Origin of the sequence: Bacillus sp. REN10 (assembly GCF_016820555.1) — a bacterium.
Taxonomy (GTDB): domain Bacteria; phylum Bacillota; class Bacilli; order Bacillales; family Domibacillaceae; genus Bacillus_CE.
In genome coordinates, this window is the sequence record NZ_JADHDW010000001.1 from 57,672 (window position 1) to 115,342 (window position 57,671).

The 57,671-nt window shown below is 40.9% G+C and carries 55 protein-coding genes and 1 other annotated feature (2 of these 56 cut by a window edge); of the genes, 40 read left to right on the top strand and 15 right to left on the bottom strand.

The window, feature by feature from the left end; all coding sequences use genetic code 11:
- From IRB43_RS00320 to IRB43_RS00340, 5 genes are all read left to right on the top strand, one after another.
- Positions 1-676, top strand: partial view of an NERD domain-containing protein gene (locus tag IRB43_RS00320; protein WP_203361443.1) — the 3' portion only. Its footprint begins 302 nt before the window's first position; the window shows 676 of its 978 coding nt (coding positions 303-978); its start codon lies off the left edge, out of view; the stop codon is at positions 674-676.
- Positions 677-697: 21 nt separating this feature from the next.
- On the top strand, positions 698-2,842 hold the full coding sequence (gene pulA / locus IRB43_RS00325; RefSeq protein WP_203361444.1) for a type I pullulanase: 2,145 nt from the start codon (positions 698-700) through the stop codon (positions 2,840-2,842).
- Between the two features lie 288 nt (positions 2,843-3,130).
- The gene (locus IRB43_RS00330; protein ID WP_203361445.1) at positions 3,131-3,907 is read left to right on the top strand and encodes a phosphotransferase family protein; all 777 of its coding nucleotides are present in this window, start codon (positions 3,131-3,133) and stop codon (positions 3,905-3,907) included.
- A gap of 21 nt (positions 3,908-3,928) precedes the next feature.
- Positions 3,929-4,567, top strand: a complete 639-nt coding sequence (gene trmB, locus IRB43_RS00335; RefSeq protein ID WP_203361446.1) for a tRNA (guanosine(46)-N7)-methyltransferase TrmB — start codon at positions 3,929-3,931, stop codon at positions 4,565-4,567.
- Positions 4,568-4,731: 164 nt separating this feature from the next.
- Complete coding sequence (locus IRB43_RS00340; protein WP_203361447.1) at positions 4,732-5,586, top strand: YtnP family quorum-quenching lactonase; 855 nt, start codon at positions 4,732-4,734, stop codon at positions 5,584-5,586.
- Between the two features lie 41 nt (positions 5,587-5,627).
- Here the strand turns inward: IRB43_RS00340 and IRB43_RS00345 are convergent, their stop codons facing one another.
- Positions 5,628-5,948, bottom strand: coding sequence for a PepSY domain-containing protein (locus IRB43_RS00345; protein ID WP_203361448.1), 321 nt, complete (start codon positions 5,946-5,948; stop codon positions 5,628-5,630).
- Between the two features lie 328 nt (positions 5,949-6,276).
- Here IRB43_RS00345 and IRB43_RS00350 point away from each other — a divergent pair, with 328 nt between their 5' ends.
- The 10 genes from IRB43_RS00350 to ytxJ all read left to right on the top strand — a co-directional run bounded on the left by IRB43_RS00350 (position 6,277) and on the right by ytxJ (position 16,772).
- Complete coding sequence (locus IRB43_RS00350; protein ID WP_203361449.1) at positions 6,277-7,350, top strand: M42 family metallopeptidase; 1,074 nt, start codon at positions 6,277-6,279, stop codon at positions 7,348-7,350.
- A 179-nt stretch (positions 7,351-7,529) separates the two neighbouring features.
- Positions 7,530-8,552: a PTS sugar transporter subunit IIC gene (locus IRB43_RS00355; protein WP_203361450.1), complete on the top strand. Its 1,023-nt coding sequence runs from the start codon at positions 7,530-7,532 to the stop codon at positions 8,550-8,552.
- Positions 8,549-8,860: a thioredoxin family protein gene (locus tag IRB43_RS00360; protein WP_203361451.1), complete on the top strand. Its 312-nt coding sequence runs from the start codon at positions 8,549-8,551 to the stop codon at positions 8,858-8,860. The genes IRB43_RS00355 and IRB43_RS00360 overlap by 4 nt, the downstream gene beginning before the upstream one ends.
- A gap of 63 nt (positions 8,861-8,923) precedes the next feature.
- Positions 8,924-9,721: a DUF1444 domain-containing protein gene (locus IRB43_RS00365; RefSeq protein ID WP_203361452.1), complete on the top strand. Its 798-nt coding sequence runs from the start codon at positions 8,924-8,926 to the stop codon at positions 9,719-9,721.
- Between the two features lie 124 nt (positions 9,722-9,845).
- Entirely contained in the window at positions 9,846-12,338 is a 2,493-nt protein-coding gene (locus tag IRB43_RS00370) for a DNA translocase FtsK (RefSeq protein ID WP_481748101.1), read from the top strand.
- 136 nt (positions 12,339-12,474) lie between these two features.
- Positions 12,475-13,575 (top strand): nicotinate phosphoribosyltransferase, encoded by a 1,101-nt coding sequence (locus IRB43_RS00375; protein WP_203361453.1) that lies wholly within the window; start codon positions 12,475-12,477, stop codon positions 13,573-13,575.
- Between the two features lie 157 nt (positions 13,576-13,732).
- Complete coding sequence (gene murC / locus IRB43_RS00380; protein WP_203361454.1) at positions 13,733-15,037, top strand: UDP-N-acetylmuramate--L-alanine ligase; 1,305 nt, start codon at positions 13,733-13,735, stop codon at positions 15,035-15,037.
- A gap of 320 nt (positions 15,038-15,357) precedes the next feature.
- The gene (locus IRB43_RS00385) at positions 15,358-15,837 is read left to right on the top strand and encodes a DUF948 domain-containing protein (protein ID WP_203361455.1); all 480 of its coding nucleotides are present in this window, start codon (positions 15,358-15,360) and stop codon (positions 15,835-15,837) included.
- An 18-nt stretch (positions 15,838-15,855) separates the two neighbouring features.
- On the top strand, positions 15,856-16,362 hold the full coding sequence (locus IRB43_RS00390) for a YtxH domain-containing protein (RefSeq protein WP_203361456.1): 507 nt from the start codon (positions 15,856-15,858) through the stop codon (positions 16,360-16,362).
- 95 nt (positions 16,363-16,457) lie between these two features.
- Positions 16,458-16,772 carry a bacillithiol system redox-active protein YtxJ gene (gene ytxJ / locus IRB43_RS00395; protein ID WP_203361457.1) on the top strand — a complete coding sequence of 105 codons (315 nt, stop codon included), beginning with the start codon at positions 16,458-16,460 and terminating at the stop codon, positions 16,770-16,772.
- A 76-nt stretch (positions 16,773-16,848) separates the two neighbouring features.
- Here the strand turns inward: ytxJ and IRB43_RS00400 are convergent, their stop codons facing one another.
- Positions 16,849-18,996 carry a cell division protein FtsA gene (locus IRB43_RS00400; protein WP_343070785.1) on the bottom strand — a complete coding sequence of 716 codons (2,148 nt, stop codon included), beginning with the start codon at positions 18,994-18,996 and terminating at the stop codon, positions 16,849-16,851.
- A gap of 264 nt (positions 18,997-19,260) precedes the next feature.
- Between IRB43_RS00400 and IRB43_RS00405 the strand changes: the two genes are divergently transcribed.
- The 4 genes from IRB43_RS00405 (at position 19,261) to motS (ending at position 22,998) form a co-directional block, all read left to right on the top strand.
- Positions 19,261-20,337, top strand: coding sequence for a bifunctional 3-deoxy-7-phosphoheptulonate synthase/chorismate mutase (locus IRB43_RS00405; protein ID WP_203361458.1), 1,077 nt, complete (start codon positions 19,261-19,263; stop codon positions 20,335-20,337).
- Positions 20,338-20,412: 75 nt separating this feature from the next.
- Positions 20,413-21,411 carry a catabolite control protein A gene (gene ccpA, locus IRB43_RS00410; protein ID WP_203361459.1) on the top strand — a complete coding sequence of 333 codons (999 nt, stop codon included), beginning with the start codon at positions 20,413-20,415 and terminating at the stop codon, positions 21,409-21,411.
- A gap of 61 nt (positions 21,412-21,472) precedes the next feature.
- The gene (motP, locus tag IRB43_RS00415; protein WP_203361460.1) at positions 21,473-22,282 is read left to right on the top strand and encodes a flagellar motor protein MotP; all 810 of its coding nucleotides are present in this window, start codon (positions 21,473-21,475) and stop codon (positions 22,280-22,282) included.
- Positions 22,279-22,998, top strand: a complete 720-nt coding sequence (gene motS, locus IRB43_RS00420) for a flagellar motor protein MotS (RefSeq protein WP_343070716.1) — start codon at positions 22,279-22,281, stop codon at positions 22,996-22,998. The genes motP and motS overlap by 4 nt, the downstream gene beginning before the upstream one ends.
- 74 nt (positions 22,999-23,072) lie before the next feature.
- Here the strand turns inward: motS and IRB43_RS00425 are convergent, their stop codons facing one another.
- Genes IRB43_RS00425 through IRB43_RS00435 form a run of 3 tightly spaced genes read right to left on the bottom strand, consistent with a single transcriptional unit; the run spans position 23,073 to position 25,531 of the window.
- Positions 23,073-24,233: an acetoin utilization protein AcuC gene (locus IRB43_RS00425; RefSeq protein ID WP_203361461.1), complete on the bottom strand. Its 1,161-nt coding sequence runs from the start codon at positions 24,231-24,233 to the stop codon at positions 23,073-23,075.
- Positions 24,230-24,877: an acetoin utilization AcuB family protein gene (locus IRB43_RS00430; protein ID WP_203361462.1), complete on the bottom strand. Its 648-nt coding sequence runs from the start codon at positions 24,875-24,877 to the stop codon at positions 24,230-24,232. The genes IRB43_RS00425 and IRB43_RS00430 overlap by 4 nt, the downstream gene beginning before the upstream one ends.
- Before the next feature lie 21 nt (positions 24,878-24,898).
- Complete coding sequence (locus tag IRB43_RS00435) at positions 24,899-25,531, bottom strand: GNAT family N-acetyltransferase (RefSeq protein ID WP_203361463.1); 633 nt, start codon at positions 25,529-25,531, stop codon at positions 24,899-24,901.
- Positions 25,532-25,724: 193 nt separating this feature from the next.
- Between IRB43_RS00435 and acsA the strand changes: the two genes are divergently transcribed.
- Both acsA and tyrS read left to right on the top strand, forming a co-directional pair.
- Positions 25,725-27,443, top strand: a complete 1,719-nt coding sequence (gene acsA / locus IRB43_RS00440; RefSeq protein ID WP_203361464.1) for an acetate--CoA ligase — start codon at positions 25,725-25,727, stop codon at positions 27,441-27,443.
- 123 nt (positions 27,444-27,566) lie between these two features.
- Positions 27,567-27,785, top strand: a binding site (T-box leader).
- Positions 27,786-27,854: 69 nt separating this feature from the next.
- Positions 27,855-29,114: a tyrosine--tRNA ligase gene (gene tyrS / locus IRB43_RS00445; RefSeq protein WP_203361465.1), complete on the top strand. Its 1,260-nt coding sequence runs from the start codon at positions 27,855-27,857 to the stop codon at positions 29,112-29,114.
- A 108-nt stretch (positions 29,115-29,222) separates the two neighbouring features.
- Here tyrS and IRB43_RS18115 read toward each other — a convergent pair whose 3' ends face one another.
- Positions 29,223-29,414, bottom strand: a complete 192-nt coding sequence (locus tag IRB43_RS18115; protein WP_481748098.1) for an aspartyl-phosphate phosphatase Spo0E family protein — start codon at positions 29,412-29,414, stop codon at positions 29,223-29,225.
- 288 nt (positions 29,415-29,702) lie between these two features.
- On the opposite strand from IRB43_RS18115, the gene IRB43_RS17950 reads away from it, so the two are divergent.
- Positions 29,703-29,825, top strand: coding sequence for a hypothetical protein (locus tag IRB43_RS17950; protein ID WP_275296736.1), 123 nt, complete (start codon positions 29,703-29,705; stop codon positions 29,823-29,825).
- On the opposite strand, the gene rpsD is transcribed toward IRB43_RS17950, so the two are convergent.
- Positions 29,822-30,424, bottom strand: a complete 603-nt coding sequence (rpsD, locus tag IRB43_RS00455; protein WP_203361466.1) for a 30S ribosomal protein S4 — start codon at positions 30,422-30,424, stop codon at positions 29,822-29,824. The two genes, IRB43_RS17950 and rpsD, sit on opposite strands and share 4 nt — an antisense overlap.
- Before the next feature lie 451 nt (positions 30,425-30,875).
- On the opposite strand from rpsD, the gene IRB43_RS18050 reads away from it, so the two are divergent.
- Positions 30,876-32,699 (top strand): diguanylate cyclase domain-containing protein, encoded by a 1,824-nt coding sequence (locus IRB43_RS18050; protein WP_203361467.1) that lies wholly within the window; start codon positions 30,876-30,878, stop codon positions 32,697-32,699.
- A gap of 121 nt (positions 32,700-32,820) precedes the next feature.
- On the opposite strand, the gene hisJ is transcribed toward IRB43_RS18050, so the two are convergent.
- Positions 32,821-33,612 (bottom strand): histidinol-phosphatase HisJ, encoded by a 792-nt coding sequence (gene hisJ, locus IRB43_RS00465; protein WP_203361468.1) that lies wholly within the window; start codon positions 33,610-33,612, stop codon positions 32,821-32,823.
- A gap of 181 nt (positions 33,613-33,793) precedes the next feature.
- Here hisJ and ezrA point away from each other — a divergent pair, with 181 nt between their 5' ends.
- Complete coding sequence (ezrA, locus tag IRB43_RS00470) at positions 33,794-35,485, top strand: septation ring formation regulator EzrA (RefSeq protein WP_203361469.1); 1,692 nt, start codon at positions 33,794-33,796, stop codon at positions 35,483-35,485.
- Between the two features lie 36 nt (positions 35,486-35,521).
- Here the strand turns inward: ezrA and brnQ are convergent, their stop codons facing one another.
- Positions 35,522-36,871: a branched-chain amino acid transport system II carrier protein gene (gene brnQ / locus IRB43_RS00475; RefSeq protein WP_203361470.1), complete on the bottom strand. Its 1,350-nt coding sequence runs from the start codon at positions 36,869-36,871 to the stop codon at positions 35,522-35,524.
- Between the two features lie 166 nt (positions 36,872-37,037).
- Here brnQ and IRB43_RS00480 point away from each other — a divergent pair, with 166 nt between their 5' ends.
- From IRB43_RS00480 to IRB43_RS00525, 10 genes are all read left to right on the top strand, one after another.
- Positions 37,038-38,174: a cysteine desulfurase family protein gene (locus IRB43_RS00480; RefSeq protein ID WP_203361471.1), complete on the top strand. Its 1,137-nt coding sequence runs from the start codon at positions 37,038-37,040 to the stop codon at positions 38,172-38,174.
- A gap of 5 nt (positions 38,175-38,179) precedes the next feature.
- The gene (gene thiI / locus IRB43_RS00485; RefSeq protein WP_203361472.1) at positions 38,180-39,379 is read left to right on the top strand and encodes a tRNA uracil 4-sulfurtransferase ThiI; all 1,200 of its coding nucleotides are present in this window, start codon (positions 38,180-38,182) and stop codon (positions 39,377-39,379) included.
- 171 nt (positions 39,380-39,550) lie between these two features.
- Positions 39,551-41,131: an acyl-CoA synthetase MbcS gene (mbcS, locus tag IRB43_RS00490; protein WP_203361473.1), complete on the top strand. Its 1,581-nt coding sequence runs from the start codon at positions 39,551-39,553 to the stop codon at positions 41,129-41,131.
- A gap of 96 nt (positions 41,132-41,227) precedes the next feature.
- Complete coding sequence (gene rarD, locus IRB43_RS00495) at positions 41,228-42,145, top strand: EamA family transporter RarD (protein WP_203361474.1); 918 nt, start codon at positions 41,228-41,230, stop codon at positions 42,143-42,145.
- Between the two features lie 114 nt (positions 42,146-42,259).
- The gene (sppA, locus tag IRB43_RS00500; protein ID WP_203361475.1) at positions 42,260-43,267 is read left to right on the top strand and encodes a signal peptide peptidase SppA; all 1,008 of its coding nucleotides are present in this window, start codon (positions 42,260-42,262) and stop codon (positions 43,265-43,267) included.
- A gap of 15 nt (positions 43,268-43,282) precedes the next feature.
- Positions 43,283-43,813, top strand: a complete 531-nt coding sequence (locus IRB43_RS00505; protein ID WP_203361476.1) for an RDD family protein — start codon at positions 43,283-43,285, stop codon at positions 43,811-43,813.
- Positions 43,814-44,086: 273 nt separating this feature from the next.
- Entirely contained in the window at positions 44,087-44,749 is a 663-nt protein-coding gene (locus tag IRB43_RS00510) for a DUF2953 domain-containing protein (protein WP_203361477.1), read from the top strand.
- A gap of 15 nt (positions 44,750-44,764) precedes the next feature.
- Entirely contained in the window at positions 44,765-45,217 is a 453-nt protein-coding gene (gene ytfJ / locus IRB43_RS00515; protein ID WP_203361478.1) for a GerW family sporulation protein, read from the top strand.
- 114 nt (positions 45,218-45,331) lie between these two features.
- Positions 45,332-45,832 carry a thiol peroxidase gene (gene tpx, locus IRB43_RS00520; RefSeq protein WP_203361479.1) on the top strand — a complete coding sequence of 167 codons (501 nt, stop codon included), beginning with the start codon at positions 45,332-45,334 and terminating at the stop codon, positions 45,830-45,832.
- A 134-nt stretch (positions 45,833-45,966) separates the two neighbouring features.
- Positions 45,967-46,959, top strand: coding sequence for a class I SAM-dependent methyltransferase (locus IRB43_RS00525; protein WP_203361480.1), 993 nt, complete (start codon positions 45,967-45,969; stop codon positions 46,957-46,959).
- Between the two features lie 36 nt (positions 46,960-46,995).
- Here the strand turns inward: IRB43_RS00525 and phaC are convergent, their stop codons facing one another.
- From phaC to IRB43_RS00540, 3 genes are all read right to left on the bottom strand, one after another.
- Positions 46,996-48,060: a class III poly(R)-hydroxyalkanoic acid synthase subunit PhaC gene (gene phaC / locus IRB43_RS00530; RefSeq protein WP_203361970.1), complete on the bottom strand. Its 1,065-nt coding sequence runs from the start codon at positions 48,058-48,060 to the stop codon at positions 46,996-46,998.
- A gap of 69 nt (positions 48,061-48,129) precedes the next feature.
- The gene (gene fabG, locus IRB43_RS00535) at positions 48,130-48,870 is read right to left on the bottom strand and encodes a 3-oxoacyl-[acyl-carrier-protein] reductase (RefSeq protein WP_203361971.1); all 741 of its coding nucleotides are present in this window, start codon (positions 48,868-48,870) and stop codon (positions 48,130-48,132) included.
- A 94-nt stretch (positions 48,871-48,964) separates the two neighbouring features.
- The gene (locus tag IRB43_RS00540; protein ID WP_203361481.1) at positions 48,965-49,459 is read right to left on the bottom strand and encodes a poly(R)-hydroxyalkanoic acid synthase subunit PhaE; all 495 of its coding nucleotides are present in this window, start codon (positions 49,457-49,459) and stop codon (positions 48,965-48,967) included.
- Positions 49,460-49,728: 269 nt separating this feature from the next.
- Here IRB43_RS00540 and phaQ point away from each other — a divergent pair, with 269 nt between their 5' ends.
- The 3 genes from phaQ (at position 49,729) to IRB43_RS00555 (ending at position 51,947) form a co-directional block, all read left to right on the top strand.
- Complete coding sequence (gene phaQ, locus IRB43_RS00545; RefSeq protein WP_203361482.1) at positions 49,729-50,151, top strand: poly-beta-hydroxybutyrate-responsive repressor; 423 nt, start codon at positions 49,729-49,731, stop codon at positions 50,149-50,151.
- A gap of 132 nt (positions 50,152-50,283) precedes the next feature.
- A complete protein-coding gene (locus IRB43_RS00550) occupies positions 50,284-50,796 on the top strand; it encodes a hypothetical protein (RefSeq protein WP_203361483.1) in 513 nt (170 codons plus the stop codon).
- 308 nt (positions 50,797-51,104) lie between these two features.
- Entirely contained in the window at positions 51,105-51,947 is an 843-nt protein-coding gene (locus IRB43_RS00555) for an EcsC family protein (protein ID WP_203361484.1), read from the top strand.
- An 80-nt stretch (positions 51,948-52,027) separates the two neighbouring features.
- Here the strand turns inward: IRB43_RS00555 and IRB43_RS00560 are convergent, their stop codons facing one another.
- Complete coding sequence (locus tag IRB43_RS00560; RefSeq protein ID WP_203361485.1) at positions 52,028-52,324, bottom strand: hypothetical protein; 297 nt, start codon at positions 52,322-52,324, stop codon at positions 52,028-52,030.
- A gap of 230 nt (positions 52,325-52,554) precedes the next feature.
- Between IRB43_RS00560 and IRB43_RS00565 the strand changes: the two genes are divergently transcribed.
- Positions 52,555-53,763: an argininosuccinate synthase gene (locus IRB43_RS00565; RefSeq protein ID WP_203361486.1), complete on the top strand. Its 1,209-nt coding sequence runs from the start codon at positions 52,555-52,557 to the stop codon at positions 53,761-53,763.
- Positions 53,760-55,154: an argininosuccinate lyase gene (argH, locus tag IRB43_RS00570; RefSeq protein WP_203361487.1), complete on the top strand. Its 1,395-nt coding sequence runs from the start codon at positions 53,760-53,762 to the stop codon at positions 55,152-55,154. Before IRB43_RS00565 ends, argH begins: the two co-directional genes overlap by 4 nt.
- Positions 55,155-55,518: 364 nt before the next feature.
- On the opposite strand, the gene IRB43_RS00575 is transcribed toward argH, so the two are convergent.
- The gene (locus tag IRB43_RS00575; RefSeq protein ID WP_203361488.1) at positions 55,519-55,968 is read right to left on the bottom strand and encodes a universal stress protein; all 450 of its coding nucleotides are present in this window, start codon (positions 55,966-55,968) and stop codon (positions 55,519-55,521) included.
- 82 nt (positions 55,969-56,050) lie between these two features.
- Complete coding sequence (locus IRB43_RS00580) at positions 56,051-57,145, bottom strand: M24 family metallopeptidase (RefSeq protein ID WP_203361489.1); 1,095 nt, start codon at positions 57,143-57,145, stop codon at positions 56,051-56,053.
- A gap of 138 nt (positions 57,146-57,283) precedes the next feature.
- Between IRB43_RS00580 and IRB43_RS00585 the strand changes: the two genes are divergently transcribed.
- A protein-coding gene (locus IRB43_RS00585) for a metal-dependent hydrolase (RefSeq protein ID WP_203361490.1) crosses the window boundary here: on the top strand, positions 57,284-57,671 show its 5' portion. 293 nt of this gene lie beyond the right edge of the window; the window shows 388 of its 681 coding nt (coding positions 1-388); the start codon lies at positions 57,284-57,286; the stop codon falls past the right edge of the window.

Genomic DNA, 57,671 nt, shown 5'->3' on the forward strand with positions numbered 1-57,671 from the left:
TTATGACGTACAGCATATAGACGAATTAAAACGAAAGTTTCTAGATCAACTTTTTCATTTTCAAGTGAAGTGGGCAAGCTCGACGATCCTCGAGAAATCATATATTGATTTTAACTACTTTCATGATGAGCGTTTGAAGTTCTTTTTGCAGCGGTTCCCGGACTCCTTTATGGTACTATATCAGCCTATTCTTCGGCTGAAAAATGCCCCAATGGAGTTGGACATTATCTTGCTGACCCCGACCGAAGCTTGGTGCTTGACTTTCTTAGAGGAAGAAGATCAAGCTGTGTATATTGGTTCCGCTGAACGGTTTTGGATAAAGAGATATGGGGAAAAGGAAGCGAAAGTATTAAGTCCGATGCTTTCTTTAAATCGAATGGAAATCGTGATGAAGCAGCTGTTCTTGCAGCAAGAAGTAGATTTTCCTATTCGTAAGGCGGTTATTTCTCGCAATGGCTTTATCGATTATCCGAATGCACCGTTTGATTTAGAAGTGATCGACGAACGGAGATTTGAAGAGTGGTTTACTAGGTTGCGCAGTATGAGTTCCCCGTTAAAACGAATGCAGTTAAAAGCAGCAAAAAGCTTATTAGATGTGGGACAAACGACAAGTTTTCGCCGCCCGGAATGGGAAGAGGACGATGCGTTTCTTTCTAAAGTTGAAGACAGTGATTAATAAAGGAGTTGTAAATAAACGATGGCGAACCGACCCTTTGAGGCTTATTTAGATCAATTACATGTGATCACCATGATTCTTCCTCTCCATTATTACAATGGCCAGTCTGAGCGTTTCTTTCTTGAGTTAGGTGCAGAAATGGTCGAACTTCAAGTGACGGATAAAGCACAAATAGAAGGTGGCGTAAAGTATGCTTGCTATACGCCGGTTATACCGGAATTTGGCCGTTCACATATTGTGCTCGATGAGCGGTTAATGCGCACGGATTTGCAAATTGGCGCTGTGATTCGTACAAGTGAATTTGATGATATGTTTTATTACGACGGTTCTGATTTAGGTGCCTCCTATACGAAGGAGTCGACTCGCTTTCGCTTATGGGCTCCTACAGCAACGGAAGTGTTTGTGAAATATCGCTTTCCTGATAGTGAGGATGTATTGTATACGAAAATGTTCCGTCGTGATCACGGTGTCTATGATGCGCTGATTCCTGGTGATTTAGCCGGTGTGCATTACCAATATCATTTACGGGTGAATAACCAGTGGAAAGAAGCAGGTGACCCTTATGCCAAGGCTGTTTCTGTGCATAGTGAGTGGTCATGTGTATTAGATGAGGAGAAGGTCGCTGTGCCTCGCTATTTGCTTCCGCCGTTTTCTTCGCCGCTCGATGCGATTATTTATGAAGCATCCATTCGTGATTTTTCGATGCATCCAGATAGCGGCATACAGCATAAAGGAAAGTATCGCGCGTTTACAGAAAAGAAGACGAGCGGACGTTTCGGTCAATCGACAGGTGTCGCTTATTTAAAAGAACTGGGGATTACGCATTTGGAGCTGTTGCCTTTTAATGATTTTTTCGGTGTATCAGATACACAGCCGCATGCGAATTATAATTGGGGATATAATCCGCTTTATTTTAATGTTCCAGAAGGAAGTTACAGTTCTGATCCGAAAGATCCGCACGCTCGAGTGATTGAATTGAAGCAAATGATCGAATCCCTTCATGAGGAAGGTATTCGTGTCATTATGGATGTGGTGTATAACCATGTGTATATTCGAGAAACTTCATCTTTTGAACGAATTGTACCAGGCTATTTCTTTCGACAAGATGAGTTTGGCCGTCCATCCAATGGAACAGGAGTAGGCAATGATTTCGCTTCTGAGCGGAAAATGGCTCGGAAATTCATTCTTGACTCGCTTCAATATTGGTTAACCGCATACAATGTCGATGGGTTCCGTTTTGATTTAATGGGCATTTTAGATGTTGAAACGATGAACGAAGCGAGAAAGATGATTGATCGTCTGAAACCTGGCTGTATTTTACTTGGAGAAGGCTGGCCGCTCAACACAGCTCTTGCGAAGGAAGTGAAAGCCAATATCGCCAATCAAGAGAAGCTGCCTGGCATTGCTCAGTTTAATGATTGGTTTCGAGACACGATTAAAGGCAGTACGTTTCATTTGTATGATCATGGCTTTGCGCTTGGAAAGGAGAGTCTTCATCATGAAGCATTTCAAGTGATGGGCGGGAGCATCGGCTTTGGAAATAGACAAGGGTTGTTTCTTCAGCCGGATCAGTCCATCAATTATGTAGAGTCTCATGACAATTACACTCTTTGGGATAAATTAGAAGCCTGCTTTCCAGGTGAAGTAGAATTAAATAAAAAGCGGCAGCTTCTCGCAACGGCGATGGTGCTGCTTTCTCAAGGCATTCCCTTTTTGCATAGCGGACAAGAGTTTTTTCGCACGAAGTTCGGGGTGGAAAATAGCTATACAAGTTCTGATACGATCAATCAATTGGATTGGAATCGCCAATATGAAAATCGATTGGCTGTTGAATTTATTAAAGGATTAATTCAAATTAGAAAGCATCATGGAGCCTTTCGATTGAAAAGTGCGCAAGCGATTCGCCACCACTTCATGAAAGCCGCTTCAGATGGAGGGTCATTAGTCTTATTACTAAGTAATGTAGAAGATTACGGAAAATGGTCTGAAATTTTACTTGTGTTTCATCCTTCTCCATATAAAAGCAAGGTCGTTTTACCGAGTCGCTCCTCTCCTTGGAAAATCATTGTCGAGAATGAAACAGCTGGTCTTTCCGTTTTACGGGAAGCAAGGGATCATTTAGAGTTACATCCGGTCAGTTTGCTTGTCTGTGTTCAATCAAATTGATGGAAAAAATATTTGCTCATAAGGCTTTCTTCTGGAAAATATCAATATATAGTATTGGTTGAAAAAGATTTATACAAGATAAGATAACGGGCATCCCAGCTGTTTTTCTTTCATTTCGCCCCATAGCCGAATCGATTATTTCGTGGTAAAATATAATACAACTATAATGATGGCCAAGTGATGGTAACGGGTTTATCAAGAAAAGATAGCTATTGCTTATACGTTCGATAGCTGTCTTTTTTGTTCATAATTATACGGACAGCTAAACGAAAATGAAGGTGAATGCAGTTGGAACATTTATTTGGACAAGAATGGGAAATCACTCCTGCTGGCGGAGTAACGGGAAAAGCTTACTTTGCCAGATGCGGTGGACAACAATTATTTTTAAAGAAGAACTCCTCTCCCTTTTTGGCCGTATTGTCTGCAGAGGGCATTGTTCCAAAACTGATCTGGACAAAACGGCTGGAAAATGGAGATGTTGTCTCCGCTCAACATTGGCTTGAAGGGCGGGAATTAAAGCCGCATGAAATGGTAAAGAGTCGAGTGGCCCATCTTATGTGCAAAATCCATTCTTCTCAGCCGTTGCTGTCCATGCTTGAAAGAATTGGAATGAAACCTTCCACTCCTGAAATTATTATGCAGGAGATTCAAATACGGTTAGATGAGGACACCTTGAAACATCAGGAAGTCCTATTGGGGTTGCAATTTTTACAGGAAAATATGACAAAGGTCGGTCATAATCATTACGTCGTTTGCCACGGAGATGTCAATCATAATAATTGGTTGTTATCGAAGGAGAACGAACTGTTCTTAATTGATTGGGATGGAGCGATGATTGGCGATCCTGCGATCGATCTGGGCATGTTACTATATAAATATATTGATAAACATGAATGGGAAACATGGCTTTCGGATTACGGACTTACCTTCACGCCCCATTTGGAATGGAGGATGAAATGGTATGTGATCGCGCAAATGCTCTTGTCCATTCAATGGGATAAAGAAACGAACCGGTTACCAGAAATGGAGATTGGTTTAGCAGATTTAAAGAAATTTCTAGTGTGAAAAAATAAATGAGGTGTGACTATGCGATTAAGAAATAAACCATGGGCCCGTGAGAAATTGGATACTCATCCACAATATGTAATAGCTAATCCAGCAGAGCATAAAGGAAAGTGGGCAGAAGTATTTGGTAACAATAACCCGATCTATATTGAAGTCGGGACGGGAAAAGGTCAATTTATTACGGGGATGGCGAAAGCAAATCCAAATATTAATTTCATTGGTATTGAGCTATATGAAAGCGTGATTGTCTCCGCGTTAGATCATTTAATTGAAGCGGAGTTACCGAATTTAAAGTTGATGAATGTCGATGCTAAAAATTTGGCGGATTATTTTGCGAAAGGCGATGTTGCTCGCGTCTATTTGAATTTTTCCGATCCGTGGCCGAAATCGCGCCATGAAAAGCGCCGATTAACATATAAAACATTTTTAAAGCTATATGAAGACATTATGCCCGATCATGGTGAGATTCATTTCAAAACCGATAACCAAGGGCTGTTTGAATACTCGCTGAAAAGCTTTTCTGACTACGGACTATTATTAACGTATGTTAGCTTAGATCTGCATAACAGTGATTTTGAAGGCAACATTATGACGGAATATGAAGAGAAGTTTTCGGCAAAAGGCCAAAGAATTTACCGTTCTGAAGTGAAGTATCGCTAAATATATAAAAAAAGCACTTAGATTTTTCGCGATGAGCTGTTTATCCAACAGGGAAAGCGGGAAATTCGAGTGCTTTTTATTTGTTGATAAAAACAGACTGATTAGTACAATTGTCAAAAAAGTGTTACAATTAGGTTGTAGTCGAACAAAGGGGAGGAATAGAAATGGAAACAATGAAGGTTGGGGAGCTGACATTGACATGGCTAAATGGGGGAGCGACGAATTTAGATGGGGGAACGATGTTTGGAGTAGTGCCGAAGCCGTTGTGGTCTCGGAAATATCCTGTCAATGAAAAAAATCAAATTGAGTTAAGAACTGATCCCATTTTTTTTCAGCTAGAAGGAAAGAATATTTTAATTGAAGCAGGAATCGGGAAGGATCGGCTATCGGACAAGCAAAAAAGAAATTATGGTGTGTCTGAGGAGTCTCAAATAGAGGAATCATTGAAGCAGTTAGGATTGACGCCTGACGATATTGATATCGTTCTGATGACGCATATGCATTTTGATCATGTGTTAGGGTTAACGAAGGTGGTAGATGGCGAGTTGACACCTGCATTTCCCAATGCGGTCATTTACACTTCGGAAACGGAATGGAAGGAAATGAGAGAGCCGAATATTCGCTCGAAAAACACGTATTGGAAAGAGAATTGGGAAGCGATTACGGACCAAGTTCAAACATTTGAAGGCGAGTTAGAGGTCGTTCCAGGGGTGAAAATGATTCACTCTGGCGGTCATAGTGACGGTCATTCGATCATTATTATTGAACAAGGCGGGGAAACATTAATTCATATGGCCGACTTAATGCCGACGCATGCGCATCAAAATGTGTTATGGGTGATGGCGTTTGATGATTATCCGATGGACTCGATTGCGATGAAACAAAAGTATTTGCCAGAAGGAATGCAAAAAGGCGCTTGGTTTATTTTTTATCACGATGCGATGTATCGCGCGGTCAAGTGGAATGAGAATGGCGAAATCATTGATTATGTGAAAAGGGAGAAAATCACCGTTTCATAAATAAAGAGGCGGGCCTATTACAAAGGCTCGCCTCTTTCGCATTAGCTGATTTTATAGACATCCATAATGGTGCCTGTACGAGAGTCAGCAATAAACTCAAATTGTTCACGATTTTGGTCGATAGTGCGGGAAACGCCGCCTTTATAGACCATTTTGTTCATGCCTGCTTTCTTTATTGGTTCGGGCTTCATTTTCACCCAAGAGCCATCGATTGTGCCTTCTCCTTTAAAAGCTTCTTTTACTTCTTTCAATGCTTTCTCAGCAGAAGCAGAAGCTGTGTTTGTTACATTTTGTTGTACAAGAAGCGCGCTAGCTGCACCAGCTGCTGCTCCTAAAATGAATGTTCCCCAACTAAATTTCATCAATTTCACTCCTATTTTTATAGATTATTATTCTATTATACAGCAAATCTCAAATTAATTGAAATTTCTGCAATAAAAATGCTGTTTTTTTTAAAAATATAGTTATATTGTGATACTTCTAACCATTAAGTAGCGGGAAAGGAATTTTTTCTGTAAGATAAAATAATAAGCCTCTTTTCATGGAGGCATTTATCCCGATCGTTCGGGCCTGCAGGATGTAGGTTACAAAGGCGTTGCGACTTTAGCCTTTGTTCTTCTTTTAATCAGTGGGGGATGAAGAAAGCCCCCACTGATTGAAGTTTCACTTTATTTCAAAGGGGAATCAGTGATGAATCAAGAAACGATGGAGATGTTTAAAACGTTAACGGAGTTGCCTGGTGCTTCTGGCAATGAGCATCACGTGCGAGCATTTATGAGAAAAATGCTAACGCCTTATGCGGATGAAATCATTCAAGATGGTCTTGGAAGTATTTTTGGATTGAAAAAAGGGAGCGAGGCTGGCCCGACGGTGATGGTAGCCGGACATATGGATGAAGTCGGGTTTATGGTCACAGATATCACCGAAAATGGGATGATTCGCTTTCAGCCGCTTGGAGGCTGGTGGAGTCAAGTGCTTCTCGCTCAACGCGTGGAAATTATTACTGATCATGGCCCGGTTGTCGGGGTGATCGGCTCCATTCCGCCGCATTTATTAAGCGAGACGTTGCGTCAAAAGCCAATGACGATTAAAAATATGCTGATTGATATCGGCGCGGATGATCGCGAGGATGCCAAAAAAATAGGCATTAAACCTGGTCAGCAAATTGTTCCTGTCTCTTCCTTTACTCCGATGGCGAATGAGAAGAAAATTCTCGCTAAAGCATGGGATAATCGCTACGGTTGTGGCTTGGCGATTGAGTTATTAAAAGAATTAAAGGATGAAAAGCTGCCAAATATGCTCTACTCCGGAGCGACCGTTCAAGAAGAAGTCGGTTTGCGAGGCGCTCAGACAGCAGCAGAAATGATTCAGCCAGATATTTTCTTTGCGTTAGATGCCAGCCCAGCTAATGATATGTCAGGGGACAAATCCCAGTTTGGACAAATTGGAAAAGGAGCGCTACTGCGTATTTTTGACCGCACGATGGTCACTCATCGCGGGATGCGAGAGTTTGTGTTAGATACAGCAGAGACTCACCACATTCCGTATCAGTATTTTATCTCCCAAGGAGGAACGGATGCTGGTCGTGTCCATACATCCAATGAGGGTGTACCAAGTGCTGTGATTGGCATTTGTTCACGCTACATTCATACGCATGCCTCGATCATCCATGTCGATGATTATGCGGCAGCGAAAGAACTGATTGTCCGTCTTGTGAAAGCTTGTGACAAGTCCACGGTAGATAGTATTAAGTCGGGAAGTTAATCAAGAAGAGAGTGTCATTTCGACGCTCTCTTTTCATTTTGGAAAAAGGGGTGAAATGGTTTTTATCAGACAACATCAATTAATCAAGTTCTTTTCCACTAAATAAAGGCTGATTAAGTTGACAATCCAGTATATAATTGTCTTTACACTAGTAAATGAAGTGTAAGGAAGGTGGCTGCATGAAAACATTTTTGCAGAAAAAAGGGATTTCTTTATCTCCAAAAGTTTATTTTGTGGATGCGCTTAGTTTTATGGCGCTTGGGCTATTCAGCTCATTGATTATTGGACTTATTGTTAAAACGATCGGACAGCAATTACAGCTCTCGTTTCTTATTGAAATGGGTGACTTAGCGATGAGCTTAATGGGACCAGCTATTGGTGTGGCCGTGGCCTACGGGTTAAACGCACCGCCGCTTGTCTTGTTTGCGAGTGTCATTACAGGTGCTGCCGGGGCGGCGCTCGGCGGACCGGCCGGCAGTTATGTCGCCGCGCTGTTAGCAGCGGAAGCGGGAAAGGCCGTTAGCCAAACGACGAAAGTGGACATTATTGTGGCTCCGTTTGTGACGATTTTAACTGGTTATTCGATTGCCGCCTTTTTAGGACCAGGAATTAATCAATTTATGAAGTTTTTTGGCAGCTGGATCGAGTGGGCGACCTTGCAGCGGCCGATTACAATGGGGATTTTAGTAGCGGTATTGATGGGCCTTGCTCTGACGGCTCCGATTTCAAGTGCCGCGATTGCATTAATGCTCGATTTAAATGGGCTGGCAGCTGGAGCGGCGACCATTGGCTGCAGCGCCCAAATGATCGGTTTTGCTGTCGCGAGTTATCGGGAAAATGGATGGGGCGGTTTCATCGCCCAAGGGTTTGGTACTTCGATGCTACAAGTGCCTAATATTATTCAACATCCGCTCATTCTGATCCCTCCGACATTGGCTGGAGCTATTTTAGCACCCATTGGAACGACGGTCTGGCCAATGATGAGCAATGCAGCTGGAGCGGGGATGGGAACCTCTGGCTTCGTTGGACAGATCATGACTTTTTCTGTGATGGGATTTGAAGCTTCTGTCTTTTTACAAGTCTTTCTGCTTCATTTCATTGGGCCACTTGTGATAAGCTTAGCGATATCCGAAGTCATGAGAAAGAAAGGCTGGATCTTACCAGGCCAAATGACGATCTCAACAGGAGGGAAAGCAAAATGAAACCATTAACATCTATGGAAGAGTTTCAACAAATGAAAGAGTCAGGCAAGCATCTCTTTTTATTTTCAGCAGATTGGTGTCCGGATTGTCGAGTGATTGAGCCGGTTTTACCGGAAATTGAAGCAAAATACAGTGACTTTACGTTTATATATGTGGATCGTGATCAGTTTATTGATCTTTGTGTGGAAATGGATATTTTCGGTATCCCGAGCTTTGTTGCTTTTGATCATGGACAAGAACTGGGCCGCTTTGTTAGCAAAGACCGAAAAACGAAAGAGGAAATTGAACAGTTTATTGAAAAGCTATAACATAAAAGGTCTGGTCCCTCACTGATGATGGCGCCAGGCCTCTTTCAATTAGGAGGATATAAAATGGATTCGATCAAACTAAAACGCATGCTTGAAGAGCGACTTCAAGGACAGCAGCGTTCTTTTTCTTACGATCGGGAAAAAGATGAATTAAGAATTGAAAATGTCGACACAAAGAAAGGGATCACGATTTCTTTGCCAGGCATTGTAGCGAAATGGAAACAGCATAAAGAAAAAGCGATTGATGAAGTGGTGTATTATGTGGAAGAAGCGCTCGCTGTGATGGGAACAACACCGTCTTTAGCCCAGCAGGAAAAGCGGATTTTTCCCGTGATTCGTTCGACTTCGTTTCCGAAAGAGGCCGCGGAAGGAATGCCGTTTTTGATGGATGACCATACAGCGGAGACGAGAATCTATTACGCGCTGGATCTCGGAAATACATATCGCCTGATTGATGAAAGCTTAATGAAAAAAGAAAACTGGAGTGCAGAAAGCATTCGGGAAATGGCTCGCTTTAATGTCCGCTCTTTATCGACAGAGGTAAAGAAAGATGAAGTGGCCGGAAATATTTTTTATTTTTTAAATACCAATGACGGTTACGATGCCAGCCGTTTGTTAAATGATAAATTTTTAAAAGATATGCATCAGCAAATGGAAGGAGAAATGACAGTATCTGTTCCTCATGGGGATGTGCTGATCATCGGAGATATTCGCAATGAAACCGGCTACGATGTGTTAGCGCAAATGACGATGAGCTTTTTTACCAATGGTCATATACCTGTAACGGCTCTTTCTTTTCTATATGAAGACGGCCAATTAGAGCCAATTTTTATTATGGCAAAGGGACGCACGAAGAAATAAAAATGGCTTGTTCATACTAGCAATTGTTTGAAATGGGATAAAAGGCTCAATGGCTCAAAATTCTCTATCGAAAAAGAAAAGAAAACTGTTAGAATATAAAATGATTCTTTACATAGAAAGAGTGATGACCTTGAGTTGGTTCAAAAAATTTATGGAATTATTTCGAGAAGAAATCGAAATTGAAATAGATGAGGAAGAAGTAGAAACGACCAAAGAGCTGAAAGAAGAAACGAAAGAGCAAATAACCGAACAACGAGAAGAAGAAAAGAAGCGCTCGTTCCCTTCGCTTAAGCTCAAGCAAAACGACAGTCCGGAAATGGTGACAAAGGTAACGTACCAGTACCCGTCTAGGGAATTTCGTTTTCCTGCTTATTCCAATGAATGGACACGTCCGAAAAGAGAGCGAGTGCGAAGAGAATCATTTGGAGAGGAAGAGCAAACAGCAAGAAAAGTGTATTCGACAGCTTCATCCACAACTAGTGAAAATCGAGTGTCTAAAAGACCATTTCGGCCTTCAGAGATTGCCTCTCCGATTCATGGATTTAAACAGCGGCCTGTGAAGAAAGAGGAAACGACTGCGCCTTCGATGAAACAGGAGACGGTGTCAAAGCCAGCAGTGACAGAAGAGCCGCTATTGCTGTTTAAGGAAGAAAAAAAGCAAAAAGTGTTTGATATTGAAGCCGTTTCCCCTGTACTATCTCCAGCAGTCAAACAAGAAATGGTACAGGTGGACGAACCAGCTGAAATGGTACAAGACTTGTCTTCAACTGAAGTGGAGAAGCCGCCTGTTTCAGCGATCATTAATCAGAACGCTCAACAGCCTAAAGAAAATGTCCACTCCGTTGTTGAGGAGTCCATTCAGGCGGAAGAACAACCAGCTGAAATCCTAGCCAATCCACAGGAGCTGGCGGCACCTCACTCCAACAAAGAAGGAAAATTGCCAGAGGAGAAAGCTCATTCTCGTGCGGAAGAACGAAAGCAGCGGCGAAGACAAACCCCATTTAATGTGATTATGTCGAAGCAAGACCGGGACTTGTGGAAGCAGAAGCAAGAACAGAAGAAAGAAGAAATTTCGATGACTTCTGCTGTTTTCAAAGAAGAGGAAACTCAAGCCACAGTGACGATTTCAGCAGCCCAACCGCCGAAAGAAATGGAAGCTCTGCCGGAACAAAGCCAAAAAGAGCCGGCTGTAGAGAATTATGTGTTCCCTCATATCTCTTATTTACAGCCTCCTTCCTATCAAGAAGCAAGTCATGAATGGGTGGAACATCAAAGTCAAGTGCTGAATGAAACGTTTAAAAACTTCAATGTGAAGGCGTCCGTTGTGAATGTCACTGTCGGTCCGTCTGTGACCCGATTTGAAGTCGAACCGGAACCCGGTGTAAAGGTGAGTAAGATTACGAACCTATCCGACGACATTAAACTCAGTCTAGCGGCTCGCAATCTTCGCATTGAGGCGCCTATTCCAGGCACTCAAGTCATTGGAATTGAAGTGCCGAACAAGGAAAGTCGTCCCGTATTGATTAGTGAAATTATTAAAAGCAGGGAGTTTGATGACGATCCTTCTCCGCTTACTTCCGCGCTTGGCTTGAATATTTCCGGTGATCCTGTCGTGCTAGATTTAAAGAAAATGCCGCATGGCTTAATTGCTGGAGCTACTGGTTCAGGGAAAAGTGTATGCATTAACTCGATTCTTGTCAGCTTGCTTTACAAAGCGGCGCCGCATGAGTTGAAATTATTACTCATTGACCCAAAAATGGTTGAATTAGCTCCATATAACGGCATCCCGCATTTAGTGAGTCCAGTGATTACCGATGTAAAAGCTGCTACAGCTGCTTTAAAATGGGCGGTAGAAGAAATGGAACGTCGCTATGAGCTATTCGTTCACGCAGGTGTTCGTGATATTACGAAATTTAACGAGAAAGCTGCAAAACTGGGGAATAAAAGTGAACATCTTCCGTTTATCGTCATCATTATTGATGAATTAGCGGATTTAATGATGATGTCGCCGGTTGATGTAGAAGAAGCGATTTGCCGCATTGCTCAAAAAGCGCGTGCTTGCGGCATTCATTTAATTGTTGCTACACAGCGACCAAGCGTCGATGTGATCACAGGACTGATTAAAGCAAACATTCCAACGCGAATTGCTTTTTCTGTTTCTTCTCAAGTCGATTCGAGAACGATCATCGATAGCGGTGGAGCAGAAAAGCTACTAGGTCGGGGAGATATGCTGTTTTTAAATAATGGCTCGTCTGAAACGGTTCGTCTGCAAGGAACTTTTGTCTCAGATGATGAAATTGATGCTGTTGTGGAACACGTTCGCAAAGAACAACAACCCAACTATTTATTCAAACAAGAAGAATTGTTGAAGAAAGCGCAAGTACAAGAAGTAGAAGATGAGCTGTTCCCCGAAGCATGTGAATTTATCGTTCATCAAGGGGGCGCTTCAACTTCATTATTGCAAAGACATTTTAAGATCGGCTATAATCGTGCGGCGCGTTTAATCGAGATGATGGAATCGCAAGGGCTCATCTCTGAACAGCGTGCAGGAAAACCGCGTGAAGTGCTCGTATCTGAAGAAGAATTACAAACAATAAATGACACTAGTACAATATGATAATACATGGTATTCTTTACTTGTATCTAACAGACTATAACAGGGTGGGCCGGGTAAAGGGGATGGGTTCACCTTGTCTTTCAGCAGTATGAATTAGAAAAGAGAGAACTAGTGAATACGAGGGAGCTTTTAGCAAATGAAAGAAATCGAGTGGAAGATGCAAGGAAAGATTAAGCGGTTGACGAATCGTACGTTTAAATTTGATGAACGAGTCAAAGATGGCTGGTTTTCGGCTGTTTATTTTTTAAAAACAAGAGAATTAGCTAATAAATATCATAAAGACAATATTGTGACGATGCAGTTTTTTCAAAAGAGTGAAGCGGTTCTTTGCGGCACGGATGAAGTCATTGCATTAATTCATGAATTTTCTGATCATCCAGAAACGCTAGAGATTTATTCGTTGCAAGACGGGGATAAAATTAGTCCGTTTGAAACCGTATTAACCATTACGGGACCTTATCAGGAGTTTGGCTATTTAGAGGGCATGATTGACGGAATTTTGGCAAGAAGAACGTCTGTGGCGACAAGTGTATATAATGTCAAAAAAGCGGCCGAGCTTTCAGGAAAACAAAAGCCGGTTATTTTTATGGGCGACCGTGACGATCATTTTATGCAACAAGCAGGGGATGGGTATGCTGCTTATATCGGTGGTTCTACTGCTCAAGCGACTCATGCGATGAATGAATGGTGGGGGAAAGAAGGCATGGGGACGATGCCGCATGCGTTAATTCAATTATTTAACGGCGACATTGTTGCGGCGACGAGAGCCTATGCCGAGACCTTCCCGAACGATGAACTCATTGCTCTTGTGGACTATAATAATGATGTCATCACAGACTCATTGAAAGTGGCTAGAGAATTTGGTTCCGAATTAAAAGGGGTTCGTGTAGATACATCAAGAACGCTGATTGATCAATATTTCCTGAGAAATCAAAATATGCTTGGAACCTTTGATCCTCGCGGGGTGAATGCCGAGCTGATTTTTGCTCTGCGCCGTGCATTAGATGAGGAAGGATTTCATCATGTGAAAATTGTTGTTTCTGGCGGATTTAATGAAAGTCGAATTACGGAATTTGAAAAGCAAGGTGTGCCTGTAGATATGTATGGTGTGGGAAGCAGTTTATTAAAAATACATATTGGCTTTACAGGAGATCTTGTGATGCTCAATGGCAAAGCGCAAGCGAAAGCCGGTCGTCGCTATCGACCAAACCCGCGCCTTGAGAAGGTGGAGTTTTAACATTCGCCAGATTTTGTTTTTGACGAACAATAGTCATAAACATAAAAAAGTGATATAATCATTTACTGTGAAAGTTAACTGTCCGTCGTCTATATAGAGCAAAAAGGCGCTACTTACATATAATGCTTACGGATAGACGAATGTTGGAGGTTCTGTTATGACAACCTATCATTTTGTAGGAATTAAAGGCTCAGGTATGAGCGCCCTAGCACAAATACTCCATGATAAAGGAGAACGAGTGCAAGGTTCAGATGTAGATAAATATTTTTTTACACAACAAGCGCTAGAAGAGGCAGGAATTCCGATTCTTCCTTTTAACGCTGACAATATTCAGCCAGGCATGCAAGTGATTGCTGGAAATGCATTTCCAGATAACCATGAAGAAATTGAAAGAGCGAATCAATTAGGGATTCCTGTCATTCGTTATCACCAGTTTTTAGGTGAATTCATGGAAAATAGCGTGAGTGTAGCCATTACAGGAGCACACGGTAAAACGTCAACGACAGGCTTGCTATCTCATGTCGTTAGCGGAGCAAAGCCGACTTCTTTTTTGATTGGTGATGGAACGGGGAAAGGAGAAAGAGACGAAGAGTATTTCGTGTTTGAGGCATGTGAATATCGTCGTCACTTTTTATCCTATTATCCAGACTATGCGATTATGACGAATATCGATTTTGATCATCCGGATTATTTTGCGGATGTGGAAGATGTTTGTTCTGCCTTTCAAGAAATGGCCCTTCAGGTGAAGAAAGGAATTTTTGCTTGTGGAGATGATGAGTATTTGCAAGGCATTCAAGCAAAAGTACCGGTTGTATTCTATGGGTTTGCAGAGGAAAATGATTTTCAAGCGCGAAACGTAGAACATGATGCAACAGGTACAACGTTTGATGTCTTTGTTCGTAATACATTCTATGCCACGTTTAAAATTCCGACGTTCGGTGATCACAATATTTTAAACGCTTTGGCTGTCATTGCTCTTTGTCAGTATGAAGAAATTGATACGGAGATCGTCAAAGCTCGCTTGTTAACGTTTGGAGGAGTGAAGCGTCGCTTTTCAGAAAAAAGGATCGGGACTCAAATTTTAGTGGATGATTATGCTCATCATCCGACAGAAATTAAAGCGACCATTAGTTCAGCTAGACAGAAGTATCCTGAACAAGAAATTGTGGCTATTTTCCAGCCGCATACTTTCTCAAGAACTCAAACCTTTCTAGCGGATTTTGCTGACAGTTTGAGCGGAGCAGATGCTGTTTACTTATGCGATATTTTTGGTTCCGCCCGTGAAAATCATGGCAAGCTCTCCATCGAAGATTTGCAACAGAAAATCTTAGGTGCCAAGCTGATCAAAGAAGAAACGATTTCGCTTCTTAAGGATCATCAAGGAAGTGTGCTCATTTTTATGGGAGCTGGCGATATCCAAAAATTTCAAGCGGCTTATGAAAGCTCATTGGCTAAAGCATAAAGAAAAGATGTACGAGGCTGCTAGACCCTTCTAGCAGCCTTTTGTTTTGCTTGTCGTGTCTGGGCAGTCGGCTCCGGTTTTCTTGATCCAGCTCCGCCTCCTAGACACTCGAGACAAATGCCAGTCTGACTGCATGGCTGAAGAACGCCATTTCGTCATTCTGTCATTTGCTTGTCGTGTCTAAACAGTCGGCTGCGCTTTTCTTGATTTCTTAGGAGGATTTTTGTTATTGTTGTCGAAGTATTTATTAGTGAAGTGGGTTTATCTATGAATAAAGTAGGGTAACTTCATCAATATAACCATCGCAGGAGGGTCTCAGAGTGGAAATTATTTTATATTTAAGTGCTGCGATTGCGGCGATCGCTTTTTTTATTCTTGTTTTGAATGTGTCCAAAACATTGAAATCCGTGGACAAAACATTGGACAGTCTTTCTAGAACGGTGGATCGTTTAGAGGGACAAATGCAAGGGATCACATCTGAAACGACAGAATTACTACATAAAACAAACGTATTAGCTGAGGATATTCAGCAAAAAACAGCACAGCTCAATACGGTTTTTTATGCAGTGAAAGATGTTAGTTCCTCGGTTCAACAATTAAATCAATCAGTGAAAAATGTAACAACGAATGTAGCTTCTGAGTTGGAGAAAAACCAACATAAAATATCCCAAGCTGTACAATGGGGAAGCGTTGTGAAACAGATGGTTGATAAATTTAAAGAAAGAAAAGAACAAGCCCCTGTGCAAATGACAAATGAGGCATTGGCAGGAGATGTTAGCAAGCGACAAAGAAGCCATTAATTAAAAGGAGTGAAGGTTATGAAGAAAAATAATCCAAACTATGAAGCGAATTCGAATTATGATGATGGCAGCATGAATACAAAAGACTTTTTGATTGGCGCATTAATCGGAGGAATGGTTGGAGCAGCCACGGCTCTCTTTTTAGCACCGAAGTCTGGGAAAGAGCTTCGTGAAAACATTAATCTCCAAGCGGGTTCTTTAAAAGAGCGGGCTAGTGACTGGACAGATATGGCGCGGGTCAAAGGTTATGATCTTGCAACGGAAGTAAAAGATAAAACAGCTAGCCTGACAAAGGTTGTTCAAGAGCAATCTAACGCAGTCATGGGAAAAGTGAAAACTTTAGCTCCAGCGAATACTCAACTAGAAGATGAAGCCGTAAAAGCAGCGGAGCCGCAAGAAGCATTGCAAGAAGCAGCCGTGACGCTTACAGAGAAGCTGGAAGAAACGAAAAAAGCGTTCGATGATACAGAAAAAACAGTTCAACAAGCAGCTTCAGTCGACCATACAAATAAAGCGGATCAATAAAAATGAAAACGGTGGGGCTTCCTCGCCGTTTTCATTTTTTTCATGGAAAAAGTATAATAAAAGTACATCATTTTAGTGGAAGAAAGGTGAAAAGAATGGAGAAAATAACAGGAATTGAACAGTTTGAAGTATTGCTGAAAGAACATAAGCGTTTTTTCTTTTTGAAACACAGCATCACCTGTCCTATTAGTGGGACAGCCTTTGATGAGTTCCAATCCTTTTTAAAGGAGAAACCTGAAGAGAAAGGATATTATTTAGTGGTACAAGAGGCAAGAGAGCTTTCAAATTATGTGGCGGATAAATTTATGGTTGTCCATCAATCCCCGCAAGCTTTTCTCTTTCAAGATGGACAGCCTGTTTGGAATGATTCCCATTGGCGAATTACTAAGCAACAATTGACACTTATATAAGCGAAACGGTGTTATCGCCATGTTTATAAACATGGCGATAACACCGTTTAATGAAGTGTGGAATAAGTGCATGATTCTATTTTTTGATGGTCTCCCATTTAATCTCAAGCTGATCGCCAGGGAAAATTGCTTCATAAAAAGTCGTTTCTTCATTATTTCTTAAAATGCGAAACGTTTTTCCCTCTTGTTCAGGGATAGAGATATCGACATGGCGGAACAAGTCTTGAAAGATAAATCCTTGGGCTTGATCCGTTTCTACAATGAGTTCATCTCCAGCATAGACGACATCTTCCGGCTGTAATAAAGTTCCCTCTCGGTAAAAACGTGTTGCTTCCTTCGTCAAGGTCAGTTCTTTTCCATTGAAGAAGACGATGATCGACTGCTCGAATGGAAATTGCTTTAAAGCTGCGATATCTGCAACCGTTCTGTTCGGTGCGGGGATCCATTCAAGTATGGCTCCGTCTTGAAGAGGCTGAGATAATTTTTCGTCTCGGCCGTTGACCCGTATTTTGGCTGAAAGGGACGGAAAGTACGTTTTTTTATCGTTGATGATAACAGAAAACGGACGCAATTCTTCTATCCATGCCTCTTTTTGCTGGGATGGCAACCATTCAGCGATGGATGGATAGCGAGCTTCGATTATATCACCATCGGAAAGGGAGATATATACGTCCGTCTCTTTTCCATTTACAAGAATAGATAAAGGAACTTCGATTGTTTCCCCGTGTAAAGTCACTTGAATGCTCGTGGAATTCTCTAGTAATTCATTGAGTTGTACACTAGCCGATTCTCCGTCTTCTCCTTTTATAATTTCTAGCTTATCATGATGATGCACTTCTTCATCAAAGCGGCATAGTTGTCCGTTTTTGGTTAATATAGGTGGGTTCCCATACTTTCCAGGAATAGTTAATAATTGTCCATTGTACGTGACCATTATGGCTAGCCCTGGTTTACCGTACAGCTGATTGATCTTTAATCCAGCGGCTAGCAGACAATCTCCCGCTGTTAACTTGTTTAATTCAAATAGACGAACGGGTTGATCATTGACATACACTGTTTTGTATTGAAGCGGTCTTTGCTTAGAGGTAATCGCGATACCAATTGGTGTAACGAGTGTAGGGGCATGAGTGATCTGTTCATTCATTGTCAACTCATTAATCGCCTCTGTTCCTCTAATGGCCACTCGATTTTCAGGCAACTGCAGCTTCTCAGCTAACAGTTTAGGTAATCCGGGTGTTAAGCTGCCACCGCCGACCATCATGACCGCTTGAGGAGCATTTCCGTTATTTAAGCGGATGATTTCTTGCTGAATGGCTTCCGCTAGCCGGTTGACAGCCCCATTAATGTGACTTAGTACTTCCTCTTTGGAAAATAGCGTTTCAAACCCCAATATATCCGTTATTGTAATGTTTTCTTCTGTTTGCAGTTCTCTTTTTACTCGTTCGGCCACAGGGAAATCAAGTAAAAAATGATCGCTTAGTGCTTCGGTAATTTCATCGCCAGCAATCGGCACCATTCCATAAGAAATGACTGTTCCTTCGCTTGTGATGGCAATATCAGATGTTCCTGCTCCGATATCCACAAGGGCAATATTTAAGCGGCGCATCGATGGGGGAACGAGTACATGAATAGCCGCAATCGGTTCTAGCGTCAATGCTTCTATCTCCAAATCTGCTCTAGCTAAGGCTGAAATTAATGATTCAACGACGACGCGAGGTAAAAAGGTTGCGATAATATCAACGGAAGCCTCTGTTCCTTGCTGATCTATTAAGCTAGTAATTTCATCTCCATCTAATCGATAATAAAGAACCGAATATCCGACGCAATAGTAATGGTGATGCTGATCGAGCTGCTGTTTTTTAGCGGTCTTTATTTGCGCTTCTTGAACAGCGGACAGCTCAAGATGAAGCACATCTTCTTGTGTCATCGGCTTTCCGGCTACTTGAATGGTGGCCTGAGCGATCTCGGTTTGTAAGGCCCTTCCGGCAGCTGCTACACAAGCTTTTTTTAATGGACCGTGCTTTTCTTCCAGCTCGGCTTTAATTTTAGCAATAATTGCCGCGACCGAAGGAATATCTTGAATTTGTCCATCGAGCATGGAACGTTTTTTATGCTCATACATCACCATATCCACAACATGAAACTGATCTGCTTCTTGTTCAACAATCATCCCCACGACGGATCTTGTTCCAATATCTAATGAAAATATGCGATTGGATTGCACCAATATAACTCACCTGCTTTTTTATATTTTACTTTTTTACTTTAATGCTTAAAAGCGTTTAATGATTGAAGTAACTTTTACGTGACATTTCAATATCTTTGCTTTATAATAGTCCCTAATATATAAAATATATAACAAAATGATCCATTCTAATACGGTCTTTTATGATTCTTTTATAAAAAGAGTTGAGGGTTGGCTGTTAGGAGCATTCAATTGTTAGTTGTTTGAAAATTGAAAAATCAACAAGGCGAAAGGATGAGGGAATTGAGTAACCAAGAATTAGATCAGTTGAGACAACGTGTAGACGAGATTAATGTGGAATTATTAAAATTAATTAGCGAGCGTGCGACGCTAGTTCAAGAGATTGGACGCGTCAAGGAAAAGCAAGGGGTTAATCGATACGATCCTGTCCGTGAACGTGCGATGTTAAATAAGATTATTGAAAGCAATGAGGGGCCTTTTGAAACATCAACGGTTGAGCATTTGTTCAAAGAGATCTTCAAAGCAGGTCTTGAGCTTCAACAAGATGATCATCGTAAAGCGCTTCTTGTTTCCCGGAAGAAGAAGCCAGAAGATACGATTGTTAACATTCGGGGAGAAGAAGTGGGGAAAGGCGCTCCGACATTCGTGTTTGGCCCTTGTGCGGTAGAGTCGTATGAGCAAGTAGCGCAAGTAGCGCAAGCCATTAAAGATAAAGGCTTAAAGTTAATTCGTGGAGGTGCTTTCAAACCTCGTACGTCTCCTTATGACTTCCAAGGTCTTGGTGTAGAAGGATTGAAAATCTTAAAGAGAGTAGCAGACGAATTCGATTTAGCGGTTGTGAGTGAAATTGTGAATCCTGCTGATATTGAACTGGCTTGCGATTACATTGATGTGATTCAAATCGGTGCCCGCAATATGCAAAACTTTGAGTTATTAAAAGCGGCTGGAGAAGTGAAAAAGCCAGTATTATTAAAACGCGGTTTAGCGGCAACGATTGAGGAATTTATTAATGCAGCTGAATACATTATTTCTCGCGGGAATGACCAGATTATGCTTTGTGAACGTGGAATTCGTACGTACGAGCGTGCAACGAGAAATACGCTAGATATTTCAGCCGTGCCAATTTTAAAACAAGAAACGCATCTACCGGTATTTGTGGATGTTACTCATTCAACAGGGCGACGTGATCTATTAATTCCGACAGCTAAAGCTGCCCTTGCGATCGGTGCGGATGGAGTGATGGCTGAAGTGCATCCAGATCCTGCCGTTGCCTTGTCTGACTCCGCTCAACAAATGAATTTGCAACAATTTGATGAATTTTATAAGGAAATTATGAAAGCAATTCCTGTAAAAGCATAACTCCTGTGTTTTCACAGGAGTTTTTTTTCGTTAATATATAGAGGAAAGAATGATTAAAGGAGAATGTAGAAAATTATGAATGTTACTATATATGATGTAGCAAGAGAAGCCAATGTATCAATGGCCACAGTTTCCCGTGTAGTCAATGGGAACCCGAATGTCAAACCAGCCACAAGAAAGAAAGTCCTTGACGTAATTGAGCGACTTGGTTATCGTCCAAATGCCGTGGCACGTGGACTCGCTAGTAAAAAGACAACGACAGTTGGAGTGATCATTCCTGACATTTCGAATATTTTCTATGCCGAGTTAACACGAGGCATTGAAGATATCGCCACGATGTATAAGTACAATATTATTTTAAGTAATTCCGATCAAAATAAGGATAAAGAGCTTCATTTAATTAATACGATGCTTGGCAAACAAGTCGACGGTCTTGTGTTTATGGGCGGTCAAATTACAGAGGAGCATGTGGAAGAATTTAAGCGTTCCCCTGTGCCCGTCGTATTAGCAGGATCGGTTGAATTGTCCGGACAGATTCCTTCTGTGAATACAAATTACGAGGAAGCGGCATATGATGCGGTGAAGTTGTTGATTGATGAAGGACATGAGCGCATCGCTTATGTGGCCAGCCCTTTAACGGATACGATCAACAAAGAGTATGTCATTAAAGGGTATAAAAGAGCCTTGGAGGAAGCCGGTCTTCCGATGGACGAAGAATTGATTATTGAAGGGGATTATACGTATGATTCTGGATTAGAAGCATGGAAAAAAATTCAGCAATTATCGTCTAAACCGACCGCTGTATTTGTCAACAATGATGAAATGGCATTAGGTGTCGTTCATGGAGCACAAGATAGCGGGATAAAGATTCCAGAGGATCTTGAAATTATTAGCTTCGATAGTTCTCGCCTATCTTTAATGGTGCGACCGCAGCTGACATCTGTCATTCAGCCATTATATGATATTGGAGCTGTAGCAATGAGATTGCTAACGAAATATATGAACAAGGAAGAGGTAGAAAGTTCCATTGTTGTTTTGCCGCATCGAATTGAAAAAAGAGGGTCAACAAAGTAAAATTTCCACCGATATTAAAGATAAGTAAAAATATGTTTATGAAATGAACAGGGGAGGAAAAATGAAAAAGTTTGATGCATTGACACCAATAGGAATTGTGATCGGCTTCATTTTACTAGCCTTTGCCATCATTACAAGCGGAGGCGTCGAAGGATTCTCGTCCTTTGTACATTTACCCTCATTACTTATTGTGTTCGGTGGAGTAGTGGCTGCGATGTTAATTAATTTCCCATTGAAAGATATTAAACACGTGTTTGTCGTTATGAGGCAGGCTTTTCAGCAAGAAGAAACCGATTTAGAAGGGCTGATTCAACGGTTTGTGAAATTATCTGAAAAGGCGCGGCGTGAAGGATTACTCTCTCTTGAAGTAAGTCTCAATGAGGAGAAAGATGAGTTTTTGAAAAAAGGCATTTTGCTAGCAGTAGACGGAATTGAGCAGGAAATGCTCATAGATATTATGAATGCAGAAATTGTCGCTTTAGAGGAGCGTCATCGCAAGGGAAGAAGTTTGTTGGAAAAAGCCGGTGAATATGCGCCATCATGGGGAATGATCGGTACTTTAATTGGCTTAGTTTTAATGCTGAATAACTTAAATGATCCAGCGACGTTAGGGCCTAATATGGCGGTGGCATTAATTACTACTCTTTACGGTTCATTGCTCGCTAACCTCGTGTTTTTACCGATGGCATCGAAATTAGAGCTGAAAACAGAACAAGAGGTATTTTATCGTCAGATCATCATAGAAGGTGTAGTCGGTGTACAGGCAGGACAAAACCCTAAAATCTTGCAAGAAAAGCTGACCGCTTTCTTATCAAAGGAAGAAAAGCTATCAAGCGAGAAGTTAGGTTCAAGCGAGGCGGTTGAAGCATGATGATGAGACGTCGTCCGCCTAAACAGCCAAAGGGTGCTCCTAAATGGATGGTGACGTTTTCGGATCTTGTGACTCTGATCCTTGTGTTCTTTATTTTATTATTTTCTATGTCGCAAATTGATATTATTAAATTTAAAGCGATCGCACAGTCGTTTAAAGAACAGGCAGGGTTTGAAAATCAATCCTCGATCGTTCCTGGAGAATATCCGTCAGAGGAAATGAAGAAAGAGACAGCAAAGAAGGAAGAAGATTCACTGAATAAGCTAGCGAAAGAAGTACAGCAGTATTTAAAAGCCAATGGACTAGAGGATGTGGCGACTGCTACTCGAACGGAACGAGGAGTGGTTCTCGTTCTTCAAGAGAAAATTCTTTTTAATACAGCGGATGCTGTCGTAGTAGAAGATGCTCATCCGTTTTTGGATAAAATCGGTGAAATGCTTGAATCCAAGCCAAACATTATTAAAGTAGAAGGACATACGGATAATCGCCCCATCAAAAATAACTATTACCCGTCCAACTGGGAGCTTTCTAGTGCGCGTGCTAGCAGTGTCATTCGTTTTTTAAGCGATCGTCATAACATTGATGCAAATCGCTTCATCGCAGTCGGTTACGGAGATACAAGACCGCTTGAGCCAAATACAAGTGCAGAAAATATGCAAAAAAACCGCCGAGTGGAAATCATTATTACAGATCCAAAATATACGGAAAATCAATGATAAAAAGCTGATTTTCTCCGATTCATGTTAGCTAGCTTGAATCAGGAGAAGTCAGCTTTTTTCATTGATGACGTTCATATTTCTTTTTTAGATAATGGATAAAGTGCTTTATTTAAAGCAATTCGATTTTTTTCTTCGATTTCCGGTTTGCGTGGAATAGGTGGATACATTTCCTCTGGGTCTTCCCATGAGAGAGGAAGTGGGACAGGAGCTTTTGTTTGCCAATGCTGTACCCATTGTTCAGGTAAAGGACCTGAAAAGTGGGATTTTTCAGTCATTTCCAACCAAATTCTTGCCCAAGCTCGAGGGACGACACGCCAAATATCATAACCGCCTCCGCCCACAGCAATCCAGCGTCCTTCGCAATATTGATCAGCAATTTCTCTTGCTACTTGTGGAATTCGTCGATAAATTTCCATCGTGGCAGATAAATGCGTGAGAGGATCGAAATAATGAGAATCCGCCCCATTTTGTGTCAAAATGATATCAGGTTTAAAGAATTCGGCCACTTTCCAAATAGAAGTTTCATATGCTTCAAGCCAAGATTCATCTTCTGTAAAAGCATCTAGCGGAATATTAAATGAATAACCATACCCTTTTCCTTGTCCGCGTTCATTTACATTACCGGTTCCAGGAAATAAATAACGACCCGTTTCGTGGATAGATAAGGTGCAGACATTTGGATCATCATAGAATGACCATTGAACACCGTCGCCATGATGAGCATCCGTATCGATATAAAGTACTCTAGCATTATATTTTTCTTGTAAATACTTAATAGCGACCGAGCTGTCATTATAAATGCAAAAACCTGAAGCTTTGCCCCGAAAGCCATGATGGAGGCCACCGCCTAAATGAAGCGCGTGTTTGGCTTTTCCTTGCATGACTAAATCGGCTGCTGTTAATGTGCCGCCAACAAGAAGAGCACTTGCTTCATGCATTCCTTCAAAAATAGGTGTATCCTCTGTTCCAAGTCCATATCCTTCAGCAACATCTAGCGATAGTTGTCCCTTGCCTGCTTTTTGTACAGCTTTCACATAAGCAGGGTCGTGAATAAGCTCTAATTCTTCAACAGTGGCCATGCGTGGAGGAATGATGTCCTCATCTTTAAGGGCGTTGCTTTTTTTTAATAAGTCAATCGTTAATGTCAGTCTAAATTGATTAAAAGGGTGATGCTCTGAAAAACGATAACCGAGCAATTGATCGGAATGAACAAATAGCGCTTGTTTCGTCATAAGGAGACTCCAGGCATGTTAGGCCATAAAACGATATGTCCTTCCTTTTTCAAATCGTCAATCAACCCAACTGGATTCATCGTTCGTACACGCAACACCACAATTTTGAATTGGTCATCTTGTTTATCCGGATAAACAAGGACACTGTGAATGTTCGCTCGTCTGTTTTTCAGTACATTGACGACTTCAAATAACATGCCGGGTTTGTTAGGCACTTTGATTTCGATTCTTGAACCTGGCTGATTGGCTCCCGTTAATTCAACAAATGTATGCAGTACGTCTGTTTCAGTAATGATGCCAACGAGTTCGCCGCCTTGAATGATGGGTAAGCAGCTAATATCATATTCATATAATGTAGCGGCTGCGTCTTCTACAAAGTCGAGTGGATGCCCGGTGATGACGTTCTTTTCCATGATGAGACTTAATGGTTTATTTAGCTCATGCTCGCTCGTTTCTTTTTGCAAAATAGACGGAGTGGCTTCTTTCACATCCCGGTCTGTGACTAAACCCACAAGTTGGCTGTTATCATCAATGATGGGAATATGGCGTATTTTCTTTTCCCTTAAAAGATTCAAAGCAGTCCCAATTCGGTCGTTTGGAGATAAGGTATGTACTTCTGATTGCATAATTTCTTCTAATAGCATAGTCGTCACATCCTCCTTAATTTAGTACATGAATCGATTCATAAAGCGAATTTGATCAAATCTTTGAATGGACGCTTGATCGACTCTTTTCCCAATCCGGACCATTAAACAATTGGCTGGATGAGAACTGATTTCAGGATCATCAGTTGCGTACCATTCTAAGCCCCCGGCATTCATCATCTTTTCCATGATTTTGCGGTATTCCCACACGTTGAGTCCAGTCCCTTTCAAATCCCAATGCCAGTAATATTCTGTGGTGATGATAATATAGTCTTCCATGGCATCATCAAGCATGGACAAGCGCAATAAATTTTTTCCAACTTGAGCACCGCGATACTTTGGAATCACTTCAATTGCTCCTAGCTCAATCATATTTTCAAGGTTAGCTTCTGACCAGCGTTCGAGAGGGTCTGGATATAGAAATGTAACATAGCCAACAATGACATTTCCTTCCCTTGCTATAATGATTCTTCCTTCAGGCAATGCAGCAATCTCAATAATGGCTTGGTGCTGTTGCTCGGGTTGCCTGAAAGCGACAAGTCCTTCGTGAAAAGTCATCTTTGCTAATTCTTCTGGAGAAATTGGTCCTTCTATGATTAAAGTCCCTTCTTTTGTTTCTAACTCTTTTGAATGAAACCTTTTGATATGTTTCATTTAGTCACCACCTTGGTTATTTCCATATCTTCATTATACATAAAAATTGGATATGTAAAGCGTTTTCATAGAATTTTTCATACATTTAGAAGTTTGTGTTATTTTTATGAAATAAAAATTATTTAAAAATTGAGAAAATGAAAAAAATATAGTATTATAGAAACATATTCTTACATAAAAGGGGAGTCGGTCAATGAAATTGGAAGCGCTAACAGTAAAGCCAGGAGACTTTAATTTAAAAAATTATGATGAGGTATCTTCATCTTTTAATTGGAAAGAAACTGAACAGCACTTTTCTTGGGCTGAGACAGGGAAAGTAAATATCGCCTATGAAGCAATTGACCGCCATGCTGCTTCTGAGCGGAAAGACCAAGTCGCTTTGCATTATCGTGATGCTGATCGTGAGGAAAGCTATACATTTGAACAGATGAAAGATTATTCGAATCAAGCAGCGAACGTGTTGAAGCAATTTGGGGATGTGACAAAAGGTGATCGTGTATTTGTCTTTATGCCGCGTTCACCAGAGCTTTACTTTACTGTACTTGGTGCCATTAAAGCAGGAGCGATTGTTGGTCCGTTATTTGAAGCTTTTATGGAAGGAGCCGTTCGTGACCGTCTAGAGGATAGTGAGGCGAAAGTGCTTGTCACAACGCCTGAATTGTTAGAGCGTGTGCCAGTAGCAGAACTGCCTGCTTTAAAAACGATTTTTCTTGTTGGCGATCATGTACAAGAGGAAGGGAAGTTTGTTGATTTTAAAGCGAAAATGAAACAGGCGGACCCGTCATTTGACATCGAGTGGATGAACCTTGATGATGGCATGCTTTTACACTATACATCAGGCTCTACAGGAAAACCAAAAGGGATCTTGCATGTGCATCGAGCGATGATTCAGCAATATCAAACCGCTAAATGGGTGCTTGATCTGAAAGAAAACGATGTCTATTGGTGCACAGCCGATCCAGGCTGGGTGACGGGGACTGCATACGGTATTTTCGGTCCGTGGTTAACAGGTACAACGAATGTTGTAGTTGGCGGCCGATTTAGCCCCGATCATTGGTACAAGACGCTTGAAGATTATGGCGTGACCGTTTGGTATAGCGCGCCAACCGCTTTCCGCATGCTAATGGGAGCGGGCGATGAATTGGTGAAGAAGTACAACTTAAGCGCTCTTCGTCATATTTTAAGTGTTGGAGAACCATTGAATCCAGAAGTTGTCCGCTGGGGCTCAAAAGTGTTCGACCTTCGCATTCATGATACATGGTGGATGACGGAAACAGGTGCACAAGTGATTTGTAACTATCCTTGCATGGAAATTAGACCGGGATCGATGGGCAAACCAATTCCAGGAGTGAAAGCAGCCATTGTCGATGACCAAGGCAATGAGCTCCCGCCGAATCGAATGGGCAACTTAGCAATTAAAAAAGGTTGGCCGTCCATGATGGTGAGTGTCTGGAATAACCCAGCGAAATATGAATCTTACTTTATGCCGGGTGACTGGTATGTTTCGGGCGATTCTGCCTATATGGATGAAGACGGCTACTTTTGGTTCCAAGGCCGTGTCGACGATGTCATTATGACAGCGGGTGAACGGGTCGGTCCATTTGAAGTCGAAAGCAAATTGATCGAGCATCCAGCGATTGCGGAAGCGGGGGTTATTGGCAAGCCAGATCCTGTTCGCGGAGAAATCATTAAAGCGTTTGTTGCACTCATTGACGGTTACGAACCTTCTGATGAATTGAAGGAAGATATTCGCCAATTTGTGAAAACCGGTTTAGCGGCTCATGCGGCACCACGCGAAATTGAATTCCGTGATAAACTGCCAAAAACTCGCAGCGGAAAAATTATGCGCCGTGTATTAAAAGCATGGGAGCTCGACCTGCCAACAGGCGATCTATCAACAATGGAAGATTAATCATAGGAAAAAAGCGGCCGTTATACAGGTCGCTTTTTTGACAGTTAGTTTACATTTTTAAAAAACTTGTTTGACATTTTCTTCGTTCTTTGTTTACAATATGAGTTATAACATTTAAATATACTTAAAGCGTTGATAGGATTTAGTAGTTCGCTATCCCTGTTGTTCAGAGAACTGGTGGTTGGTGAAAACCAGTACAAATAGTTGAATGAATTACCCCCTGTAGCTTTTGTTGTGAACTTTTTTAGTAGCAGCAAACGGCCTAGTCGTTATTTCAATGAAGTGGAGAAATGTATTTTCTCAAGCTTGGGTGGTACCGCGCATACATATAGCGTCCCTGCATAATAGCAGGGGCGTTTTTTGTATTTATGTAAATCAAACGCTAATAGAGAAAAGGGAGGAAGAAGATCAATGGATTTAATGCAGGAATTAGAATGGCGTGGAATTGTTTATCAGCAAACAGATGAAGAAGGTATGAAAGAACTTCTCAATAAAGAAAGTGTGTCCTTATACTGTGGGGTTGACCCGACAGCGGACAGTATGCACATCGGACATTTACTGCCATTTTTAACGCTTCGTCGCTTTCAAAATCATGGACATCGTCCGATTGTGCTTGTCGGTGGAGCAACAGGTATGATTGGTGACCCAAGCGGGAAGCGTGAAGAAAGAAAGCTGCAAACGCCTGAAATGGTTGAACACAATGTGGCGTGCATTAAAAAGCAATTAGAGAAGATTTTTGATTTTTCAGGTGAGAATGGCGCAAAATTAGTGAATAACAATGACTGGGTTGGCTCGATGGATGTTGTCACTTTCTTGCGTGATTTTGGTAAAAACATCGGTGTCAATTACATGTTAGCCAAAGACATTGTTTCTTCTCGATTAGATACTGGTATTTCTTTCACTGAGTTTGCTTACACCATTTTACAAGCGATGGATTTCTATCATTTATACGAAAACCATAATTGTAAAATGCAGATTGGCGGAAGTGACCAGTGGGGCAATATTACAACTGGCTTAGAAATGATTCGTAAAATGAAGCCTGAAGGGGAAAAAGCCTTTGGTATGACGATTCCATTGGTGACAAAAGCGGATGGAACGAAATTCGGTAAAACAGAGAGTGGTGCGATTTGGTTGGATCCAGAAAAAACATCACCATATGAGTTTTACCAATTCTGGATCAACACAGCGGATGCTGATGTCGTGAAATACTTGAAAATTTTCACGTTCTTAACTAAAGAAACGATCGAAGCATTAGAAGCATCGATGCAAGAAGAAGCTCATTTAAGAAAAGCTCAAAAAGCATTAGCAGAAGAAATGACACGCCTAATTCATGGAGAAGAGGCTTTAGAACAAGCAAAGAAAATTTCTGCGGCGCTATTTAGCGGCGATGTGAAAAACTTGACGGCTGCAGAAATCGCACAAGGATTTAAAGATGTGCCATCCTATGAACCAGCGAATGAAGAAGAGTTAGCTCTTGTTGAATTGCTTGTTTCTGCTGGTATTTCACCGTCTAAGCGTCAAGCGCGTGAAGATATTCAAAATGGAGCGGTATCCATCAATGGTGAGAAAGTAACGGATACAAGCTATGTTTTATCTGATGAAGATAAAATGGAAGGTAAATTCACGATCATCCGTCGCGGGAAAAAGAAATACTTCTTAATTAAATATTAATCATTCATATATAGCAATGATACGACATAAAAGCAGGCTATCAAGTATTTCACATGAGCCTGCTTTTGTCATGATAAAGATTATTATATGGTCTATCATTAAATGTCATTAATCTAGTAATAAAAACTTATTCCAGCAATCACAATTCTTTTGGAAGCGAATAATTAATTTGTCAAGCTCTTGACTGTACTGTATCGTTTCTAAACTGCCAAGGCCTTTTGTTATTCCCATGGAAATCATTAAATCTCGCTTAGAGTCTATTTGATTCATTAAATGATGACAAGTCTCTTGTGTTTCCAACTCACATTCTCTCCCATTAATTATTTTACTTTTTAACTCAACAGGTAATAATATACACAATTTTGAAAAGAAATGGAAGTGTTTTTTGTGGGGAAAATGTTTCAATAGAAAAAAATTTACCGGTTTGTAGCTGATGAGCTGAAAATGAATCAAATGAGGGAACATTTGTCTTTTTATTTTCATACGATATATAAGACGCGAGGTAGCACCTGGCGTCACATCGACTGGGCTTTTGCAGTCAGGGCTGATTGGATAGTCAGTCCTTTTTTTGAGGAGTGATGTGAAGAAATGAAACATCATCGAACGAAGTCTTTAAAAATAATAGCGGGTAAAACAAAAAACCGTGATCGTCCTTGCTTGAGCAAAGATGATCACGGTTTTTGTAATCAGACGAAGGATCTGATTGATTAACGAGAGTAATACTCTACGATTAGAGATTCGTTGATTTCAGCTGATAATTCAGAACGCTCAGGAAGGCGAGTGAATGTACCCTCTAATTTGTCAGCATCGAAAGTTAAGTACTCAGGAACAAAGTTGTTCACTTCGATTGCTTCTTTAACGATCTCAAGATTTCTTGATTTTTCGCGAATAGAAATCACTTGACCAGGTTTTACTTGGTAAGATGGGATGTCAACGCGTTGTCCATCAACTGTTACGTGACCGTGGTTAACAAGCTGACGAGCTTGACGGCGAGTGCGAGCTAAACCAAGACGGTAAACAAGGTTATCTAGGCGGCTTTCAAGAAGGATCATGAAGTTTTCGCCGTATACGCCTTTCATTTTACCAGCTTTTACGAATAGGTTACGGAATTGACGCTCATTTACTCCGTACATATGACGAAGTTTTTGCTTTTCTTGTAATTGTAAACCGTATTCAGAAAGTTTTTTGCGTTGGTTTGGACCATGTTGTCCAGGTGCATAAGGGCGTTTCTCTAATTCTTTTCCTGTACCGCTAAGAGAGATTCCTAGGCGGCGGGATAATTTCCAGCTTGGACCAGTATAACGAGCCATAATATAGCTCCTCCTTTAAATGTTTTTATTTTGTTGTAAAATAAAAACCGGGTGAGACAACAATTTTGGCCATTTTGTTTTCATGCACCATCGCCCCAGCAGCAGAGGGTTACGCGATGCACCTTTTATCGCTTCAGATAAAGGAACAAAATGAACTCATAAATGTGTACACTTAGGCTGCATTTATTTTACACAAAGAATAGTATATAATTTTATGTTGTACATGTCAATATATCTTGTAAAAGGATCTTGTTTTATTAAATAATGACATCGATTTTGACTTATTCTCACAAAATGAATAAGATATTTTTTCACAGAAGCAAGAATAAAAAACGCTTTATAAAACTTTAGTCGGAGGAAATATGATATAATTACTAGCGGTAACTGGTGATTGACCAATTAAATAAACATGGGAAGATCTCTATCTGAAAGGGAAGGTAGGTGGGATAAGGTGGATAGTAAAGATAAAGTCGAATGGTTGATCAAATATAAAGCTAAGCTATTTGAATTAATTATTCAAAGTCAAAAAAGTTTAATGACTCCAGAACAGCTTGTGCAGGAGTGGCTTGATTTCGTTCGTGTACTATTTGAAACAGATGAGCTCAAGTTATATTGTAGAGAGTACCAAGACTCCGTATATGCTGACACGGAAATAATACCGAGAGATGAGCATGCCTCCATTGACCGCGCATTTACCGTTCCTTTTTTAAAAGGAGAACGATTACTTAAAAAAGGAAATCTCGCCTTTCAGTTTTTTGATGAGGATCCATTATATTTATTTCTACAAGTGAAGAAGGAATTGCTTGAGGAGTTAACTGACGAGCATTTGAACGAGTTTGTGCAAATAACGAATGAAGGCATTACTTTTATGAGGCAAATGCATTTTGGAACACATAATGAAAAAAGATATAAAGAATTATTTAATGTGACAGAAAAGTTCCATTCGTCTTTAGATATTGAATATGTACTTGGTGAAATATTGTCCACACTAGAACGAGTTCTTCCTAATTATACATATCACTTCTTATTAGCGATTGATGACCGATATAAAGAATTGCCGACAGATCATTTTAATTTTGAGCGGGCGAGTGAAGAAGCGATGCTGGCTTATATCAACGGGCAAGTGCAACTTGAGCACCGACCGGGAAAAAACTCCTCTATTCTTTATGCTCCATTAATGGGGAAGCAAGGCGTATATGGTGTGCTGCAGGTTAGAATTCCGATAGAAAAACAAATATTAGAGAGCGAAAAAGATTTTATTCGGATTTTGGCCAATACGGGTGGAAGTGCGATTGAAAAAGCGAAATTATATGAACAATCAAGAAAACTGATTGCTGATTTACAGTTAATTAATGCAACGTCCCATCAGCTCAATTCGACGTTGCGTTTTACCGATACTACTCAATATTTGAATGATCAAATTGCACGTTTCTTTCATGCTTCTGCCGTTGGGTTCGTATTTATCAATAACGAAGACATTGAAATCTTGCCTGGAAGCAGTAAATTCTTCTCTCAACCCGAAGGAAAAAAGTATATTGATTATGCGTTTGAGCGCATTCAAAAAGAACAGGATTCGTTTTTTGTTGGGGAATTAGAAGAGAAGCTGGAACAACCGTTGCTTTATCATTCTTTAATGGTCGTCCCGATGGTTCATGGAAATGTACTCAAGGGCTTTTGCATCGTTTTAAAACAAGAAGCCTATGGGTTTACCTTTGATATGTATAAGTTATTGCAATCGTTGATTCATCATTCCACTCTTGGTTTAACAAATGCGATGTTGCGGGAAGAATTAGAGAAGCTCGTTATTACTGATTATTTGACCAAGTTATTTTCTAGAAACTATTTAGATGAATCCATTTCTAAATCGATTGAAAAAGATGCAAAGGGAACATTTTTATTAATAGACATTGATGATTTTAAAGCGATTAATGACACATATGGTCATCAAACGGGCGATGATACGATTATTCAAGTAGCTAATCTGATTAAACAAACCACTGGAGAGAAAGATATTGCGGCTCGTTGGGGAGGAGAGGAGCTTGCGATTTATTTTCCGGAGAAATCGCTAAAAGAGGGAGTGGCCATTGCAACACAATTAGTCGAGCAGGTGGCTCGTTCCACAAATCCGAGAGTGACGATTTCTTGTGGTGTCTCTTATTGGTCTAAAGATCAGCCGATCAGTGTGAAAGTGTTATTTAATCAAGCGGATGAGGCGCTTTACAAAGCGAAAACAACAGGGAAAAATAAAGTGGTTATTTGTTCGAATGATCAATAGTCATAAAAGGCCTGCCATCTGTCAGGTGTGCATTTCCTTTTTGGGAAGCTCACTTGGTGATAAGCAAGGCCTTTTTCATAGAGTGAAAATAGATGATGCTTTCGTGTGATTTTCAGTTCAATTAGGCTTGAATCTGTTCAAGTCCTTGACCAATACCTTTAGCTGCATGTGCGTCTGATCCATAGATTAATGGAATCCCCATTTCTTTTGCCTTTGCGGCTATTTGCGCTGGAGGATAAGTTTCGCCGCATAACGGTTTCATGACGCCGGCACCGTTATAATCGAGTTCATAATGGAGAAGCTTTACTTTTTGTAAAATTGCATCAATTTCAGCGCTGAAATCTTGTGGACAAGGGAATTTCTTTTGGAATTTATGGACGAGTGTGATATGGCCTATTCGTTTCGGTTTATATGCACCGAGATTAGCTAGAATAGATTGATGTACAGCTGCAAAATAAGATTGATATATGGCTGATACTGAACCGAAAGCGGTCATCATTTCAGCAAATACATCAGGGCTGTAGTCGAGACAATACCAAGTTTGGTTCTGCTTCAAAAAATGAACGGAAAGAATCGAGTCGTCGAGATAGGAGCCATATTCATTTAAGAAATTCGTTGTTTCCTTCTCGAATCCTTCAATATAGTCAACTTCTAAGCCGAGACGAATGGTAAGGTCTTGTTTGTACTCTTGTTGAATTTGTTGTACAGCGTTCACATACTTTTCCATGTCAGACAGCTTCATGGCGCTATCTTTCGTTGGAGCTGCATCGACGAACCCTTCTGGCAACGGGGCATGCTCAGTGAAAGTAATTTCCTGAAACCCTTGCTCGATAGCGGCTTCGATGTAGCGGTTTAAAGAATCCTTTGACCCATGTGGACAAAAAGGAGTATGAATATGTCCATCTCTTTTCATCGTTATTCCTCCCCAATGATCTATTCGCTAAATAAGTGTAACAAATTTTTTTGAAACGAGGCGAAAAAAACGAATTTTGTCATTAAAAAAAGCAAAATACATGATATCATTAGTAATATTGAGAATAGCCAACATATAAGTGAATAGATTTATTTTTTGATAGAAGAACAGGGGGCTTAATATGAAATATGTTATTGGCGGAATATTATTAGTAGTGATACTTTTAATAATTGCCTACATAAATAGAAGAAAGTTGTTTAAGCAAATCGATGAGCTTGAACAAAAGAAAATGGACTTAATGAATCGTCCTGTATCCGATGAATTAACAAAGGTAAAACAGCTGAATATGACCGGGCAAACAGAGCAATTATTTGATCGCTGGCGTGCGATGTGGGATGAAGTATTAGCAGAAGAGCTTCCAAATGTAGATGAAAAACTGTTTGAATCAGAAGAGTGGTTACATAAATACCGCTTCGGCAAATCAAGAGAAATCAATGAAGAGATTGCCTATCAATTAGAGAAATCAGAAGAAAAAGTGAACACGATTTTAGCGGAATTGCAAGAGTTGATCGGCAGTGAGGAGCAAAATCGCAAAGAAAGTGAAGACATGAAAGAGAAGCAGCGAGCAGCAAGAAAGCGATTGCTTGCTCACCGTCACACATTTGGTAAAGCAGCCCCTATCTTTGAAGTCCAATTGGATGCATTATCTTCACAATTTGACAAATTTGAAGAGTTAACAGATGAAGGGAATTATTTAGAAGCGAGAGAGACCATTCTTAAACTGCAAAAGGATATGGACTTAATTCTACACAAGATGGAAAGAGTCCCGGTGTTGTTATCAGAAACAACCAATCTGTTGCCTTCTCAACTTGACGAGATTCAGTCAGGTTATCGAGAAATGAAGAAAAGCGGCTATTTACTGGATCATTTACATATTGAGAAAGAAATTGCTGATTTGCGTGAACAATTGGCTCAGTTTAAGGAATATATTATTAAAACGGATACCCATGAAGTAGAAGAGGGAGTTCGTGATGTGAAAGACAGCATTGACTTTTTCTACGATTTACTCGAAAAAGAAGTAGATGCCAAGCACTTTATTATCGAAAACAATGAGTTAACAAAAGAGAAAATTCAACAAGTCCAACAAGAAAATGAACAATTGCAAGAAGAAACAGAAGCGGTTCGTCAAAGCTACCAGTTGGTGGAGGAAGAGTCCGCTTTGCCTCGGAAGATTGAAGAAGAGTTGTTCCGAGTGGTCCAAAAATATGACATGCTTGCAGCAAGAATTATGGAACAAAAAACGGCTTACTCATTTTTGCATGATGAGTTGAAGGACATCCACGAGCAGCTAGTAGAATTGCAAAAAGAGCAAACAAGCTTCACTAACTTTTTGCAAACTCTTCGAAAGGATGAGTTAGAAGCGCGGGATCAGTTGCTTGAGCTGCGAAGAAAGGTAAATGATATTTTTCGCATGATTCAAAAAAGCAATATGCCGGGAGTTCCGGAATTTTATCAATCGTTGACGGAAGAAGCAAAGCATCGAGTGGATGAAGTGGTGGATTGCTTGAATGAAAAACCTTTAAATATGAAGGGCGTTCAAGAAAAGCTACGAGAAGCTGTGCAGTCAGTGGATCATTTAGAAAAGAAAACAGAAGAAATGATTGAGCAGGCAGAATTGGCCGAGAGAATTATTCAATATGGCAATCGCTACAAACGTTCGCACCCAGCAATCGGCTCCCAGTTGAATCAAGCCGAGCTTGCCTTTAGAAATTACGACTATCGGGCAGCGTTAGAAGAAGCAGCAACAGCCATTGATAAAGTAGATCCAAAAGGGTTAAAAAAACTTGAACAAATGATGAATGATCAATCATGAAAAGAGGCTTTCCGCATGGGAAAGCCTCTTCTATTTTTAGCATTCTGTATCTGGCTGATATACCGTTTTCCATCCGAGCAAGGAAGCGGACAGAAAACCGATGATCCCCCCTATGATGGCAGGGATTAACCAGCCGATCCCTGCTGAGAGGAAAGGGATAAAGTCTAAGGCATTCATAACAGCAGACACGTCCACTTTCGCCACATGAAGGGCATCTAGTAAGCTAATCAAACCTGTAGGCAATAACGCCCCAATGTAGACGGCGGAATATCCTTTAAATAGCGAGTCAATAAATGATAATAATAGCATCACAATCGCCAATGGATAAATCATGATTAAGACCGGCAAGGAAATAGCAATGAGCTTCGTTAAACCGGCATTAGCGATCGCCATGCTAAAGATCGATAAGATAACGACTAACCTTGAATAGGATAACTTCGATGATAAGCGGCTGAAGTATTGGGCAGTGGCTGAGACAAGTCCGACAGAGGTCGTAATGCAAGCGAAGAAGATCGCTAGTGCCAAAATGACTGTTCCCGCTTCACCATATAAATAGGTAGCCGCTTTCGATAAAATAGCGCCACCGTTTTCTTGCAAACCAATTGCTTCTGTACTTGTTGCTCCAATAAAGGAAAGAGATAAATAAACAAGAGCTAGTCCAGCAGCTGCAATCACGCCCGCTTGAATACAAACTTTGGCAATTTGCTTTTCTTCAGTTACCCCTTTGTCCATAATCGCTGAAATAACGACGATACCGAAAACGAGCGCTGCGATCGTATCCATCGTTAAGTACCCTTCAATAAATCCTTTAAACACCGGAGCGGATACATAATCTTTATGGGGAGGCTGAATCTCACCCATTGGCGAAATGAAGCTTTTTCCAACGAGAATCGTCAATACAAGCAAAAGCAGTGGTGTCAGCACTTTTCCAATACGATCAACTAGCTTCATTGGGTTTAACGAGAGCCATGCCGTTAAAGAAAAGAACAAGCCTGTAAAAATAAGTAATATTAGTGGGTTCTTGTTCAAATTTTCTGACAAAAAAGGAGAGACAGAAATTTCATAAGCCACTGTTCCCGTCCGCGGGATACCAAAGAATGGGCCGATCGCTAAGTACATAACGATTGTGAAGATCACGCCAAATAAAGGAGAGACTCGCCCGGCAATGGATTGTACACTGCCTCCTGCTTTGGCAATGGCAATGACTCCAAGCAACGGCAATCCAACTCCCGTAATTAAAAAACCAGCTGTACCTAACCAAGCATTTTCACCCGCCTGCTGGCCAAGAAAAGGGGGGAAAATCATATTTCCTGCTCCGAGAAATAGAGCAAAAAGCATAAGTCCAACAGCAAATATTTCTTTTACCGTTAAGGCTTTATTAGCCATAAAGAACCTCCTTGAAATGTAAATCTGTTCACAAGGGAAAATAATATCATAAAAAATACATCTCATGTTAATAAAATTAAAAATCTGAAAATTTAGATGAAGTTTTCATCAAAAAGCGGCTATGTTATGATAGCTGTTGAACAAACGGAAAAAAGCAGGTGCCTACATGATATATTTTGACAATAGTGCAACGACGAAACCATATAAAGAAGCTTTATCTGCTTTTATCAAAGTGAATGAAGAGTTTTTTGGCAATCCTTCTTCTCTTCATCAGCTCGGATTGGAAGCGGAAAAGCTATTGACCGGTGCTCGCCGGCAAGTGGCTTCATTAGTAGGAGCGAAGCCGGAGGAGATATTGTTTACATCCGGAGGAACAGAGTCGAACAATTTAGCCATTAAAGGCGCGGCGTTGGCGTACAAGGATCGGGGAAGGCATATTATTACCCAGCAAACAGAACATCCTTCTGTGTTACAATCGTGCCGCCAGCTGGAGAAGTATGGCTTTCGCGTCACTTATTTACCGGTCGATCGAGAAGGGCGCCTATCTGTTCAGACACTTGAACAAGCGTTAACAGATGACACCATTTTAGTTTCGATTATGCATGTCAATAATGAAACAGGAACCATTCAACCGATGAAAGAAATAAGTGAACTGCTCGCCCACTATCCGAAAGCGTTGTTTCATGTCGATGATGTACAAGGGCGTGGAAAAGTACCGCTTGACTTACAAGGGGTTGATCTTTGTTCTTTTTCTGCTCATAAATTTCATGGAGTGAAAGGAACGGGCGCATTGTATAAGAGAACAGGGGTTCAGTTATCTTCGCTCTTATCCGGCGGAGAACAAGAGCATACACTGCGAAGCGGTACAGAAAATACAGGCGGAATTGTTGCAATGGCAAAAGCATTGAGACTGACGGAGGAAAGACGGGAGCAGGCCATTTCAAAGATGAAACACATTCAATCCTTTTTGCGGACAGAACTTGAAAAGATGCAAGGAGTGGCTGTGCATACACCTTTAGCAGGTTGTGCTCCTCATATATTAAACGTTTCCATTCAAGGTGTAAAAGGCGAGGTGCTCGTTCATGCTTTAGAAGAGAAAGGTTGTTTCGTCTCCACAACAAGTGCTTGCTCCTCCAAACAGAAAAAAACGAGTACAGTTCTTACGGCTATGGGAGTTTCTCAAGCTGAAGCAGATAGCAGCATCCGCATCAGTCTAGCCTATGATAACTCGTTAGAAGAAGCCGAAACATTAATCGAGCAGCTGCAAATGATTCTACCAAAATTGACGAAAGTCCAGAGGTGAAGAGGATGACTTATGATCGCGTGCTCGTCCGCTACGGAGAATTATCCACAAAAGGACGGAACCGTAATCAATTTATTAATAAAGTAAAAATGAATATCCGAACGGCGTTAAGAGACGATGACATTCGAATAGAGACTGGACGCGATCGAATGTATATCCATCTAAATGGGACTCCTTTTGAAGAAGTGAAAGATAAACTAACTGAAATATTTGGTATTCAATCGTTCAGTCCTGTTGTACGGACAGCGAAAGAGCTGCCAGAAATGAAAGAAGCGGCGTTAGCGCTTGTCCGAAAAAATGTGACCGAAAGCTGCACATTTAAAGTATCTGCGAGAAGATCGGATAAAAGTTTTCCTTTAGAAACGAATGAGATTAATTACGAAATTGGTGCTCACGTATTAAGGAATATTCAAGAGCTAAAAGTGGATGTGAAACAGCCTGATATTAATTTATTAGTAGAAGTCCGAGCAGAAGGTGTCTTTTTATCTTGTGAAAAATATGAAGGAGCAGGCGGACTGCCGATCGGAGCGAGCGGGAAAGCGATGCTCTTGCTTTCCGGGGGAATTGACAGCCCGGTAGCCGGTTACTTCATGCTGAAACGAGGTGTAGAAATAGAAGCCATTCATTTTCATAGTCCGCCGTATACGAGTGAACGAGCGAAGCAAAAAGTACTTGATTTAGCAACACAATTGACGAAATTTGGAACATCGATGAAGGTTCATATTGTGCCGTTTACAGCTATTCAGCAAAAAATTCAAGAACAAGTGCCAGAAAATTATACAATGACCTCAACGCGGAGAATGATGCTCATGATTGCTGATAAAATTCGTCAGAAAAGAGGGGCTCTCGCTTTAGTGACAGGAGAAAGCTTAGGGCAAGTGGCCAGCCAGACGCTTGAGAGTATGCTAGCGATTAATGCAGTGACGGCCACGCCGGTTTTACGTCCGTTAGTTGCTATGGATAAACTCGATATTATTAGCGTTGCACAACAGATTGGCACTCATGATATTTCGATTTTACCTTATGAAGATTGCTGTACGATTTTCACACCGCCTGCTCCAAAAACGCGTCCAAAACTCGAAAAAGTAGAGTTTTTTGAGAGCTTCGTAGATTTTGAGCAATTGATGGAAGAAGCGGTGGATCAGATGGTCACCATTCGTTTGCCGGAAGAAAAAGCTGATGATCATTTCGCGGATTTATTATAACTGTTTCAGTGAAGCTTTCCCCGTATGGCTAGGGGAGAGCTTTTTTTCGTCACGAAGTGTGATGACAAACGTTCACACTTTTGTGACAGAAGGAAATTTTTTTCAGATAAATATTTTAAAATTTAAAATAATTTAGTATAATCAGAATAGATTGGACAAGGGGGGATTAGGATGAAACGTGAAGACTTATTAGCGCCCGAAAAGTATAATATTGTGATGGAAGTGGAGAAGTTTGCGCAAGATCCGAATCGTGTGGCATTGAAGTGGGAGAATGAAGCGGGAGATCAAAAAGAGGTTACATACTCGGACTTAATGAAAGCAACGAACAAAATCGGAAACGCTTTCATTGAGGCTGGATTGAAAAAAGGGGACCCTATCTTAATTATGGTGCCTAGACTGATTGAAGCGTACGAAGTATTTTTAGCTGCGTTAAAAGTTGGTTTAGTAATTATTCCAAGTTCTGAGTTATTGCGCGCAAAAGATTTAAATTATCGTATTGAGCATGCCGGTGTGAAAGGAATTGTTTCCTATGCACCTTTTGCGGAAGAGTTCAACCGTACAGATAAGATTAATGAAATGATTAAGTTTGCCTTCGGCGGTCAAGTAGAAGGCTGGCTTGATTTAGAAGAGAAAATGGAAACAGCGTCAGACGAGCTCGAAATGGCGGATACGTCGAAAGATGATATTGCGTTCTTGCCGTATACATCCGGTACAACAGGCAATCCAAAAGGGGTCGTTCATACGCATGCTTGGGGCTACGCTCATTTGAAAACAGCTGCACCCAACTGGCTAGCCATTGAAGACGGAGATGTTGTGTGGGCAACAGCTGGACCAGGATGGCAAAAGTGGACGTGGAGTCCTTTCTTATCCGTACTTGGTTCAGGAGCAACAGGATTTGTTTATAACGGTAAATTTGAGCCGAAGAAATATTTAGAACTGCTTGATCGTCACCAAATGAATGTCCTATGTTGTACGCCTACTGAATACCGCTTAATGGTGAAAGTGGACAATTTAAGCGAATATAACTTGGAGCATTTACATTCAGCGGTATCGGCAGGAGAACCATTGAACCGCGAAGTAATTGATACATTTAAAAAATATTTTAACGTGGAAGTCCGCGACGGTTATGGCCAAACGGAAAGCACGCTCGTGATCGGCGTGTTGAAAGGAATGGAAGTTAAGCCTGGTTCGATGGGCAAACCAACACCAGGAAACCGCGTGGAGATCATTAATGAAGACGGCCAACCGGTTGGCGTTGGCGAAGTGGGAGATATTGCTGTTCATATTGATACTCCAGCTTTATTTAAAAATTATTATAAAGACCCGGAAAGAACAGCGATGCAATTCCGTGGAGATTACTATCTCACAGGAGATAAAGCGAAAAAAGATGAAGATGGCTATTTTTGGTTTGAAGGACGCGGTGATGACATTATCATTAGCTCAGGCTATACGATTGGGCCATTTGAAGTAGAAGATGCATTAGTGAAGCATCCGGATGTCAAAGAGTGTGCGGTAGTAGCTAGTCCAGATGAAATTCGCGGACATATCGTCAAAGCCTTTATCGTTCTTCAAGACGGTGTGGATGAGAATGAGCCGGGTCTTGTGGAGAAATTGCAAGACCATGTAAAGGAAATGACTGCACCATATAAATATCCGCGCAAGATTGAATTTATTAAAGAGTTACCGAAAACAACATCTGGAAAAATTCGCCGAATTGAACTGCGCCAAGCGGAATTAGAAGTGAAAAACTAAAAAATATTGGGAAACCCGTTCAATCGACGGGTTTCTTTTTTGTCAAATCGCGCTATAATGAAAGTATTTCGGGTCTAGAAAGAATTGGGTGAAAACATGAATGAATCAACGAAATCAGGAATGATGTATGCAGGAAGTGCGTATTTATTGTGGGGACTGTTTCCGATCTATTGGAAGTGGCTAGGGCATGTCGCAGCGGATGAAATTTTAGCGAATCGAGTGTTTTGGTCGTTTGTCTCTATGGTGCTATTTTTAGTGGTAACGAAAAAGCTAGGGCAATTGAAAACAACCCTCCAAGAAATAAAAAAGAAGCCAAAACAAGCCGCTGCTTTAATAGCTGCTTCATTATTAGTGAGTCTCAATTGGTTTTTATTCATTTGGGCGGTCAATCAGGATCGCATTATTGAAACGAGTCTTGGTTATTATATTAATCCGCTGATGAGCGTTTTGCTAGGCGTTTTTATTTTAAAAGAAGCGTTATCGAAAGCGCAAATTTTTTCTTTTATCTTTGCAATGGGAGGCGTGCTTGTTTTAACCGTTTCTTATGGACAATTTCCGTGGATTTCTCTCAGTTTAGCTGTCACTTTTGCGCTATATGGGCTGGCAAAGAAAATGATACAAGTAGATGCCGCAATTGGTTTAACACTTGAAACGGCCGTTGTGACACCAGCGGCATTTGCATTTTTAGTTTTCACTTATGTTCGTGGGGACTTATCTCTTTTTTCTCATTCTGTATCGACTGACTTGTTACTGATGATCGGTGGAACGGTGACAGCGATTCCTTTGCTATTGTTTGCTCAAGGAGCACAGAAAATTCCACTTTATATGATCGGCTTTTTGCAATATATTACGCCAACAATGACGCTGTTGCTCGGGATTTTTGTTTATCATGAACCGTTCACTTCGATCCAACTGACGGCTTTTTGCTTGATTTGGACGGCGTTACTTCTGTTTTCTTTATCGCAAACTAAATGGTATCAGCATAAGCAATTTGTATTAAAGAAATCATCATGAAACAAGAGCATCTTTCGGCGAGATGCTCTTGTTTTTTTATCAGTAGGTACAAAAGAAAAGTTTTGGTAAAATAGAGAAGAGAGATGAAATGATTAAACGAAAGGAGTTTAAAGCGTGAACAAAAAAAGAAGCATTGCCCTTGCGGCTGCAGCGGCTTTATTTATCGTATCTGTGATTGCTAACTTCGCTTCTGCATCTTTCAGCACCGACTTCACATCGACACTGGAAACAGCGATTGGAGCCAGCAGCGAAGGATTTACAGAACAGGTGAAAGAAGAAGGAAACATGATGGAGAAAATTGCTGTCCTTCCAGTTGAGGGTGTCATTCAAGATACGGGAGCACAGTCACTTATGTCTTCACCAGGCTATAATCATCAAGAATTTATGGAAAAGATGGAGCAAGCAAAAGAGGATGAGGCAGTCAAAGCGATTATTCTTCAAGTGAACTCACCGGGCGGGGGAGTTGTAGAAAGCGCGCAAATCCATAAAAAAATTGTTGAAATTAAGAAGGAAACGAAGAAGCCGGTGTATGTATCCATGGGATCGGTTGCAGCTTCAGGCGGCTATTACATATCGGCACCAGCCGACAAAATCTTCGCCAGTGCAGAAACATTAACAGGTTCCTTAGGCGTCATCATGCAAAGTATCAACTATTCAGAACTGGCTAAAAAATATGGCGTTGATTTTGTGACGATTAAAAGCGGTCCGCATAAGGACATTATGAGCCCGACACGAAAAATGACAGAAGAAGAAAAGAAGATTTTACAAGAGATGATCAACAATTCTTATAACGGCTTCGTGAAAGTCATTGCTGAAGGTCGGGGAATGTCAGATGCGGAAGTGCGAAAAATTGCCGATGGCCGCATTTATGATGGCTTACAAGCAAAAGAGCTGAATTTAATTGATGACTTCGGTTATTTAGATGATGTGATCGACCAGTTGAAAAAAGATGCTAAATTGCCAGATGCACAGGTCGTTACATACGAGTCGAATGTCGGATGGCCAGCTTATTTCTCCATGAAGATGCAGCGAATGTTTGGTGGTAACGATGATGTTAGTGCCTTAATGAAACTATTGTCACATCCAAATTCTCCGCGATTAATGTATTTATATGCAGAATAAAGGAGGGATGACAACATGAACGATGAGATCAATAAAGCAACAGACGAGCAATTGGCTGATGAACCAAAAATAGAGGAGGAAGTAACTCCATATGTCACAACGCCTCACTATGCTGGCTTCTGGATGAGATTTTGGGCCTATTTACTTGACTTAATTGTGATCGGAAGTATTTCCCGGCTCATCATTTATCCGGTGTTGCGGGCATTGGAAATGGATGTCCATTCCAACCAGATGTTTTCACCTGTCAATATAGCAACAGCCGCCGTATTTTATTTGTACTTTATTCTTTTCACCAAGTATAGTGGACAAACGATCGGCAAGATGGTTCTTGGTTTAAAAGTCATTTCCCTAATCGAACCACGCCTTTCTTGGCAGACCGTATTAGTAAGAGAACTATTCGGACGCTACATCACAGCGACGATCTTTATCTTGTACGTACTCATCGCCTTTTTAGCTAAAAAGCAAGGGGTACATGACTTATTGGCCGACACAACAGTCATTCACGAAAACTCTCTGGCCATTGAAAAAACACCTGTCTATTCATAAATAGCACGCAGCCACCGAGCCTTGCTCGGTGGCTTTTTCGGTCGTCGCTGCTATAATTCGTCCTTCATGCGAAAAATCCGGCTATCGCTGCTGTAATCCGGCCTTTATGCAAGAAATCCGGCCGTCACCGCTATAATTCGTCCTTCGCGCAAAAAATCCGGCCGTCCCCCAATTAATTCGACCTTCTCACGGGCAATTCGGCTTTTTTCCACATTTCCTGAGTATAGTCTTCACTTCTTCAGGATAAAATGCTAACGGAAAGGGCGGGAAATAATGGTATACGTTTGGTGGATATTGGGGTTCTTCTTTTTTTTCTTTGTGATTATTTGTTTGTCCAAGTTACGCATTTTTCTTGATTCTTTTTTTGAAAAAGAAAATATCGATATTAAAGTTCGGTTGGAGTTATGGAATGGTTTGCTTTCCTATACAATAAATGTCCCATTTGTGAAGCTTCTCACCCATTCAGGCAAAAAGCCTCCTAGTCTTCTTTGGGAACAAGAGACGAAGAAATCTGTTAAGAAAGAATTAACCTATTCCGAGTTTGAACAAATGATAGAAAATGCTAAGAGGTTCATACAACAAGTTGAGTCATTGCAAGCGGTTATTCGCACCTTTTTGGAAAAAGTAGAAATTGATAAGGTTCGTTGGGAAACTGTATTTGGAATGAAAGATGCGGCCTGGACTGGAATGGCGATTGGTTCTCTTTGGGCTGTTAAAGGCAGTGCTCTCTCTGTGGCCAGTTTCTTGATGAGGATGACATCTGAACCGGAAATGACGATTACTCCTGTTTTTGGCCGGTCCACTTTCCGAACGGAATTTTCATGTATGATTGCCTTCCGTCCCGGGCATGCTATAGTTGCTGTTATTCAAATTCTTTCTCGTTGGCGCAGCCAAAAAAGAAAGTGGAGAGCGTCAGCGATTAATAAACAACTATAATTGGGAGGTACAAATATGAGTGAACATCCAATTGAAGGTTTAATGACAACGGCGATGGAAAATTTAAAAGAAATGATTGATGTGAACACAATCATCGGTGATCCAGTAGAAACACCGGATGGCAGTGTAATTATGACCGTTTCTAAAGTAGGCTTTGGTTTTGCGGCAGGCGGAAGTGAATTTACAATGGATAAACCAGATGGTAACTCATCCGGGAATTCGCAATCTAAACAGAAAAAAAGCCCATTTGGCGGTGGAAGCGGTGGTGGTGTTTCGATCACACCGATTGCTTTTTTAATTGTGAAGGGCAATGATGTCCGAATGCTACATTTAGACGAAAATACGCATTTAATTGATAAAGTGCTGGATATGGCACCTAGCGTAGTTGAAAAAATTCAGGGCATGTTCCAAAAAAACGATCAACCTAAAACGGATGGCTATGGAGCGGCACACGATCCCTCTATTTAATGCACTAAAAGATTGACAGCGTCCTTGCTGAAATTCAGCAGGACTTTTTCTTTGCTTTTTTTGGCTTGTTTTTACTATGATAGGAAATGTAAATATATCAAGGAGGGATTCAAAATGGCTCATGTAACATTTAAAGGAAACCCAATCACTATAATTGGGAACGAAGTAAAAGCAGGAGATCAGGCACCGGATTTTACTGTGCTAGCTAACGATTTATCAGAGGTGACCCTAGCTGATTCTAAAGGGAAAGTCCGCTTGATTAGTGTGGTCCCTTCCGTTGATACGGGTGTATGTGATGCACAAACACGCCGCTTTAATGAAGAAGTATCTAAACTGGACAATGTAGAAGTATTAACCATTTCTGTCGATTTGCCGTTTGCACAAAAACGCTGGTGTGCAGCTAGCGGATTAGAAAATGTAAAGACATATTCTGATCATCGTGACCTTTCTTTCGGAGAGGCTTATGGTGTTTATATGAAAGAACTGCGTTTATTAGCACGCGCTGTATTTGTAGTTGACAGCCATGATAAAATTACTTACGTTGAGTATGTAAGTGAGGGAACAAATCATCCGGACTATGAAAAAGCGATTGAAGCTGTAAAAGCTGCTTTATAATTAGCAAAAGGCTGTTTCATAAGGGGTCTGATCCTCAAAAGAATATCTATACATACTAGATATTTTATCAGGATCAGACCTTTTCATTTTAAAGACGATGTTCCCGGTAAGAACTATGTAAGGAGGGACAAGTGATGAATGAATTTTCCCCGATCGAAAACCTTTTCAAAACCTTCGATGAAACAGCTGCCATTCTTCAAAGAGAATTGTCATGCACCTATTTAGATGCGTTAGCAGAGACAGCTGAAAACTTATTTCAAAATGAAGTGTTGCAAGAGGAATTGAGTGATGAAGCGAAAAAGCAAGTCGCACAGAAATATGAGGTTATTCAATTAGATCAGTTTTCAAAAGAAGAAATTCGTAAGGCCTATCAGCTAGCGATTTTGAAAGGCATGCAGGAAAATGTTCAGCCTAACCATCAAATGACGCCAGATTCTATGGGCTTATTTATCGGTTACTTAATTGGCCGATTTATGAAGGGTCAAAGTGAATTTACGCTGATGGACCCTGCAGTGGGAACCGGAAATTTATTATTTACCGTATTCAATCATTTAGCTGAGAAAAATGTATCTGCTATTGGAGTAGATATCGATGATCTTTTATTGAAGCTTGCTTGGTGTGGGGCTAATTTACTGGAGCAGCCTGTACAGTTCTACAGTCAGGATGCATTAGAACCATTACTCATTGATCCGTCTGATGTGATTGTTTGCGATTTGCCTGTCGGTTATTATCCGAATGATGTGCGTGCGGTCGAGTATGAGCTATGTGCGAACGAAGGTCATTCCTATGCTCATTTCTTGTTCATGGAACAAAGCATTCAGCATACAAAACCAGGTGGGTATTTATTTTTCCTTATACCAAATAATTTGTTTGAATCGACTGGCGCTGATCAGTTGCATCGCTTCTTTCAGAAATATGTACATATTCAAGGAGTGATCGGTCTGCCGCTATCTTTGTTTAAAAATAAACAAGCAGCAAAAAGTATTCTTATTTTGCAAAAGCAAGCGGAGACAACGCAACCGCCGAAACAAGTGTTTCTTGCTAATCTCCCATCGATGAAAGATCCGCAAGCGATGCGCTCTATCATGAGAAAAATGGACCAATGGTTTGAAGAAAGTAAATCATAACAAAATCCCCTCAGGCGTGAGGGGATTTTGTTCGTCTTACTTTGAATGTTCAACGAGCCATTGTTCAATGGTTGGATACGTCCGTTTTACAGCGTTTCCGCCAACGACGACCGATACATGTCCTGTAGGCATAACGTGATACGTTTTATCTTGGCTCGATACTTTTTGCATTAATGGCTTCACTTGTTCTGGTGCGGCAATATGATCGCGCTGAGCAGCGATATTTAAAATATTCGCTGTAATATGGCTAAGTTGCACTTGCTGTCCTCGGATCACTAATTCATCTTTAATTAGTTTATTCTTTTGATAAAAGTCGCCGATCCATTGTCTAAACGCTTCACCAGGGAATGGAATCCCATCATGCACCCATTTTTGCATTAACGACCAGCTTTTCACAAAGTCTTCATTGTCGGCTCGATCGGCTAATGAGACAAAAGGCCCGATATAATTAACAAGCGGTTTAAGTAACTTATTTCCAAGATCAATCGCTTCAGGCGGAATAATGCCGAATGTATCGATCATTTTATCTAAATTAAAATAGCGTTCATCTAGCCAGTTCGTAAATAAACCAGTGTCTTCAAAGTCAAAAGGACTTGTCATAAAGATTAAATTGCGAATGGGCAACTCAGGATGAAGTGCAGCAGAAATAGCGGTCATCGTTCCGCCCATACAATAACCAAGTAAGCTGACTTCATCCGCACCGGAAGTTCGCAATACTTTTTGGATGGCGCGAGGAATGTAATCCAGCACATAATTGTCCAGTTTCATATGCCGATCTTCGTAACCTGGCGTTCCCCAATCCAATAAGTACACGTCATGTCCTTGATCCGTTAAATATTCAATAAGACTGCTACCAGGCGTTAAGTCTAATATATATGGCTTATTAATCAGCGCATAAATCATTAATAGCGGGACTTTATTCGTTTTTTCTTTTGCCGGTTGGTAACGGTATAGCTTCGCTTTATTTTTCGTCCAAATCACTTCTTTAGGCGTTAAACCTACTTGCGGTTCTGGCTCCTTTGTTAACACTTCTGATACTCGCTTAAAGCGGTAATAGCTTTTTTGGATATTTTCAGGTAGCGTATTGACCCAAGCTTCCATTTCCTTTGTTGTAGCGTACACGTTCCCATTCCCCCTTTTAAATGTTACAAGCAAACGATTTCGTCTTTCTTACATGTAGGCACCGCCGTTTACATTGATGCACTGACCTGTAATGTAGTCACTGTTAGCAAGGAATAGAACGGCATCTGCGACTTCCGATGTTTTTCCTAATCGTTTCATTGGGATTTTGGAGATAATTTGTTCTAATATATTGTCTGGAATCGCTGCGGACATTTCCGTTTCGATATAGCCAGGGCAGATAGCATTCACTGTGATCCCGCTTTTCGCTGTTTCTAAAGCTAAAGATTTCGTAAAACCAATCATGCCTGCTTTTGAAGCGGAGTAATTCGTTTGACCGAAGGCGCCTGCTTGTCCGATAATGGAACTGATATTAATGATACGCCCATATTTTTGCTCCAACATCGTGTTGATGACCGCGGATGTTGTATGGTAAATGCTGTTTAAATTGACGTTAATCACATCGTACCACTCTTCTTCGCTAAGCTTTTTAAATGAACGATCTCTCGTAATTCCAGCATTGTTTACAAGAATATCGACTCTTCCAAATTGCTTTTTCGTTTCCTCGATTAACTGAGTAGCTTCCTCTAGGCTTGCTACATTGGCTTTGCAAGCTAGCGCTGATCCGCCAAAGCTTTCAATATCTTCTACTACAGCTTTTGCTGCATCTGGGCTTGAGTTATAGTTAATGACAACATTGGCTCCTTTTTTTGCTAATTCCTTGGCGATTGTAGCACCGATTCCGCGGGAGCCTCCTGTTACAATCACTACTTTTCCTTTTAAACTTAACAAATCTTCATTTTTCTGGATTAGTTCTTTTTCAATGATTGCCATTTACATACACTCCTTATGTAGGTTTTTAGAAGATCATTTATGATTCAGAGCTTTATTTCTTTTGTTGTGAAGCAGATGATGCTGATTTGGAAGGAGCTTCATTTGAAGCGGATGCTTGTTGTGATGGTTCTGGGGCAGTTGCTGCTTCCTCTACTTGTTGCAAGGCTTTTAAGATGCGATCCATTTTCTTATCCAATCGAACCACCGTTGTTTTTAGTTTGTTGATTTCGTTAAGGGCAGGGCTGTTTAAAATTTCATCTTCCACCTTTTGATCAAGGTTTTCTACTTTTTCTTCTAAGTTGATAATGAGTGAGGCCACACTCGAGATTTCTTCACGAGTCGGCATGTTCATTTGCTTTAAATAAGCATCTGCTGTTTTTTGAATGAGATCTTGTAACTGTAAATAAGCGCTTTGAGTTTGGCCCATCCACTCTGCATAAGCCTCTTGTTGCATTGTTTCGTGCAAGACATCATTCCAACTTGCTTCTGTTTTTTCGTAAAAACTTTTCCACACGGCAAACGGATCTGGCAATGTTTGTTGGGTCATTACGCTTTAACTCCTTTTAATTTTTTGTTTTTTTGTAAATCTTAAAACTATTGCTACGTATTTAGGATAATACACATGAGCCATCTTTTGTTCCAAAAAAAAACGTGAAATTCCACTTAAAATCCCAGAAATATGACAAGGTTTTTTATGGATGTTGTCGATTAAAATAGAATTTGTCAATATTTGTAGGGGTGTAACGGTTGACTTGGAATGCATATAGGTGTAAATTACATATATAGGCGATATTAAAGGTATAGTAGGTGATAGTAATGGTTTCAAATCGCAGCACCTCTAAAGAGGAGAAAGACCGGAAAAAGAATGTAGCGGGTGCCCCGAAGAATTTCATGATTCCTGTACTTTTACTTCTTTTAAGAGATTGGAATGCCCACGGATATGAACTGATGCAAAGGCTCATCCAGTTTGGGTTTCACTCTATTGATCAAGGCAACTTCTATAGAACTTTAAGGCAGCTAGAAAAGGATGAATTTGTTACTTCTGAATGGGATACCTCGTCAGGCGGGCCAGCGAAGCGAATTTATTCCATTACTGCAACAGGAGAGCAATACTTACAAATGTGGGCCTCTTCACTTGAACAATATCAGAAAATGCTTGATCAGTTCTTTAGTGTATACAGTCAATTTTTTATGCCATCACGATTCACGCCTAATAAAGACGATCAACAGAAAAAATAGACAAGACCTCTCTAGTTAAGACAGCGTAAATTTTATAAAACTTGACAGTTGCGAAAGCCTTCATTTTGGCAGCTGTATAAGTTTTTATACAAGGTTACTTAACCTTAATTACATTTAAATGGAGGGTTTTCAGTGGTGAATAAAAAAGAAGCAAACAAGTCTATTGATGTTATTGATGTGTTTTGGGATGGATGGTTTAATAGTTTCAAAACGTTCTATTCTTCTCAGGATGGACTAGAGCAAAGAACTCTTCAAGTGTTTGAAAGACAAAAAGACTGGATCAATTCCAGCCGAGCGCAAATTTCTAAGCTGGAGGAAAACTCTAAAAAGTTGTCTTCTGAATGGAAAGCGAATATGCAACCTGCTTGGGGACAGCAAGAAGTGGGCAATAAAAGTTTATCTGAATGGGTCGATCAATTAGAAGAAATCAGCCAAAAAACGCAGTCACTGGCGTTGAGTCCAGGAAAAGCTTCAATCGAAATGCTGTCAAAGTCTCAAGCTCATTTAGAAGAAACATATAAAAATGCTCTTGAAGCGCAACAGCAAAACCGTGAAGAAGTATTAAAAGCATGTGAAGATCTAATTAATCAATTGAAGCAAACGCAAAAAGGCATGCTTCAATCGTTCGAATTAATTGCTAAATAATAAGGAAAGCCAATTCGGAGTAATCTGAATTGGCTTTTTTGATGCTGAAATACTAGAATAGGCACCCCTTGTTTTTATTATAATGTATAATAATGGAGATAACTTAAGAGAAGGGAAGAGTCCGATGTAAATGACACCTATCCACTAAAAAACTGAATAATCAGCGAAAGGGATGGGGTATGCGGGATACACGCTCTTTTCATTTTCTTTGGATCGGACAAACGCTAGCTAATGGTGGGGATCTGTTTTACATTGTTGGTTTAAAGAGAATGAAAAGACAAGAAATAGTGAAATAGGAGGGGTTTATCATGGCTTTAACCGAACGAGAAGAAGGCATATGGGAAGAGATTATGGATTGGGAACAATCGCTAGTAGAGTATGAAGGCAACGATTTTCAATATACATATGCTAAATGGCTGCAAGCCGCATTTGAAGCGATTCCGGACGAAACGTTAGCCACCTTTTTTGGCCAGCTAGATAATGCGTTGTTCCAAGTGCATTCTTTGCTGCAAGGTTCCCAATTTCAAAATGAAGCGAGAGAAAGAATCTTAACTTCTGCTAGAGTGTTTAATGAAGAGATTAAGACCATTTCAGATATGAAAAAGCTGACGTTAGATCAGCTAGCTTACTTGAATCGCCAGCAAGCATCGAGACATCGGCTGTATTCTCTGATTCAAGGGGGAATGACAGGAACAGGGGGAGCGGTGCCGGTGAGTACCGATTTTCTCGGGATGATTTTAATCAACTTGCGGGCCGTTCAACTGACGGCGATGTCTTACGGCTATGATCCGCAAACGCCATTTGAAATGATGGCCTCCTTGAAAGTGTTTCACGCGGCGACTTTACCAGATCGTTTAAAAGCAGCTGGTTGGCAAGAGCTTTTATTAGAGTTTGAAGCGCAGGAACAATCCTTCTTTTATGAAGAAACTGGACGATTAACTGACTTGACTTGGATTGAAGGGCCGATTAAGCAGTTATTCAAACTCCTAGCGATTAATGCTTTTAAACATAAAAAAGTATCCAATTGGCCGCTTCTCAGCGTGGCGATTGGAGCGGGCGTGAATTATCGCCTGACGAAAACCGTGACGACCTATGCAGAAAAATATTATCAGTATCGTTTGCTGCAAGAGAAAAAAGCTGATAGTGAATGAAAAAGCCGCCGCCTACGAAAAAGTAGGCAGCGGCTTTTTCAATTGTTTATAAACTAGCGACAATGCTGAAAAAGTTACATTCACTTTTCTACAGAAGGTGATGTTCGGAACCACAGCCACAAATCATTGATCATCGAAGCCAGCTCGCTAATTTCTTCATTAATTAAGCAAGAGCGATCGAAGCTTTCTTCGCGTTCAAGCTGACTTTGACGTTCATTGATTTCTTTTTCTAACGTTTTAATGCGGTCTGGGATTCTTCCTCGAATTGCTTCCCATTCATGCAGAATAGCGGTTTGCTCATCGATTGAATACTGTGTCCATTCTTTCATTAAAGAAGGTACAGCGATCCCGAGACGTGTGTTCGTTTGAAAATACATAAGCGCTCCCCTCTTTTTTCTTCCATCTTACCGTTTTCCTTCGTTTTCTGCAAAATTGCGATGCTTCGGTGAGTGTTTATTCATAAAAAAGAAAAAAAATACACTTTTTTGAATAAAATACTTGAAAGCTCATGAAGAACATGGTATTCTTTATTCATGTTAAGAGAATAAAAATTAATAAAAATGAATATTTATACTAATAGATATCAGCTTAGAGGAGGAAATAAATCATGAGTAAAAAAGTTGTTCTTGCCTATTCTGGCGGACTAGATACATCGGTGGCAATCCCGTGGTTAAAGGAGAAAGGCTATGATGTCGTAGCTTGTTGCTTAGATGTTGGGGAAGGGAAAGATTTAGAGTTTATTAAAGAAAAAGCGCTTCAAGTAGGAGCGGTAGCGAGCTACATGATCGATGCGAAAGAAGAATATGCAAATGAGTATGCATTGATCGCTCTTCAAGCACATACGTTATACGAAGGTAAATATCCGCTAGTATCTGCGTTATCACGTCCGCTTATTTCGAAAAAGCTAGTAGAGGTAGCTGAAAAAGAAAATGCGGTAGCAGTGGCTCACGGATGTACAGGAAAAGGAAATGACCAAGTTCGTTTTGAAGTATCGATTAAAGCATTAAATCCTGATCTTGAAGTTCTTGCTCCAGTACGTGATTGGAAATGGTCACGGGAAGAAGAAATCGAGTACGCGAAACAAAACAATATTCCAGTACCGATTAACTTAGATAGCCCATTCTCCATTGACCAAAACCTTTGGGGAAGAAGCAATGAGTGCGGAATTTTAGAAGATCCTTGGGCAGCACCGCCAGAAGACGCTTATGACTTAACAGTTTCGTTAGAGAATACGCCAGATACGCCTGAAATCATCGAAATTGATTTCAAAGCAGGTGTGCCAGTGGCAGTTAATGGCGTACAGTACTCCGTAGCAGAACTCATTCTTCATTTAAATGAAGTAGCTGGAAAACATGGTGTGGGAAGAATTGACCATGTGGAAAACCGCCTTGTTGGTATTAAGTCAAGAGAAGTGTATGAGTGCCCAGGTGCGATGACGTTAATCAAGGCACATAAAGAGCTTGAAGATTTAACGCTTGTTAAAGAAGTGGCTCACTTCAAACCGGTGATTGAAAAGAAAATTACAGAGTTGATCTATGATGGATTATGGTTCTCTCCATTAAGAGCACCGCTTGAAGCGTTCTTAAAAGAAACGCAAAAGTTTGTAACTGGAACAGTTCGTGTCAAATTGTTTAAAGGCCATGCCATCGTAGAAGGAAGAAAATCTGAGTATTCCCTATACAATGAAAAATTAGCGACATACACAACAGAAGATGAATTCGACCATGATGCAGCCGTAGGATTTATTCAATTATGGGGTCTTCCGACAAAAGTAAATTCAATGGTGCAACAAGAGAAAGAGAAGGTTCAAGCATGAAAAAATTATGGGGAGGGCGCTTCCAAAAGTCAGCAGAACAATGGGTAGATGAGTTTGGAGCATCCATCCAATTTGATCAAGAGCTTGTGTTTGAAGACTTAGAAGGAAGCATCGCACATGTCACAATGCTTGGTGAAACCGGCATTTTAACGAAAGAAGAAGCGGATCAAATCACGGGCGGCCTTGAAGTTTTAAAGGAGAAAGCTTCAAAAGGTGAATTAGCGTTTTCGGTTGCCCAAGAGGACATCCATTTAAATTTAGAAAAATTCTTGATCGAAGAAATCGGAGCGGTTGGTGGTAAACTTCACACCGGCCGTAGCCGTAACGATCAAGTGGCCACTGATATGCATTTGTACTTGAAGAAGCAAGTCAAGCTGATCATTGGTTTAATTGAAGCATTTCAAGAAGCGATTGTGGAAAAAGCCGAGGCGCATGTGGAAACACTCGCACCTGGCTATACCCACTTACAAAGAGCACAGCCGATCTCATTCGGTCACCACTTAATGGCCTATTTCTGGATGCTACAAAGAGATAAAGAGCGTTTTCAAGAGGGATTGAAGCGGACGGATGTCTCGCCTTTAGGTGCAGGTGCCCTTGCCGGTACAACCTTCCCGATTGATCGCGAATTATCGGCTAAGTTGCTTGGTTTTTCAGGCGTATATGCGAATAGTATGGATGCGGTCAGTGACCGTGATTTCATCCTTGAGTTTTTAAGCGCTTCTTCCATTTTAATGATGCATCTGTCTCGGTTAGCAGAAGAAATGATTCTTTGGTCGAGCCAAGAGTTTCAATTTATTGAAATGGATGATGCGTTTTCTACAGGATCAAGCATTATGCCTCAGAAGAAAAATCCTGATATGGCAGAGCTGATCCGTGGAAAAACAGGTCGCGTATATGGCAATCTATTTAGCTTGCTAACGGTATTAAAAGGTTTACCGCTTGCTTATAATAAAGATATGCAAGAGGACAAGGAAGGTATGTTCGATACAGTACATACGATTATTGGTTCCTTGAAAATTTTTGCAGGAATGGTTCGGACAATGAAGGTGAATGAGGACCGCTTAGGAGAAGCAGTCCACAACGATTTCTCCAATGCTACGGAGCTGGCTGATTACTTAGCATCAAAAGGCATTCCATTCCGCGAAGCACACGAAATAGTTGGAAAACTAGTGCTTCACTGCATCCAACATCAATGCTATCTCGCTGACCTGCCTTTAGAGGAGCTAAAGTCTGCGTCTGAGGTCATTGAAGAAGACATTTATCAAGTGCTGTCACCATATGAAGCCGTCAAAAGAAGGAAGTCTTTAGGCGGTACTGGATTCGACCAAGTCCAGCTCCAAATCAGTGCAGCAAAAGACTTGATCAATGAGCAACAAGCCCTTAAGGAGTAAGGGCTTGTTTTTTTGATTCAAAGACTTTATTTTTCTAATCCGCCTTTATCATCATACTGTTAAGCTTTTTGCATATAAAGTATATAATGATTACTATATTCGCCTCTGTAGCTCTAGAAGGGAAGAGCGCCGGAAAACATTGTAGAACCGGGTCGCAAGGCAAAGGTTTCAGAAGCACCGAAAAGCAAATTAGCTGAGGTAGGTGAAATTCCTGCCGGTGAAATTCCGTAGGGAAGCGTGTTCGTCCTTAGCCTATGCTTACGAAAGGAGTGCGGGTTCGAATCCCGTCAGAGGCATTTCGGCATTATGACACGGTGAAAACTAAATCAAAAACCGCCCCAACACGTTGAGGCAGTTTTTGATCTTATTCTGCTTTGTCTGTGCGAACGACTAGTACGTCGCAACGAGCAGCGCGAGTGATATGTTCAGATACGCTTCCGATTAAGAATCGCTCCATTGCGTTTAGTCCAGTAGCCCCACAAACGATTAGGTCAGCTTCGACTTTTTTCGCTACATCTTTAGGAATGATTACTTTAGGTGAGCCGTATTCAACGAATGTATTAACTGCTTTTACTCCAGCTTTTTCAGCTTCTGCTTTGTACTCTGTTAATAGTTCGTTGCCGTATTGAGAAGCGCGCTCAGCAATGGAGCGGTCATACGCTTCAATCGCTGCGAATGAACGAGTGTCAATCACATGTACTAAATTTAATGTTGCATCATTTCGTTTAGAAATCTCGATTGCTTTTTTAAATGCCCATTCTGCTTCTTTAGAACCGTCAACAGCTACAAGAATATTTTCATATTTCATGCTCATTTGTCATTCCCCCTTATAATTTAAGTGTACTACAATTATAGCATTCTATCAGTAATATTTTACTTAGAAATGTGAAATTTTCCTAAACAAACAGCAATTCTTTAGGGAATGACGTTAACACTTGTTGGCCTGTGCTCGTTACATATACATCATCTTCAATTCGAACGCCGGCTACCCCTGGCACATAAATGCCTGGTTCAATTGTAAAGACCATTCCTTCTTGAAGGACAAGTTCGTTTGTTTCGGTGATGCTAGGGAATTCATGCACACTAATGCCAAGACCATGACCTAAGCGGTGCGGAAAGTATTCGCCGTATCCTGCATCAGCAATAATGGATCTGGCGATGAGGTCAATTTCTTTTGCTGAGACCCCTGGTTTCACTGCGGCAATCGCTGCTTGTTCGGCTTTCAGTACCGTTTCGTAAATTTCACGCTGCTTGTCGTTCAACTCTCCAAAAGCCACCGTCCGAGTAATATCTGAGCAATAGCCTTCGTACACAACACCGAGGTCAAATAAGACTAAATCCCCTTTCTGTACTTTTGTTGCTCCAGGAACGCCGTGTGGGGAAGCGGCATTGGCTCCGGTTAATACCATCGTGGAAAAGGACATTTCGGCAATGCCTTTCTTCTTCATTTCAAATTCAATTTCTGCTAAAATTTCAAGTTCGGATTTTCCTTCTTGAATCGCTTCTGTTCCAACTTTAATGGCGTAGTCTGCGTATTCCGCCGCTTTCTTCAAGTGAGCTAATTCTGTTTCATCTTTGAGCATTCGCAGCTGCTCGAGTTTCGCTTCGGCTGACATAAAGGCAACGGAAGGAAAGCGAGCTGCTAGTTCCTCGTAGCGTTCCACGTTTAAATGTTGCTTTTCAACGGCGATGCGAGGGAGGCTATTGATTCGACCGTTCACTCGTGATTGAATCATTTCCCAAGGATTTTCGATATCGGTATAGCCTACCACTTCATATGCCCAGCCGCTGTTTTTTGCATCGGCCACTTCCATTTTCGGACAGACTAAAAAAGGCTCTGCTTCTTGAAAGATGGCGACACCGAGAAGACGCTCGTGAGGGTCGCTTCGAAAACCTGATAAATAAAAGACATTTTCCGTAGACGTAATAAACGAAAAAGGAATATCCTCTGCTTTCATCCAATCCATCAATTTCGTTAATCGTTGATTCATGTTGATTTCCTCCCTGCAAGCTTAAAAAAATGATATCCATAAAAGTTTATCATTTACTATGAGTGGAAAAAAGGAAAAGAGGTTGGTAAAGTGAATAGTTAATAGAGAGTATTTTGCATAGAAGGGAGTTTATTAATCATGAAAGTATCCTATCATGGACATTCAATTGTAAAAGTAGAGACAAATGGAAAGACGATTTTAATCGACCCGTTTATTAATGGAAATGCATTAACGGATTTAAAGGTAGCGGAGGAGCATCCAGATATCATCATTTTAACGCATGGTCATGGAGATCATGTTGGTGATACGATTGAACTAGCGAAGAAGAGCGGGGCTTTAGTGATTGCGGTCAATGAACTTGCTTTGTATTTGGCTCATCAAGGCCTGAATACTCATCCGATGCATATCGGCGGCAGTTTTGAATTTGATTTTGGAAGAGTGAAATTCACACAAGCTTTTCATGGATCTGGTTTGCAGCAAGAAGATGGAACATTCTTATATATGGGCATGCCAGCTGGTGTATTAT

Bases quoted from the DNA above. Each gene is read 5' to 3' on its own strand.
- IRB43_RS00365 (WP_203361452.1), top strand. From the start codon at position 8,924: ATGGATTCGATCAAACTAAAACGCATGCTTGAAGAGCGACTTCAAGGA.
- acsA (WP_203361464.1), top strand. From the start codon at position 25,725: ATGAAATTGGAAGCGCTAACAGTAAAGCCAGGAGACTTTAATTTAAAA.
- IRB43_RS00435 (WP_203361463.1), bottom strand. From the start codon at position 25,531: ATGAAACATATCAAAAGGTTTCATTCAAAAGAGTTAGAAACAAAAGAA.
- ytfJ (WP_203361478.1), top strand. From the start codon at position 44,765: ATGAGTGAACATCCAATTGAAGGTTTAATGACAACGGCGATGGAAAAT.
- tyrS (WP_203361465.1), top strand. From the start codon at position 27,855: ATGGATTTAATGCAGGAATTAGAATGGCGTGGAATTGTTTATCAGCAA.
- IRB43_RS00565 (WP_203361486.1), top strand. From the start codon at position 52,555: ATGAGTAAAAAAGTTGTTCTTGCCTATTCTGGCGGACTAGATACATCG.
- IRB43_RS00370 (WP_481748101.1), top strand. From the start codon at position 9,846: ATGACCTTGAGTTGGTTCAAAAAATTTATGGAATTATTTCGAGAAGAA.
- motP (WP_203361460.1), top strand. From the start codon at position 21,473: ATGAAAAAGTTTGATGCATTGACACCAATAGGAATTGTGATCGGCTTC.
- murC (WP_203361454.1), top strand. From the start codon at position 13,733: ATGACAACCTATCATTTTGTAGGAATTAAAGGCTCAGGTATGAGCGCC.
- IRB43_RS00575 (WP_203361488.1), bottom strand. From the start codon at position 55,968: ATGAGCATGAAATATGAAAATATTCTTGTAGCTGTTGACGGTTCTAAA.
- IRB43_RS00350 (WP_203361449.1), top strand. From the start codon at position 6,277: ATGAATCAAGAAACGATGGAGATGTTTAAAACGTTAACGGAGTTGCCT.
- IRB43_RS00390 (WP_203361456.1), top strand. From the start codon at position 15,856: ATGAAGAAAAATAATCCAAACTATGAAGCGAATTCGAATTATGATGAT.
- phaC (WP_203361970.1), bottom strand. From the start codon at position 48,060: ATGGAAGCTTGGGTCAATACGCTACCTGAAAATATCCAAAAAAGCTAT.
- IRB43_RS00505 (WP_203361476.1), top strand. From the start codon at position 43,283: ATGAACGATGAGATCAATAAAGCAACAGACGAGCAATTGGCTGATGAA.
- hisJ (WP_203361468.1), bottom strand. From the start codon at position 33,612: ATGAAAAGAGATGGACATATTCATACTCCTTTTTGTCCACATGGGTCA.
- IRB43_RS00355 (WP_203361450.1), top strand. From the start codon at position 7,530: ATGAAAACATTTTTGCAGAAAAAAGGGATTTCTTTATCTCCAAAAGTT.
- IRB43_RS17950 (WP_275296736.1), top strand. From the start codon at position 29,703: ATGAAACATCATCGAACGAAGTCTTTAAAAATAATAGCGGGTAAAACA.
- ezrA (WP_203361469.1), top strand. From the start codon at position 33,794: ATGAAATATGTTATTGGCGGAATATTATTAGTAGTGATACTTTTAATA.
- IRB43_RS00360 (WP_203361451.1), top strand. From the start codon at position 8,549: ATGAAACCATTAACATCTATGGAAGAGTTTCAACAAATGAAAGAGTCA.
- IRB43_RS00510 (WP_203361477.1), top strand. From the start codon at position 44,087: ATGGTATACGTTTGGTGGATATTGGGGTTCTTCTTTTTTTTCTTTGTG.
- brnQ (WP_203361470.1), bottom strand. From the start codon at position 36,871: ATGGCTAATAAAGCCTTAACGGTAAAAGAAATATTTGCTGTTGGACTT.
- trmB (WP_203361446.1), top strand. From the start codon at position 3,929: ATGCGATTAAGAAATAAACCATGGGCCCGTGAGAAATTGGATACTCAT.
- rpsD (WP_203361466.1), bottom strand. From the start codon at position 30,424: ATGGCTCGTTATACTGGTCCAAGCTGGAAATTATCCCGCCGCCTAGGA.
- rarD (WP_203361474.1), top strand. From the start codon at position 41,228: ATGAATGAATCAACGAAATCAGGAATGATGTATGCAGGAAGTGCGTAT.
- IRB43_RS00540 (WP_203361481.1), bottom strand. From the start codon at position 49,459: ATGACCCAACAAACATTGCCAGATCCGTTTGCCGTGTGGAAAAGTTTT.
- IRB43_RS00425 (WP_203361461.1), bottom strand. From the start codon at position 24,233: ATGACGAAACAAGCGCTATTTGTTCATTCCGATCAATTGCTCGGTTAT.
- IRB43_RS00555 (WP_203361484.1), top strand. From the start codon at position 51,105: ATGGCTTTAACCGAACGAGAAGAAGGCATATGGGAAGAGATTATGGAT.
- ytxJ (WP_203361457.1), top strand. From the start codon at position 16,458: ATGGAGAAAATAACAGGAATTGAACAGTTTGAAGTATTGCTGAAAGAA.
- phaQ (WP_203361482.1), top strand. From the start codon at position 49,729: ATGGTTTCAAATCGCAGCACCTCTAAAGAGGAGAAAGACCGGAAAAAG.
- IRB43_RS00375 (WP_203361453.1), top strand. From the start codon at position 12,475: ATGAAAGAAATCGAGTGGAAGATGCAAGGAAAGATTAAGCGGTTGACG.
- pulA (WP_203361444.1), top strand. From the start codon at position 698: ATGGCGAACCGACCCTTTGAGGCTTATTTAGATCAATTACATGTGATC.
- IRB43_RS00560 (WP_203361485.1), bottom strand. From the start codon at position 52,324: ATGTATTTTCAAACGAACACACGTCTCGGGATCGCTGTACCTTCTTTA.
- IRB43_RS00430 (WP_203361462.1), bottom strand. From the start codon at position 24,877: ATGCTATTAGAAGAAATTATGCAATCAGAAGTACATACCTTATCTCCA.
- IRB43_RS00525 (WP_203361480.1), top strand. From the start codon at position 45,967: ATGAATGAATTTTCCCCGATCGAAAACCTTTTCAAAACCTTCGATGAA.
- tpx (WP_203361479.1), top strand. From the start codon at position 45,332: ATGGCTCATGTAACATTTAAAGGAAACCCAATCACTATAATTGGGAAC.
- IRB43_RS00580 (WP_203361489.1), bottom strand. From the start codon at position 57,145: ATGAATCAACGATTAACGAAATTGATGGATTGGATGAAAGCAGAGGAT.
- mbcS (WP_203361473.1), top strand. From the start codon at position 39,551: ATGAAACGTGAAGACTTATTAGCGCCCGAAAAGTATAATATTGTGATG.
- argH (WP_203361487.1), top strand. From the start codon at position 53,760: ATGAAAAAATTATGGGGAGGGCGCTTCCAAAAGTCAGCAGAACAATGG.
- IRB43_RS00480 (WP_203361471.1), top strand. From the start codon at position 37,038: ATGATATATTTTGACAATAGTGCAACGACGAAACCATATAAAGAAGCT.
- IRB43_RS00345 (WP_203361448.1), bottom strand. From the start codon at position 5,948: ATGAAATTTAGTTGGGGAACATTCATTTTAGGAGCAGCAGCTGGTGCA.
- motS (WP_343070716.1), top strand. From the start codon at position 22,279: ATGATGATGAGACGTCGTCCGCCTAAACAGCCAAAGGGTGCTCCTAAA.
- thiI (WP_203361472.1), top strand. From the start codon at position 38,180: ATGACTTATGATCGCGTGCTCGTCCGCTACGGAGAATTATCCACAAAA.
- IRB43_RS00340 (WP_203361447.1), top strand. From the start codon at position 4,732: ATGGAAACAATGAAGGTTGGGGAGCTGACATTGACATGGCTAAATGGG.
- ccpA (WP_203361459.1), top strand. From the start codon at position 20,413: ATGAATGTTACTATATATGATGTAGCAAGAGAAGCCAATGTATCAATG.